Source organism: Salipiger sp. HF18 (assembly GCF_011806505.1).
Classification (GTDB): Bacteria; Pseudomonadota; Alphaproteobacteria; order Rhodobacterales; family Rhodobacteraceae; genus Salipiger; species Salipiger thiooxidans.
Window position 1 is genome coordinate 1 of sequence record NZ_JAATOS010000005.1, and the last position, 50,808, is coordinate 50,808.

Consider the following 50,808-nt stretch of genomic DNA (forward strand, 5'->3'; position numbering starts at 1 on the left):
CTTGGCAAGCCGCGCCTGCCAGAGATGGCGGGTCGTCGGATAGGGCACAACCTCGGGGTCGCCGACGATCTGCGCGCTCAGCCGAAGCAGCGCCTCAGCGGTGAGTCGGGCCGGATCAGAGACGCTTTGCCGGACGAACTCCTCGAGCACCTCGTGGATCAGCGTGCCGCGCAGAAGCGCGTCGGGGGCGCGTTGCAGCGGGTTCAGCGCCTGAAGTTTCAGCACGCGTCGGGCGTAGATGTGGAAGGGGTCGCGCAGCAGCGTCTTGATCTCGGTGACCGAGAGCGCGCGTGGCCGGGCCTCGACCGGGGGGGCGGGCGAGGGCCGCGTGGCCGGCGGGCTGGGCCGCGGCGTCTCGAGCGCGCGGGCCAGCGCCAGCCAGTGCGCGCCCCGCTGCTTCATTGCCGCCAGCGCCTCGGGTCCATGACGGGCGGGCAGGCCGTTCATCAGGTTCATCAGCCGGTTCAGCCAGCGCGAGGGCACGGTCTCGGCGTCGTCGGATTTCAGCGCACGGGTCAGCCAGACCTGCGGCGCGGCGACCGCCTGCTGGAAGTCATGCGCGGCAAGGCCGATGCGCCGCTCGGGCACCAAAAGCCCCGCCTTGTGCCGCATCCGGCGGTTCAGCCACGGGTCGGCGCCGGGCAGTTCCGGCCAGGAGCCTTCGTTGAGCCCGCCGAGGATCAGCAGGTCGGCGCCGTTCACCCGCGCCTCGAGCGTGCCCCAGATCAGAATGCGCGGGTGCGGAGCGTCGCGGTCGCGCAGCTCGCCACGCGAAAGCACCGCGTTGAAGAGGTCCGCGTAGTCACGCGCGTCGAGATCTGTGCCGTAGCCCGCCTCGTCCCGCAGCCCGTCGACGGTGGCACGGGTCTTGCGCCCTGCGGCCTCCTTCCACAGCTCCGAGTCGTCGGCCATGGGACCGGCGGCGATCGCCTCGGCGCGGGCGACGTGCAGATCGAGCCAGTCGGCGAGCGGATGCGTCCCGTGCACCGGCGGCTGGCAGAAGCTCGCGGCGACCCAGTCGGCCCAGGGACCGAAGCCCTCGGCCTCGCCCCAGGCGCGCAGTTTGTCGGGCTGCGGGTAGGGCCAGGACTTGTTGCGGATGTGCAGCTCGAGCTCGCGGGTCGCACGCAGGTGCTCGCCGCGGTCGTGGCCGGAGTGGGTGAGCGGGTGCTTGAGCAGGGTCAGCAGCGCCTCGGCGGTCAGATCCTGCTGGAACAGGGTCGAAACGTGGCGCAGGAAGCGGCCCGGCGGGGTCAGCTGTAGCGGCGTGCCGGCGCTGTCGTCGGGCAGGATGCCCCAGCGGTCGAGCGCGGCGGTGACCTGCCGCGTGAGCATCCGGTCGGGGGTGATGAGCGCCGCGGTGACGCCGTCCTCCGCCGCCTGCCGCAGGCGCAGGGCAATTGCGGTGGCCTCGTCGCGCTGCGAGGCGGCCTCGACCAGCGTGAGCTCGGAGGTCGCCTCGGTGAGGTCGGGCAGGCTTGGCCCCTCGTCGCGCCATTGATCGGTGACCGGCGCCGGGCGCAGCGCCAGCGAGACCAGCCGGTTGCGCCCGTCGTTGGGCGCCGCATCGCCGCTCCAGCGGGCGATATCGTCCGGGCGCAGCCCGAGCCCGTGCATGAGGCGTGCAAAACGGAACTGCGGGTGATCCTCGCCCGACAGCGCGTCGGTGAGCCCGTCCCAGACGCTGGCCGGGGTGTCGAAGTCGAAGCCGGGCAGCACCAGCGCGCCCTGCGGCAATCGCGCCACCGCGTTCATCAGCCGGTTGGTTCCCCCGCGCGAACCGGTCGAGCCGGCAAGGATCACCGGATGGCTCGGCGGCGAGATCTCCCAGTCCTTCAGTCTCTGTTCCAGCGCAAGACGGCGGAACGCGTTGACGTCGGGCGCCTCTTCGCCGGTCTCGAAATAGCGCTGCACGATGTTGAAGAAGCTGAGCGCGCGCTGCCAGTGGCCGGACTCGTCGCTCACGTCGAGCTGTGCGATATCGTCGGGCGAGACGCCCTCGTCCTGCATCTCGTCCATCAGCGTGGCGAGGCTGTCGGCGAGGTCGAAGAGCGCGGTGCGCGGCGCGAGATCGGGCTGCGCGTCGAGCAGTTTCGACACCAGCCCGGTGAGCTCGAGCCGGCGCCGCAGCGGCGAGACCGGCGCCGGCAGGTCGGCAAGCGCGATCGGGTCGGCGATCTCGGTCAGCAGGCGGATGCGGGGCATCAGCGTTGCGGGACCGGCGTCGAAGATCTGCCGGATCCGCCGCGCCATGCGGGTGGTGTTCACGATCAGCTCGACCCGGGCCATGGCCTCGGGCGGCAGGCCCGTCATGCGCTGCTTCAGCCCTGCGACCAGCGCCGCGGGGAAGTCGACGCCCGGGGCGAGCGCGAAAACGCGGGGGGTCTCGGACGGATCAAACATCGGCGGCCAGCATCTCTTCGGCGAGGCGGATGCCCTCGGGGTGGCCGACGTCGCACCAGCGCCCGGGGTAGGGCAGGCCGAACAGGCGCTCGTCGGCGCTCATGGCGTTCCAGACGAGGTTCAGCGAGAACACCGGCTCGGAGATCTCGGCGAGCCGCCCGGTGCGCAGGATCTGGGCGCCGGTGTAGACGAAATCGCCGCCACGGCTGAGCTGCCCGTCGTCCCGGATCGAGAAATCGCCGCCGCCCTTGCGCCCGACGGCGCGCGGCAGGGGCACGCAGAGCAGCAGCGCATCCATGCGGTCGGGGTCCCAGGCGTCGGTCAGCAGGTTCAGCGGGTTGGGCCCGGACCAGACCGCGTCGGTGTTGAGCGTGAAGACCGGGTCGGCGTCGAGCACCGGCAGGGCGGCGCGCAACCCGCCGCCGGTGTCGAGAATGCGCGGCTCTTCGCGCGAGACGGCGACCTCGCGCCCGAGCAGGTGCGCCTCGATCTGGTCGGCGCGGTAATGCGCGTTGGCGACGCGGCGCATGGTCCCGAGCCCTTCGGTCAGGTCGAGCGCGTGGTCGATGAGCGGCTTGCCGGCCACCTCGATCAGCGGTTTCGGCCGGTCCGCGGTAAGCGCCCCCATGCGGGTGCCGAAACCGGCGGCGAAAAGCATCAGGGCGTCGGGCATGGGTCTTTCAGCCTTTGAAGGATGTCGGGCGTGGGGGCGGGAAGGGCCTCGTGCAGGATCGCGGTGACCTCCGCAAGAGCGGGGTGGCGCAGGTCGTGCTGGAGATGGTCCCAGACGCGCGGAACGAGGTCGATGTAGCCGGGCTTGCCACGGGTGGCGGCGAGCCGGGCGAAGACGCCGAGGATGCGCAGGTTGCGCTGGGCGCCAAGCACGGCAAGCGCCGTGCGGAAGGGCGCCTCCGGTAGGCCGGTTGCGCCGAGATAGTGTCGAATTACGGCCTCGGCAGTATCGTTCGAGACGTCGCGGCGGGCGTCCTCGATCAGCGATACGAGGTCATAGGCGCGGTGCCCGGAAAGTGCGTCCTGGAAGTCGAGCAGACCGGCGCGGGCGGCCGCCTCGCGCTCGGGCAGCCAGAGGATGTTCTCGGCGTGATAGTCGCGCAGGATCATCACGTCGGTATCGGCTGCGTGGTTCGTGAGCGCGGTCTCGAAGGCGCGGGCACAGCGCTCGGCGGTGCCGGGCGCGGGGGCGTGGTCGGCGTTGGTTGCGTAGCAGGTGAAGGCGAGGTCGGTCATCGCCGCCAGCCGCGGCGGATCGGCGAGCGGCAGACCTTGCGGCGGCGCGTGGCGGTGCAGGGTCACCAACGCGTCTGTTGCGGCAAGATAGAGCCTCTTTTCGCTCTCGGCATCGGTGGCGAGCCGGGCGATGAGCCCGTCGCCAAGATCCTCGAGCAGCAGCAGGCCGGGCGCCTCGGCGAGGATGCGCGGCGCGCTCAGCCCGAGCGACAGCAGGTGCCGCGACAGCCGGGCGAAAAGCGCGGTGTCACCGTCGGGGTCCTGCATCAGGATGGCGTGCTCTTCGCCACGCCGCAGCCTTGTGTAGCGCCGGGATGAGGCGTCGCCGGCTAGCGGATGTGCCTCGGCGCCGTCCCAGCCGGCACTCTTCAGGAAGGTCTCGGTCATGCCAGAAGCTCCGCCACCAACCCGTCCCAGCGCGGATCACTCCAGTCCAGCGACAGCTGGCGCGACTCGTCCGCGCTGCCGGCGTCGAAGCTCAGCGACAGAGCGGTGGACGGGGTCAGGTCCTGCAGCCGGTCGGGCCATTCGACGAGGCAGATCGCGGTTTCGAAGGCGTCGGCGAGGCCGAGCTCGACGCATTGGTCGGGGTCGGAGAGCCGGTAGAGATCCGCGTGCCAGAGCTCGCCCGCAGGGGTGTCATAGACCTGCACGAGGGTGAAAGTGGGCGAGGGCACGTCCTCGGGCATCTCCTGCAACGACTGGATCAGGCAGCGGGCGAAATGGGTCTTGCCCGCGCCGATCCCGCCGGACAGCAGCAGAACGTCGCCCGGGGCAAGCCGGGGAGCAAGCCGCGCGGCAAGTGCGCAGGTGGCATCGGGAGAGGGGAGCGTCAGCTCGGCGCGCGGCGGGGTCATGGCGCGAAGATACCGCGCCACTTGGGCGGTGCAAGCGGGATCGGCTGGGATCAGGCGCGGGCCTGCAGGCTCTCTGCCAGGGAAGCGCCGGGCCGTCCCACGGGGCCCGAGAAGCGCACCATGGTAGAGCCCCCGACCAGCGGCTCCGCCCGAAGCGTCAGCGTCTGGCCGTCCTGCCGCGTGAGCTCGGCGTCCCAGCCGGCGCGGTCGCGCAGGGTCAGTACGAAATCGCGCAGGTCGGGCCAGATCGGGCTCGGGTCGCAGCCCGCTTGCCAGAGCCGCGAGGCGTCGGCGATGTCGGTGTCGGCGAGGCTGCCATCCGGGTCGCCGCCCCACATATCGCGGTAGGCGGCGTTGCAGAAACTGAGCACGCCGAGCTGCGAGAACACCGCGACCGCGTCGTCGAGACTGTCGAGCACCGCCTGCGTGACCTCGATCTCCTGCCGGAAGCGCCGGGTGAGCGAGATCTCGGCGGTGATGTCCTCGAACAGGAAGGCGACGCCGCCGTCCGGATGCGGCCGCCCGGTGACCCGGTATGTGAGCCCCGAGGCGAGGTTCCACGTCTCGATGTAGTGGTCGGTGCTGGCGGCGGCGATCACGTCGCGCAGCGTGTCACGCCAGCCGCCGTAATCCTTGGGCTCGGGCATCATGCGCTTTTCGCGCAGCATGTCGAAGAAGCTGAGCAGGTTCGGCCGCGCACTGAGGAAATCCGCCGCGAGCCCGGTCAGGTCGACCAGCGCGGGGTTGAACAGCACCAGCCGTCGGTCGCGATCGAACACCGCCAGCGCGATGGGCAGATGCGCGAAGATCCGGGTCAGGGTCTGCAGGAAGTTGCGCTGGGCGATTTCCGCATGGATCACCGCGTCGATGGATTGCGCGTAGTGCAGCCAGCCGTCGGGCAGGCGGTAGGACTGCACCTCGAACCAGGCCTGCGAGTTCTCGGCCCGGCTGCCGATGCTGCTGCGGGTGACATGATATTCCTCGCCGATGTCGGGCAGGATCGCGAAAGGCGGCACCGAGTGGTCGGGCAGCCCGGCCTGCGCGCAGAGATCGGCAAATCCCGCGTTGCTCCAGACCACGCGGCGGTCGGCGTCGGTCTGCCAGATCGGCATCGGTGCGCGGGTCACCACCCGGCGCAGCTGCGCCAGTTCGCGCTGGTCGGTGCGGTAGCGAAGCAGGTCGCCGCTGCCGGTGGGCGGCGTGGTGATCGTCATGCGAAGCTCGGCGTCCTCGGGGGTGAGCCGCAGCAGCGTCTGCGGGTCGTCATGGGCCTGCAGGATCACCGGGCTGCGCGGTGGCGCGTCAGGCAGCGGGCCGAAGCTGGGCTCGAGCGCGGCGCGAATGTCGCGCCAGCCCAACCGTTCGTCGCGCCGGCAGTCCAGAAGGCGTCGGGCCTGCGGTGTCGCCTCGGTCAGGACGCCGTCGGTGACGAGCATCTCGACCGGGTCCCCGTCCGACCGGGCGGCCACGACCGCCCCCGTCTCGGTGCGGCGCGTCCGTTGCAGAAGGTAGCCGCCCACAAGCGCGGCCCCACCCGCACCGAGGCCGGCCGCGAGTGCATGAGCCAGATCCATCAAGGCAAGTGTCCGAATTCATTGTCCCCAGTCCGTGACTAGGGAAAGAAGGTTAATTAGTTGTAAATACTCGCTGACAGGTGGAGCGATCAGGCCTCGAAGCGCTGGTTTTCCCCAAGCGGGGCGCCGGGCTCGGGGCGTGGCGGCACGATGCTCTGGCGCGGCCAGACAACCTCGACGATGGCACCGCGCGGGGCGCCCTGTCGCGTGGGCTCGTTGAGATCCGCGCCGTTGGCGAAGCTCAGCTCGGCGCCGGAGCGCTCGAGCAGGGTCTTGGCGATGAAGAGCCCCAGTCCCATGCCCTCGTACTCGGGCCGGGTCAGGCGGTCGGCCTCGCTGCGGCGGCGGCGCATCAGTGGGTCGCCGAGCCTGCCGATCAGGTGCGGCGGGTAGCCGTCGCCGTCGTCGAGAATGCGGACAGTGACCGTGGCCTCGTCCCAGAGCGCTTCGACCCAGACCTGGCAGCGGGCGAAGTCCACGGCGTTCTGCACGAGGTTGCGCAGCCCGTGGATGACCTCGGGCCGGCGCAGGATCTGCGGCTGCTCGACGGGGTCGAGCCCGGGCGTGTCGAGCGAGATCTCCTTGCCGCGGTTCTCGTGCGGCTCGGCGGCCTCGCGGATGACCTCGGTGAGCGGCGCCTGCCGCAGGTGCAGGTCGTCCTTCCCGGCCCGGCCCATGCTGCGCAGGATGTCGCGGCAGCGGTCGGCCTGATCGCGGATCAGTCGCGCGTCCTCCTGCAGGTCGGGGTGGTCCTCGAGGTCGTCGATGAGCTCGGCCGAGGTCAGCTTGATCGTGGCAAGCGGCGTGCCGAGCTCATGCGCGGCCGCGGCCACGACACCGCCGAGGTCGTTGAGCTTCTGCGCCCGCGACAGCGCCATCTGGGTGGCGGTCAGCGCGTCGGACATGGCGTTCATCTCGCGCGTGATGCGGCGGGCGTAGACCGAGATGAAGACCAGTGCGATGGTGATCGCGACCCATTGCCCGAAGATGAAGACCTGCGGCAGCTCGAGCGTGGTGCCGTCGTAGGTGCGCAGCGGAAAATGCACGAAGGCCATCAGCGAGATCAGCGCGAAGGCGGTGGCGTTGAGCACGATGGTCGGGCGCAGCGACAGCACCGCCGCCGAGGTCGTCACCGGCCCCAGCACGAGGATCGAGAACGGGTTGTTGAGCCCCCCGGTGAGGAACAGCAGCGCGCAGAGCTGCAGAATGTCGAACATCACCATCAGGAAGTTCTCGGTCTCGGACAGGCGCTTGTTCTCGGGGAAGACGAACATCGCCACGAGGTTGCCGATCACCGAGACGCCGACCACGAGGTAGCACAGCCCGAGCTCGAGCCGCAGATCGTAGAGCTGCTGCGCGACGGTGATCGCGATGAGCTGCCCGCCGATGGCGACCCAGCGCAGAAGGATCATCGTCCTGAGCCGGATGAAGTTGCTGCGCTGGCCCTCGTCGAGCAATCCTAGGTCGGTCTGGCTCATACTGCGCGCTTTCGTCACTTGATCCTGCGGCCCCGATTGTTAGGTCTGCGATACAGATTTCGCAATCAACTCGGGAGGCCAGTCTCATGCGCTGGATCGCCGCTGCCGCCGCCGCACTCTTTCTTGTCCTGATGATGGGGGGCGTGTGGTATTGGACGCGGCCCGGGGGCGATGTCTTCGCCGATTGCCGCAGCAGCGCCGTCGCAGGCGGCGCCGGTGCAATCGGCGGCCCGTTCGAACTGGTGAACGCGCAGGGCGAGACGGTCACCGATGCGGATGTGTTTACCGAGCCGTCGCTGGTCTACTTCGGCTACACCTTCTGTCCCGACGTCTGCCCGTTCGACGTCTCGCGCAACGCCGAGGCGGTTGACCTTCTGGCCGAGCGCGGCATCTCGGTGACGCCGGTGTTCATCTCCATCGACCCCGAGCGCGACACGCCCGAGGTGGTCGGCGACTTCGCCTACAACATGCACGAGAAGATGATCGGCCTCACCGGCTCGCCCGAGCAGGTGCAGGCGGCAAGCCAGGCGTACCGCACGTATTACAAGAAGCAGGAGTCCGAGGACGAGTTCTACCTCGTGGATCACTCGACCTTCACCTATCTCGTACTGCCCGAGCAGGGCTTCGTCGAATTCTTCCGGCGCGACGTGACACCCGAGGACATGGCGGAGAAATCTGCCTGCTTCATCGACAAGATGTGAACTCGGCGAGGATTTGACCCCCATCGCCTTGCGGGATATTAGAAAAATCCACAGGGCGAACAGGACTGGGAAAATTCTCGTGTCGGAACAGATCATCGAAGACCTTGGCCACGACCGCTCGCTGCTTCTTGTCGACGACGACGAACCCTTCCTGCGGCGGCTTGCCAAGGCGATGGAGAAGCGCGGCTTCGAGGTCGAGACCGCGGAGTCCGTCGCGGGCGGCAAGGCCATCGCCACGGCGCGGCCCCCGGCCTACGCGGTGGTGGACCTGCGGCTCGAGGATGGCAACGGGCTCGACGTGGTCGAGGTGCTGCGCGAGCGGCGGCCGGACTCGCGCATCGTGGTGCTCACCGGCTACGGCGCCATCGCCACCGCCGTGGCGGCGGTGAAGATCGGCGCGACCGACTATCTCTCGAAACCGGCGGATGCCACTGACATCACCAACGCGCTGCTGGCGCGCGGCGATGACCTGCCGCCCCCGCCCGAGAACCCGATGAGCGCCGACCGGGTGCGCTGGGAGCACATCCAGCGGGTCTACGAGCTGTGCGACCGCAACGTCTCCGAGACCGCGCGACGGCTCAACATGCACCGGCGGACGCTGCAGCGGATCCTCGCGAAACGCTCGCCGCGCTGAGGCGCCCGGCGCAGCCCTTGTTGTAACCAAGGGCTGCAAACCCCACATATAGAAGACACGCAACGGTGCCGGAAAGCGCATCGTCGCGCATCCGGTCGAGGATGATCTTTCCGGCGGAAAGGAAGGATCATGTTCAAACGTCTGTTCACCGCATCGCTGATCCTTGGCACCGCAGCGCTGGCGCCGCCCGTGGCAGAGGCGCAGCAGGTCCGTTTCTGCGCCCCGCGCGACAGCGTCGTCACCCAGCTCGAGAAACGCTTCGCCGAGCGGCGCATCGCGATCGGCCTGCAATCCCCCGCCACGCTGATGGAGCTCTGGGGCTCGGAAGAGACCGGCACCTTCACGGTGCTGCTGACCAGCGCCGCCGGGCAAAGCTGCGTGCTGGCCTCGGGTGGGGCGCTGATGCTCGACCTGCCGGAGCAGCCCGAGGTCGGAACGAGGACCGGGTTCTGAGCCGGGTCAGAGATCGTAGCGCTTCAGCACCTTGTCGACGACCTGGCCATTGGCCATGACGTAGCCCTCGATGCGGCCGTAATCCTCGAAGCCGCGGCTCTGGTAGTAGATCAGCCCGCCCTCGTTGTCGGCGCGGATCTCGGCGTTGATCCAGGCGTAGCCTGCGGTGCGGGCGGCGCGCTTCGTGGCATCGAAGAGCTTCGAGCCGATGCCCAGTCCGGTCTTGCCGACGCGGGCGAAGCTGGCGATCTGCGCGACCGTCTCGCCCAGCTTGAGATGCGGGTCGACCCACTGGAAGCCCATGATCTGCCCGGTGGCGTCCTCGGCCACGTGCCAGATCGAGCGCGGGTCCGCCTCCATCCAGTTCAGCAGGTCCTCGCGGGTCACCGGCTCGGTGATGGCAGTGGTGCCGCCGATGGCGATGACCTCGTTCAGAAGCTCCGCCATCGGGCGGGCGTCCAACGGACCGGCGCGACGCACGGTGATCATGGCAGGGCCTCCAGCAGTTCGGCGTGACGTGCGGTGAAGGCGCGGCGCACCTCGACCGGCGGGCGCAGGGGGATGTCGAGCCCCGCGATCAGCTCGTCGGCGGGGCGTCCGAAGAATCGCTTGGCCTCGGCCTCGGTGAAGCCGGCGATCTGGGTGGCCTCCATGAAGGCCGACACCATGTCGGCCTTCTTGATCCGCTTCTTCAGCGCCGAGGTGGTCTGCGCGGGCAGGCCGAAGCGGATGTGGATCGCCGCCTCGAGCCGCTTGTCGAGCTCCTTGTACTCGGGCCCCACCGCGGCCTTCACCGGCGAGATCATGTCGCCGATGACGTATTCCGGCGCGTCATGCAGCAGCGCGGTCAGCTTCGCGGCGGCGTTGGCGGTGGGATACATGCGCGAGAACAGCGCCTCGACCAGAAGCGAATGTTCGGCGACGGAGTAGGGGAAGTCGCCCTCTGTCTGGCCGTTCCAGCGGGCGACGAAGGCAAGGCCGTGGGCGATGTCCTCGATCTCGATGTCCACCGGGGTGGGATCGAGCAGATCGAGACGGCGGCCCGAGAGCATCCGTTGCCAGGCGCGGGGCTGCTTGGACATGTGTTAGAGTTCCAGATCTTCGCAGGCGTAGACGTGAATTCCGTGCAGCTTCCCGACATGCCGGTAGCCGAGGCCGCGAAAACTGCGCCGGATCCACTGTTGCTGCCCGAGATACCCGAGAATCAGGATGGGTTTCCAGCGGTGGATGCGAAGATAGGCGCCTCGCAGCGCAGGCTTCTCGTGACCCTCGACATCGAACCGCAGGATCGTCACCCGTTGAGCCGCAGGATCGTCACCCATCGGGACGGCGGTGTCACGACGTCGGGCATGACCGCCTGAACCTCGCCCGGCTCCTCGGTCACCCGCGAGAGCCCGCCGGGGCTGTGGCCTTCGCCATCGCGGGTGCGGAAGAGCAGCGGGCCCTCGCGGTTCGAGAGCGCGGCATTGGTCAGGGTGACGTTGCCGCGCCCGTTCAGCGCGACGGTTCTGCGGGCGGCATCGAAACTGCCCGGATTGGGCTCGAAGACCCGGACCCTGCGCCTTTGGGCCGTGGCAAAGGACAGCGCGGGAAGGAAATCTCCGAGGAAAGCGCCGGCGTGGATGATATCGCCGTCTCCGGCGCGGGCACGCATGAAACGCAGGGTTTCAGGTTCACGAACCCGGCCCGGGATCACGGAAAGGGCGGCCGGATGCGTCTCGGGTCCCGGGGGAACGCAATATCGCCCGAATTCGTTCGCGGGATGGCTTTCGTCCGTATTTTTCACCGCTCTGGCCCCGTCTGCGCCCGGCATTATGGTTCTGTTTGCCGAGGAGCCTTATCTGCGTTGCCTGCATAATCAAGGAATGCTAGGCCAAGGTCATCTTGCAAAAGGTGAATGGAGCGCCTGTTATGGCTCAAGACTACATCGTTAAAGATATTTCCCTGGCCGATTTTGGCCGCAAAGAACTTGATATTGCAGAAACTGAAATGCCGGGCCTCATGGCCTGCCGTGCCGAATTCGGCGAAGAGCAACCGCTGAAAGGCGCGCGCATCGTCGGATCGCTGCACATGACCATCCAGACCGCCGTTCTCATCGAGACGCTGGTCGCGCTGGGCGCCGACGTGCGCTGGGCGTCGTGCAACATCTTCTCGACGCAGGACCACGCGGCCGCGGCAATTGCCGCCAGCGGCACGCCGGTCTTCGCCGTGAAGGGGCAGACGCTGGAAGAGCACTGGGACTACCTCGACAAGTCCTTCATGTTCGAGGAAGGCCCGAACATGATCCTCGATGACGGCGGCGATGCGACGCTCTACGTCCTGCTCGGCGCTCGCGCCGAGGCGGGCGAGGACATCATCCCGGTGCCGCAGTCCGAGGAAGAGGCCGTCATCAAGGCGCAGATCAAGAAGCGCATGGAGGCGAGCCCCGGCTGGTTCACCAAGGTTCGCGACCAGATCAAGGGCGTCTCGGAAGAGACCACCACTGGCGTGCACCGTCTCTACGAGCTGCAGAAGAACGGCCAGCTGCCGTTCCCGGCGATCAACGTCAACGACTCGGTGACCAAGTCGAAGTTCGACAACAAGTACGGCTGCAAGGAATCGCTCGTGGACGGCATCCGCCGCGCCACCGACACGATGATGGCCGGCAAGGTCGCCGTGGTCTGCGGCTACGGTGACGTGGGCAAGGGCTCGGCAGCCTCGCTCGCCGGCGCCGGCGCCCGCGTGAAGGTGACCGAAGCCGACCCGATCTGCGCACTTCAGGCCGCCATGGACGGGTTCGAGGTCGTACTGCTCGAGGACGTTGTCGGCAGCGCCGACATCTTCGTCACCACAACCGGCAACAAGGACGTGATCCGCATCGAGCACATGCGCGAGATGAAGGACATGGCCATCGTCGGCAACATCGGCCACTTCGACAACGAGATCCAGGTTGCGCAGCTGAAGAACCACAAGTGGACCAACATCAAGGACCAGGTAGACATGATCGAGATGCCCTCGGGCTCGCGCATCATCCTGCTGTCCGAAGGTCGTCTGCTGAACCTCGGCAACGCCACCGGCCACCCGTCCTTCGTGATGTCGGCCTCCTTCACCAACCAGACGCTCGCCCAGATCGAGCTGTGGAAGAACGGCGAAGGCTACGACAACAAGGTCTACATCCTGCCCAAGCACCTCGACGAGAAGGTCGCGCGCCTGCACCTTGGCCGGATCGGCGTGAAGCTGACCACGCTCACCCCCGAGCAGGCCGCCTATATCGGCGTGGCGCCGGAAGGCCCCTTCAAGCCCGAGCACTACCGCTACTGAGCCGTCTCCGCGGGCCTGCCCGCAGCACTGGCATTTCTGCAGCGCCCCGGCCCGTCGCCGGGGCGTTTTGCCGTCCGGGGGTTGCGCCGCGGCGCGAAGGGCGGTGCGGTGCCCGCAACGGATTCGAAAGGGAAGACCATGAGAGTCATCATTCACGGTGTGGGCGCCATCGGCGGTGTCGTGGGCGCGGCGCTGATCGAGGCCGGGACCGAGGGTCTGGGAATCGCCCGCGGGCGGATGCTGGCGGCGCTGCAGGCGGACGGGATCCGCATGATCAGCCACCGCGGCACCGTCGAGCTGCCGTTCCCCTGTGTCGCCCACCCCTCGGAGATCACCTTCCGGCCCGACGACGTGGTGCTGCTCTGCGTGAAGGGGCAGGACACGGCGGCGGCGCTCGAGGACCTGCGGGCGGCAGGGATGACCGACCAGCCGCTGTTCTGCTGCCAGAACGGAGTCGCCAACGAGCGGGTGGCGCTGCGCTATTTCCCCAACGTGCACGGCGTCACGGTGATGATGCCCGCGACCTATCTCGAGCCGGGCGAGGTCATCACCCACGGCGCGCCCTGCTACGGGCTGTTTGCGCTCGGCCGCTACCCCGGCGGCACCGATGCCGCCGACGAGGCGCTGAAGCAGGCGCTGGAGCGCGCCAACATCGCGGCCTTCACCTCGGCCGAGGTGATGCGCACGAAATACGGCAAGCTGCTGATGAACCTCGGCAACATCGTCGACGCGCTGCTGCCGCTCGGGGTCGACCGGCCGCGCTTCACCGACCGGCTCAAGGCCGAGGCGACCGCGGTGTTCGAGGCCGCGGGCATCGGCTGGGAGGACGTGGGCCTCGACAACCCGCAGCGCAAGGACGTGATGCAGATCGTCGAGATCGAGGGCACGCCGCGCCCGGGCAGTTCGACCCGGCAGAGCCTCGCGCGGGGGGCGGGCAGCGTCGAGACCGACTACCTCAACGGCGAGATCGCGCTGCTGGGCCGCCTGCATGGCGTGCCGGTGCCGCTGAACGCGACGCTGACCGCGCTCGCCGCCGAGCGGGTGGCGAGCGGGCAGGGGGCCGGCAGCATTTCCGAGGACGAGCTCGAGCGCCTGTACGCCTCCTGAGAGGGGGCTCCCGGCGGGACGGGCAGGAGCCTCCGGCGGGAGTTTATCGGGCAAGATGAAGGCCTGACGGTCGTTACGAAAGTGACACCGTTCGGCAATCATCCCGTCACCGGGAAGCGGTAGCAGCGGTCATCCTCTTTCAATCATGGATGATCCTCATGCGTCTTTCGCTTTCCGTCTTCGCCGTTGCCGCGGTTCTCGCCGCGCCCGCCCTCGCCGAAGAGAGCTTTCCCGCCACCCTCGCCGGCCACGCCTTCCTGCCGGCGCTGTCGCTGGTCGAGCCGCCGGCCGACGCGCCGCGCGATGCCTGGATCTCGGGCAAGTTCACCGGTGCCGCCCGCAACGAGCAGGCGATGAGCGTGATGGGCGACGTCGGCAAGAGCTACGGCGGCCACGCCACCGGGATCGCGGTTCCGTTCATCGGCCAGCCGGTGCAGGGCATGTCGGGCTTCGCGATGACCCGGGCCGAGGACGGCAGCTGGTACACGCTCACCGACAACGGTTTCGGCAACAAGCGCAACTCGCCCGACGCGATGCTGTTCTTCCACAAGATGGCGCCGGATTTCGAGACCAACACGGTGGAGCGCCGCGACACGATCTTCCTGTCGGACCCCGACCACAAGGTGCCGTTCCGCATCGCCTATGAAGGCACCGAGAGCCGCTACCTGACCGGCGCCGATTTCGACCCCGAGTCGATCCAGGTGCTGGGCGACGAGATCTTCATCGGCGAGGAATTCGGCCCCTACATCATCCGCGCCACGCTCGACGGCGTGGTCAAGGAGGTCTACGCCACCGAGCTCGACGGCAAGACCCTGACCGGGCCGGACACTTACAGCGTCTTCGTTCCCGCCGCCGCCGGCACCGATTTTCAGGTGCAGCGTTCGGGCGGCTACGAGGGCATGGCGCTGCAGCCGGGCACCGATATGCTCTGGGCGATGCTCGAGAAGCCGATCCTGCTCGACGGCGGCGAGACCGAGGGTCCGTTCCTGCGTGTCATCCAGTTCGACCCGAAGGCGGGCGCCTGGACCGGCGAGAGCGTGAAGTTCCAGCTGGCCGAGGGCGCGACCGCCATCGGCGACTTCAACTTCATCGACGAGACCCGCGCGCTGGTGATCGAGCGTGACAACGGCGAGGGCGACGCGGCGCAGGGCTGTGCCGAGGGCGCGACCGATCTCTCGGCCTGCTACCCGCACCCGGCCATGGTGAAGAACATCGTGCTCGTCGACATGTCCGACGTCGACGAGGACGGTTTCGTGCGCCGCATCGGCCACATCGACCTGCTCGACATCGCCGATCCCGACGGCATCGCGCTTGACGGCATGAAGCCCGCGGAAGGCCCGTTCACCTTCCCGTTCTTCACCATCGAGGACGTGGCCCGCGTCGACGAGACCCACATCCTCGTCGCCAACGACAACAACCTGCCGTTCTCGGGCGGCCGCGAGATCGGCGTCGCCGCGAACAACGAGTTCATCCTGCTGTCGGTGCCGGAACTCCTGTCGGCGGAATGACCCAACGGCCGGGGGCGGGCAGGCGCCTGTCCCCGGACCCTTTCCGGCCCGTCATCGCAGGGGCTTGCGCCTGGGCGGCGCCTCGGCCTCGGTGCGGGGCGGGAAGCCGATGGCGAGGATCAGCCCCGCCACAAGGATCAGCGCGTGGGGCAGGAAGACGCCGGGATAGAGCAGCATCAGGAACGGTCCCGCGCCCTCGGGCTGGCCGAACCACGCCTGCATCCCCGCCATCAGCCCGTCCCAGTTCGAGACGTGCATCTCGTTCCAGAGCCCCATCACCGGCACGATGGCCTCGCAGCCGGCCTCGAGTCTTTCGAGCACGCGCTCGTAGCCCTGCTGCCAGGACTTGAAGAGCGCGTCGATCCACCAGAAGGGGACGGTGCTGAGCGTCGCGAGCACCAGCGCGATGCGGCCGTTCCTTGTCACCGAGTTGCTGTAGGCCGCCAGCATCCCCGCAAGCGCCACCGTAACCGACCAGCCCTTGAGGGTCAGCGAGTAGCCGTTGAAGCTCTCGTAGGCGCTGAAGACCATGCTGTATTGCGTGGCCGCATCCGTGCAGTCCATGGTGTTCCTCTCCCTGAATGGCAGGAGGCGCGGACGCCTCCCGCCGGTGCGCCCCGGTCAGGCGAAGCGCTTGATCTCTCCCGATTTGAGCCGCGCGTTGTAGCTGTTCAGTTCGGCCTTCACGATCGGCATCAGGAAGTAGAGCCCGAAAATGTTCACCAGCCCCATCGCGAAGATCGCGGCGTCGGAGAAGTCGATCACCGGGCCGAGGTTCATCGCCGCGCCGATGATGACGAAGACGCAGAACAGGATCTTGAAGGACAGCTCCTGCGCCTTGCCCTCGCCGAACATGTAGGTCCACGCCTTGAGGCCGTAGTAGCTCCAGGAGATCATCGTGGAGAAGGCGAAGAGGATCACCGCGATCGCGAGGATGTAGGGGAACCAGCTCAGCGCCGAGCCGAAAGCGGCCGAGGTCAGCGCCACGCCCGAGACGTCGCCCACGGTCTCGACCCGGCCGAGCTCGGCGTTCCAGAGGTAGTTGCCGGTCTCGGGGTCGACCTGCAGCACGCCGGTGATGATGATCACGAGCGCGGTCATGGTGCAGATCACCACGGTGTCGATGAAGGGTTCGAGCAGCGACACGAAGCCTTCGGTGATCGGCTCCTTGGTCTTCACCGCCGAGTGCGCGATGGCGGCCGAGCCCACGCCCGCCTCGTTCGAGAAGGCGGCGCGCTTGAAGCCCTGGATCAGCGCGCCGACGAGCCCGCCCGCGACGCCCGCGCCGGTGAAGGCGCCGTCGAAGACCTCACCGAAGGCCCAGCCGATCCTGTCGTAGTTGATCAGCAGCACGATCAGCGCGGTGCCGACGTAGAGCACGCCCATGAAGGGCACGATCTTCTCGGTCACCTGTGCGATGGACTTCAGGCCCCCGACGATGACGGCAAAGACGATGGCCGCGAAGATCACGCCGGTGATCCAGCCCGGGTAGTCGCCGACGATGTTGACGAGCTGCGCATGGGCCTGGTTGGCCTGGAACATGTTGCCGCCGCCGAGCGAGCCCAGCACGCAGAAGATCGCGAAGAGAATCGCCAGCCCCTTGCCGAGTCCGCCGAAGCCGCGCACCGCCATGCCCTTGGACAGGTAGTACATCGGCCCGCCCGAGACGGTGCCGTCCGGGTACTCGTTGCGGAACTTCACGCCGAGGGTGCATTCGGTGAATTTCGAGGCCATGCCCATGAGGCCCGCGAGGATCATCCAGAAGGTGGCTCCGGGGCCGCCGATGGAGACCGCCACCGCGACGCCCGCGATGTTGCCGAGGCCTACTGTGCCTGAAAGCGCCGTGGCGAGGGCCTGGAAGTGACTGACCTCGCCCGCGTCATTGGGGTCGGAGTACTTGCCCGACACCAGCGCGATGGAATGCGGGAACGAGCGGAACTGCACGAAGGCGAAATAGAGGGTGAAGATCGTCGCCGCGATCACCAGCCAGAGCACGATCCACGGGAACGAGGTGCCGGGAAAGGGCGAGAAGATGAAGCTGACGAAGGGGCCGGTGACGGCGCCGACGACCGAGTTGATGGTCTCGTCGATGGTCTGGGCCTGCGCGGCGGCACCCGAGAGCGCGAAGCCGGCGGCGAGGGGAAAGGCTTTTCTGTCAAACATTCCGGTGTCTCCTTGGCTCAGGGCACAATGACTGTGGGGACGGGGGCGACCTGCGCGAGCCCCAGAGGGACCGAGCCGAAGACCCGCGCCGCCATGGAGTTCGAGCCCGCCCGGCCCACGAAGATCACCGTCGCTCCGGCGGTCTTGGTCTCTTCCAGGATCAGCTCGACGACCTGGCCGTAGCGGATCTTGCCGTCCGCCGGGACGCCGGCGGCCTCGCATTTCGCCAGTGCAGGCGCCATGACGACCTCGTTGGCGCGGGCGAGTTCCTGCTTGCGCCGGCCGTGACGCTCTTCCACTTCCTGCGGGGTGAGGAAGGAGTAGGGCGACCATTCGAGCACGTGGATCAGCAGCAGCCGGGCGCCTTCGGCCTTGGCGCGATGGATCGCGTAGTCGAGCACGTTGGGGTCGTCTGGGTCGCCCTCGTAGGCGACGACGAATGTTTCTGAACTCATTGCGACTGTCCCTTTTTGTCTTTAATCCGCCAGCCCGCGGCGCGAAATCGGTGCGTCACGGATGCGACAATGCTGGGCGAGGGGTGCTGCAGCTGTCACGAGATTTTTTCATATCAACCTGAAATTGTGAGATTCTCGCGGAATTTCGCCGTGAATTGCAGAAACGCAGCAGCGCAAAAGTCTTTTTCTCTGCGTCCATGGCGATAAGCTGGGGCCGTTCGCGGCACCGGATCCGCGACTCTGGGGCGGGACATCCGCCAGGAACGGGAGGAGACACCATGGGCAAACGAGACGAGCTGATCGCGAAATACGCTGACGATCTGCGCGGGAAATGCGGGATGGAGCCAGACATGGACCTGCTGACCAAGGTCACCATCGGCTGCGGTCCGGCGATCTACAACGACGACGCCTCGACCGTCGCCGCCACGCAGGAGGGCGAGCTCGAAACGGTGAAGACCAACTTCCTGATGCGCAAGCTGGGCCTGCCGGACGGGCCCGAGCTGATGGATGCGATCAACTCGGTGATCGAGACCTACGGCCGGTCCGAGCGCAACAAGTACCGCGCCGTGGTCTACTACCTGCTGGTGAAGCACTTCGGGAAGGAAGGCGCCTACGCCTGATCCATCCACCGCGCGTGGCGCCCGGGTCTTAACCGGGCGTTGCCGTTTTCCATCAGGGTTTTAGACAGTTCGCCTTTGCTCCTGGGGTGTGGAATCGTGTAGAACCGGGGGGTGGCCAGAAGGCCGGAACCGGATCGAACCGATCACATGTGGGAGCATGGGTGGGGTGAGAGCGGGGTTCGGCCTCTGACCGGACCCCGTTTCGCCGTTTGGCGGAGGGGTTACTCAGCCTGGGTCTGTGACCGCGATGGTCGGTCCGGGGGACGTCGGCGGCAATGGCCGTACGGGGCCGTTCTTCTTCCGCCCGCAAAGAACGAGCCCCCGGCTCTTTGAGCCCGGCAAACTCAGCCCGACACCTCAGCCCTGAAACAGCTTCAGCACCAGCCCCATCAGCGCACAGCCGAAGGTGGCGTAGGCGCCGTTGATCAGCGTCAGCCGGAAGGGGCGCATCTCGCAGGCGTTGTTGATCATGATCCACGGCGAGATGAAGAAGAGCCCGCTGCCCGGCCCCGCCCCGAGGGCCGCGCCCGGCGAGGGGATGCCGCCCATGCCGAAGATGTGGCGCGTCATGCCCGCGACCAGAAGCATCGCCTCGGCGGAAAGGACGAAGGGAAGGGGGCTGCCGCCCTTGGGCTTGCCGGGTTCGTCGCATTCGATGCCGGTGGCCGCCAGCCACGCCTTCGAAAGGGTCATCTAACACCGCTAACACCGCGCCCGGGATCCACCCGGCCGCCGCCGCCACGATCACCGCCAACGGTCCCATTGCCGAAATCTCCCGTTCTGACGTGTCAGACGCGGAACCTCTGCCAGGTCGGCGCAGGTGCGCCTAGAGTTCGATCCCGGCCATGGCACAGATCGCGTGCCATTCGTCCTCGGTCACCGGCTGCACCGACAGGCGCGAGTTCTTCACCAGCACCATGTCCGTGAGGCGCGGGTCGGCCTTGATGTCGTCGAGGGTGACCGGGGTGCGGGCCGGGGCCAGCGCGCGGATGTCGACGCACTCCCAGCGGTCATCGTCGGTCGAGCTGTCGGGGTGCGACTCGGCGCTGACCTCGACCGCGCCCACGATCGCCTTCTCCTTGAGGGAATGGTAGAAGAAGCCGCGGTCGCCGAGCGCCATCTCGCGCATGAAGTTGCGGGCCTGGTAATTGCGGACGCCGGTCCATTCCTCGCCCGCGTCACCCTTGGCGACCTGGTCTTCCCAGGACCAGGCCGAGGGCTCTGACTTGAAGAGCCAGTATTTCATCAGATCACCTTCTTCCATGCCATCAGCTCGACGCTCTCGAAGAGCCCGGCCTTGGCGTAGGGATCGTTGGCGGCCCAGTCCTGCGCCGCGCTCATGTCGGTGACGTCGAGGATCACGAGGCTGCCCGCCATGTCGCCGGCGTCATCCAGCAGCGGACCCGCCTGCGTCACGACGCCGGTCGAGTCGATGTAGGCGAGATGGGCATCGCGGTTGTCCTTGCGGGTCTGCAGGGCGCCTTTCTTGTCCTTGGCGATGAGGGCGATCAGCATGTCATTCTTCCTTCAATGGTCGGTTGAGCAGGTAACGGATGGCCTCGGTGACGCTGGTGCCGCCGGTCGACACCTCGTGCACCATCGCGCAGATCGGCAGGTCGACGCCCAGCTTCGCGGCAAGGCGGGTGACGGCTTCGGCGGTCTTTACGCCCTCGACGGTGAGATGGGCATCGAAGTTCTCGCCACGGCCGAGCGCAAGGCCGAAGCGGTAGTTGCGCGACAGCTCCGACGTGCAGGTGAGCGCAAGGTCGCCAAGGCCGCAGAGTCCCGCCAGCGTCTCGGGCCGGGCGCCGAGCCGGGCCGCGAGGCGGGTCATCTCGGCGAAACCGCGGGTCATCAGCGCGGCGCGGGCGCTGTCGCCCATACCTTCGCCGATGCAGGCGCCGCAGGCGATGGCGATGACGTTCTTCAGCGCGCCGCCCAGCTCGGCCCCGGTGGTGTCGGTGGTGCGGTAGAGCCGCAGCGCCCCGGTGGAGAGTTCATGCTGCAGCGCCTCGCCCGCGGCCTCGTCCCGGCAGGCGAGCGTGAGCGCCGTGGGCAGGTTGCGGGCGATGTCGTCGGCGAAGCTCGGGCCGGTGAGGATCGCGGGGATGGCCTTGGGCTTGGCATGGGCGATGACGCCGGTGGGCCCGGTCAGCTCGGCCAGATCGACGCCCTTGCAGCAGGCCACCAGCCGCTGCCCGGCGAGCGGCGCGGCGATGCGCGACAGCAGATCGTGCAGCGACTGCATCGGCACCGCCAGCAGCAGAGTTTCGGCCTGTGCCACCGCGTCGATATCGGTGCTCGCGGTGATCGTGTCGGGCAGGGTGATCGCGGGCAGGCGCGGGGCGCGGTGCTCGTGGTTGATCGCGTCGACGGTGGCGGCGTCGCGGGCCCAGATGCGCGGGGCGTGGCCCTCGCGGCTCAGGCTCAGCGCCAGCGCGGTGCCGAAGGCACCCGCCCCGAGCACCGCGACGCTCATGCCTTGGCGCCCTTCTTGCCCGAGCCCAGCAGGGGGGCTGCGCTGCGGTCGAGCGGCCAGCGCGGCCGGGCCGAAAGCGCCATGTCCGAGGTCTCGCCCGCGGCCAGCAGCTCGGATCCGGCGTAGGCGATCATCGCCGCGTTGTCGGTGCAGAGCCGCAGCGGCGGCGCGGTGAAGCGTACGCCATGCTCGGCGCAGAGCGTCTCGAGCCCGGCCCGGATCGCCTGGTTCGCGGCGACGCCGCCGGCGATGGCGAAGGCGGGCTCGGCGGGCGCTTCGGCAAGGTAGAGCGCCAGCGCGCGGCGGGTCTTTTCGCGCAGCACGTCACGCACCGCGGCCTGGAACCCGGCGCAGAGATCGGCGCGGTCGGCCTCGTGAAGCCCGCCCTGCGCCTCGACCAGCCGGTCGCGCAGGCGCAGCAGAGCGGTCTTGAGGCCGGAGAAGCTGAGGTCGCAGCCCTCGCGGTCGAGCAGCGGGCGCGGGAAGGCGAAGCGGCGCTCGTCGGCGCCCACCGCCGTGGCCTCGACCGAGGGGCCGCCGGGTTGCGGCAGGCCGAGCAGCCGCGCGGTCTTGTCGAAGGCCTCGCCCGGGGCGTCGTCGATGGTGCCGCCGAGCCGGGTGAAATCCTGCGCGCCGCGCACGATAAGGAACTGGCAATGCCCGCCCGAGACCAGCAGCATCAGGTAGGGATAGCTGAGCCCGTCGGTGAGCCGCGGCGTCAGCGCGTGGCCGGCGAGGTGATTCACCCCCACGAGCGGCCTGCCGAGTCCCGCCGCGAGCCCCTTGGCCATCATCACGCCGGAGAGCACGCCGCCGATCAGCCCGGGCCCGGCGGTGACCGCCACCGCGTCGACGTCGTGGAGGGAAATCCCGGCCTGCGCCACCGCCTGCTCGACCGCCAGATCCAGCTTTTCCGCGTGGGCACGGGCGGCGATCTCGGGGACGACGCCGCCGAAGGCCGCGTGCAGCTCGGTCTGGCCCATCACCACCGAGGACAGGATCTCGCGGCCACGCAGCACCGCCGCGGCGGTGTCGTCGCAACTGCTTTCCAGCCCGAGGAGGATCTTGTCCGGCATGTCCGCGTCCATTGCAAAGCCCTTCCCATGCAGCTACCACCTGCGTATTCGCCTCACAATGCCAGACCGCCCATGGCCCAGCCCGACCCTGTCCTGCTTCTGACCCGTCCCGACGCGGCGTCGCGGCGGTTCGCGTCGGACCTCGAAGCCGAGGGGCTGACCGGGACCCGCGTCATCACCAGCCCGCTGATCCGGATTTCCGTGAACGGCCCGCTGCCCGAGATGTCGGACATCCGCGGCGTGATCTTCACCTCGGCCAATGGCGTCTCCTCGTACCGGGTGCTTGGCGGCGCGGTGCTGCCGCTCTGCTACACGGTGGGCGACGCCACGGCGGCGGCGGCGCGGGCGGCGGGCTTCTCGCCCCGCAGCGCCCGGGGCAATGCCGACGCGCTCGTGCAGTTCATCACCCGCGAGGCGCCGGCGGGGCCGCTGCTGCACCTGCGCGGACGGCACGGCAAGGGCGATGTCGCGGCGCGGCTCACCGCGGCGGGCATCCCGACCCGCGAGGCCGAACTCTATGACCAGCCTGCACAGGAATTGAGCGCCGCGGCGAAAGCGGTGCTCGATGGCGATGCGCCCGTGATCGTTCCGCTTTTCTCTCCGCGCAGCGCAGCCCAGTTTGCGCAGGTGGTCCAGGGACGCGCGCCGCTTTTCGTCGCAGCGATGAGCGGGGATGTGGCCGCGGCGCTGGGCGGGCTATATGTGAGTCGACTCGAAATTCCGAAGCATCCGGATGCGGCCCATATGCGTTCGGCTGTGATTGGTTTACTGAAAGACTGCGGGGCGCTTGTTAAGGGTCACGGGTCTGTGAAAGGTTAGACAGGCACGGGTAACGTGCCGCACGAACGAATTTGAAAGGGTGGAGCGTGGCCGACGAGAAAAAGCCAGTGGACGGCACCGAGGACAACGCCGAGGTCGATGCGGCGAAGTCTCCCGAGACCGAGCTGACGCCGGAGACCGCTTCCGGCACGGTGGTGACCGAGGACGAGGACGCGAAGAACGTCACCGGAGACGAGGCCGAGACCTCCGGGCCGGGCGGGGACACCATCGTGGCCGAGGGGCTCGACACGGTGTCCGCGGGCGACGAGACGCTCCCCGACGGGGCCGACACCATCGGTGACGAGACGCTGACCGCAGACGCTGACACGGTTGTCATCGGTGACGACACGGTGACCGGCGACGACAGCGTCGCACCGGGGGACGAGACGGTGACCGGGGACGACACGATCTCCGACGATGCCGCCGCAACCGACGCCTCGGGGCTCTACGACGATGACCGCATCCATTCCGCCGGCGAGGCGACGCTGCTGAGCGAGGAGGCGACTGTCGCCGGCCCCGATGCATCCGAGACCCCTGCCGAAGACACGCCCGGGACCCGCGCGCCCGAACCCGTCGTGGCACCGACCCCCGTGGTCCAGGAACGCGTCGTCGAGCGCAAGGGCGGCTTCGGCTCGGCCCTGATCGGCGGCGTGATCGCCGCGGCGCTGGGTTACGGTGCCGCTGCCTACCAGAACGGTGGCTGGCCGTTCGCCGGGGACGGGGACACGTTCCAGGAAGAGACCACCGCCGCGCTTTCCGACCAGACCGCCCGCATCGACGCGCTGGCGGACGAGGTGAAGACGGCGACCGACACCGCCAACGGCATCGACCTTTCGGGGCTCGAAGGCTCGGTCGGCGAGCTTCAGGGCCAGATCGACACCGCCTCGGGCAATTTCGACGGCCTCTCGGGCCGGCTCGACGAACTCGCGGGCCGCATCGACGCGCTCGAGCGCAAGCCGGTCGAGGAATCGGTCTCGCCCGAGGCGATGGCCGCCTACGAGAACGAGCTGAACCTGCTGCGCGACGCCATCGCCCAGCAGCGGCTCGAGGTCGAGCAGATGACCAAGCAGGCGCTCGAGGCCGAGGCCAATGCCGAGGGTCAGGCGGCGGTTGCCAAGGCCCGCGCGGCGCTCTCGGAGGTCACCGCGGCGCTCACCGACGGTGAGCCCTATGCCGAGCCGCTGGGCACCATGCAGGAAAACGGCGTGACAGTGCCCGACGCGCTGGCCGCGCCCGCTACCGAGGGGGTCCCGACCCTATCGGCGCTGGTCGAAGAGTATCCGCCGCTCGCCCGTGACGCACTCTCCGCCGCGCGCATGGCAGAGTCCGAGACCGAGGGCGGCACTGAGCGCTTCGCCACCTTCCTGTCGAACCAGCTCGGCGTCCGGTCGGTGACCCCGCGCGAGGGCGACACCGCCGATGCGGTACTGTCCCGCGCCGAGGCGGCGCTGCGCTCGGGCGATCTGCCCGCCGCGCTCTCCGAGCTCGGCACGCTGCCGGACGAGGCCAAGGCACCGCTCGCGGACTGGATCTCGCGCGCTCAGACCCGCGCCGATGCGGTCGCCGCCGCCGACGCGGTGTCGCTGGAACTGAACAAGGAATAAGGGTCGCAACATGCTCTGGTCACTCCTGAAGATCATCCTCTTCGTCGCCGTCGTCGCGGCCCTGACCCTTGGCGCCGGCTACGTGATGGAGAGTCACGGCGGCATCCAGATCACCGCCGGCGGCTACGAGTTCAACCTCGGGCCGCTGCAGTCGGTGATCGCGGTCATCGTGCTGGTGATCGCGCTCTACGTCGTCTTCAAGCTGGTCTCGCTGCTGATCGCGTTGTTGAAGTTCATCAACGGCGACGACACCGCGCTGTCGCGCTATTTCGACCGCAACCGCGAGCGCAAGGGTTACCACGCGCTGGCCGAGGGCATGCTGGCGCTCAGCTCGGGCGAGGGCAAGCTGGCCATGGCCAAGGCGCAGAAGGCCGACCGCTACCTGCACCGCCCGGCGCTCACCAACCTGCTGACCGCGCAGGCCGCCGAGATGACCGGCGACACCCGCAAGGCGGAAGAGGTCTACAAGAAGCTCATCGCCAACGACGAGACCCGTTTCGTCGGCATCCGCGGCATGATGAAGCTGAAGCTCGCCAAGGGCGACACCGACACGGCGCTGAAGCTCGCCGAGCGGGCCTTTGCGCTCAAGCCCAAGCATGCCGAGATTCAGGACACGCTGCTGCAGCTGCAGGCGCAGAAGCACGACTGGCGCGGCGCGCGCCAGACGCTGTCGGCCAAGCTCAAGCACGGCGCCCTGCCGCGCGACGTCTACCGCCGGCGCGACGCGGTGCTGGCGCTGTCCGAGGCCAAGGACATCTTCGCCGAGGACAAGCCCATCGAGGCGCGCGAGGCGGCGATCGCTTCGGCCAAGGGCTCGCCGGATCTCATCCCCGGAGCCTGCATGGCGGCACGGTCCTACATCGCCAAGGGCGAGCCGAAGAAGGCCGTCCGGGTGCTCAAGAAGACCTGGAGCGTCGAGCCCCACCCCGACCTTGCCGCGGCCTTTGCCGAGATCGTGCCGGACGAGACCCCGGCGGAGCGCATGAAGCGGTTCCGCGCGCTCACCTCGCTGCGGGTGAACCACCGCGAGACCCGGCTGCTCAAGGCCGAGCTGGCGCTGGCCGCCGAGGACTTCCCCGAGGCACGCCGTGCGCTCGGCGATCTGGTCGAGACCGAGCCGGATGCCCGTGTGCTGACCATCATGGCCGCCATCGCGCGTGGCGAGGGGGCCGGCGAGGCCGAGGTCCGCGGCTGGCTGGCAAAGGCGCTTGTGGCGCCGCGCGGCCCGCAGTGGGTCTGCGACAGCTGCAACCACATCCACGCCGAGTGGGTGCCGATCTGCGAGAACTGCGGTGGCTTCGACACCCTGAGCTGGAAGACCCCGCCGCAGTCCGATGCGGTGCCGCCGGGGGCCGAGATGCTGCCGCTGATCGTGGGGGCCATCGACGACAAGGCCGACGAGAAGAGCGCCGCCGAAGCCGCGGCCGAAGCGCCCGAGATCCTCACCCCGAACCCGCCCTCCGACACCGGTGCCGCGGCGGCCACGGCCCCCGCGACCGAGGTCGAGGACGCCGAGGAGGTGACCGGCGAGCGGCCGAAGGAAGAGGCGAAATAAGCTCTTCCATACGGGCGGCCCCGGTGCTAAGAGGCCGCCCACCAGTGCCGGTGTAGCTCAGCTGGTAGAGCACGTCATTCGTAATGATGGGGTCGGGGGTTCGAGTCCCTTCACCGGCACCACTTTCCCCTACCGAGAAAGTCGACCCACCCGACGCCCCCCTTCGCGGGGGCTTCGTCGTTTGTGGACCGGCGCCGCCACACCGGCGTGATGACGCCAGAGGCGGTGTTTCCGAAACCGGGAACGCACGCGATGGAAATGCTGATTTGACTTCCCGCGCCGCCGCGCACTAGGCACGGGTGTCCATGGCGGGTCAGGCTTGCCATGCCTTTCGCATCGCTCCGGGGCTGCAGGCCCCGCCCATAGGGATTGTTCAGGCGTGTTCGAGTCCTTCTTCCCCAAACCCAAGCAGTTTTTCCTCTCGGTCCTGCTCTGGACCGCTTTCGGGATGCTCGTCTGGTACGGCGTCGGTACGCAGATCGGCTCGATGATAGGCTTCGACCTGCAGGACGCGGGCGAGCCCGTGGTGGGGATCGCGTATTTCTACACCCCGTCCTTCCTGTGGTTCTACGTCTTCTACGTGGTCTGGGTGGCGCTCTTCGCGGCGTTCTGGTTCCTCTACCATCCGCACCGCTGGCAGATGTGGTCGATCCTCGGCTCGGCCTTCATCCTGTTCACCACCTATTATGGCGTGCAGGTCAGCGTCGCGATCAACAACTGGCGCCGGCCGTTCTTCGACGAGTTCCAACAGGCGCTCTCGGGGGATGGGTCGGTCACCGCAGGGGATCTCTACGAGCTGATCGTGATCTTCGCCGAGATCGCGCTGGTCTCGACGGTGATCTACGTGGTCACCCGGTTCTTCGTCAGCCACTACGTGTTCCGCTGGCGCACCGCGATGAACGACTACTACATGTCGCGCTGGTCGACGATCCGCAACATCGAGGGCGCCTCGCAGCGGGTCCAGGAAGACACCATGCGCTTCGCCACCATCATGGAGGGGCTCGGGGTGTCGGTCGTGGATGCGCTGATGACGCTGATCGCCTTCCTGCCGGTGCTCTGGGGGCTCTCGCAATATGTCACCGAGTTGCCGCTGGTGGGCGCGATCCCACACCCGCTTTTCGTGGCGCTGATCTTCTGGGCCGCCTTCGGCACCGGGCTTCTGGCGCTGGTGGGCATCCGGCTGCCGGGGCTCGAGTTCCTCAACCAGCGGGTCGAGGCCGCCTACCGCAAGGAGCTGGTCTATGGCGAGGACGACCCCTCGCGGGCGCAGCCGCCGACCGTGGCGCAGCTTTTCTCCAACGTCCGGCACAACTACTTCCGGCTCTACTTCCACTACATGTATTTCAACGTCGCGCGCGGTCTCTACCTGCAGGCGGACAACATCTACGTGAACATCATCCTCGTGCCGACCATCGTGGCGGGGAAGATCACGCTGGGCCTCTGGCAGCAGATCCTCACCGCCTTCGGGCAGGTCAGCGGCTCGTTCCAGTTCCTCGTGAACTCCTGGACCACCATCGTCGAGCTTCTGTCGATCTACAAACGCCTGCGCGCCTTCGAGGCGACCTTCCGCGGTGAGGAACTGTCCGAGATCGAGAAGGTCATCGGCGAAGAGGGGTTTGCCCAGCCCATCCCCGACCCGGCGCCGGGCGAGGGCGGGCACAAGCAGGTGCACGACTTCGAGAAGTGACGCCCGGAACCGGGCCGCGCCTCAGGTTGCGCAGCCCGACCGCAGGGCCGGCGCATCCCCGGTGCCGTCCTGCGCCCATGCTGCGAGGCTCTCGAACGATCGGGCCACCGCCTCGGCGCCCGGGTCGGCCTGTCCCTTGAGCTGATCGGCATTGATGTAGGCCGAGCGTCCGGCCTTGGCTGCGCGGTGCGGTCGGCGCCGTTCTCGGCCAGCGCCCCCGCGATCTTGTTCACGAAGAGCGTGCCCGCCACACCGCGCGCCTGCGGCAGGCTGGGCAGGGCGATGTCTTCATCGACCACCACCATCGCGACATTGAGCCCGAAGGCCCCGGCGCACTCGGCGGCGAGGCCGAAGTTCAGCCGGACGCCGGTGTCGTTCTTGATGATCGGCAGGCAGCCCGCCGGGCCGGTCACCGCGAGGATGCCCGCAAGCACCGCGTCGACCGAGGACGAGGCAAAGACGTCGCCGCAGATCGCCGCGGTCGGAATGCCCGCGCCGACGAAGCCCGCGTGGGCGGGCTCGTGCCCTAAGCTGCCGCCCGAGACCAGCGCCACGCGGGACTTGTCCCAGTCGGCGCGCAGCACCACCCGGATATGCGGGTACCCGTCGAGCCGCGCGAGCCGCCCGCCCGATGCCGAAACCACGCCGTCCACAGCCTCTGCGACGATGCCTTCCTTCAGGGTGACGAATTGGCTCATTGCGGTCTCCTCAGTGGACGCGGGCGCCGGAGGCGTCGAAAAGAACGGGGCTTCGGGGGGGATGCGCACGGTGTCCCCGAGCGCAGCGCGGTGTGCGGCTCGGTCAGCGTGCTCAGGGCGCCGTCCGAAAGGCGGGAGCCACTGGCCTCGCAGGAGCGCATCCGCATCGAGATCTACATCCGCGAGGCCCTCGGGGAGGACTGACGGCGCACCTTCCGGTGGCAGGATCGGCGGTGAAATTGCCCAGATCCTGCCCGGATGCCCGGAAAACTGGCCTGTAATAGTATATTATAACAGTCAATTGGACGGCTCAGGCAGGCAAATCCCGGTTTCTTTTTGTGTCACTGACAGCTTTCTCGCGAAAGGTCACGCCAGCGTTACATTCCTGCAGTCTGGGTCGCACCGGACGGCGCGCGTCATCGCGCGCCCATTGGGACACACCAAGGAGTTGACCATGAAGACGACCCTCTCCATCTCGTCCATCGCGCTGGTTTCCGCGACCGCTGCCATGGCACAGGACCTGCCGCAGGCCAGCAGCCAGTGGTTCACCGACGGTCAGGCGCACATCGAGGCCATGATGGCCCGCCAGCCCAACACCTCGCGCGCGAAGAACGTCATCGTGCTCGTCGCGGACGGCAACGGTGTCGGCACCAACTACGCCGTGCGCCTGATGGACGGCCAGCTGAAGGGCATGCTGGGCGAAGAGAATGTGCTTCCCTACGAGACCCCCGAGTTCCACTCGGCGCTGGTCAAGACCTACAACATCAACGCCCAGACCCCGGACTCCGCCCCGACCGCCGGCGCGATGAACACCGGCGTGAAGCAGCGCTTCAACCTCATCAACCTCGGTGAGAACGCGATCCACGACGATTGCTCGACCGTCGGCGGCAACGAGCTGACCACCTTCGCCGAGATCGTCTCGGGCCAGATGGACAAGTCGGTGGGCATCGTCTCGACCGCGCGCATCACCCACGCCACCCCGGCCGCCGTCTACTCGAAGACCGCCAACCGCAACTGGGAAGGCGAAGTCCCCGAGGGCTGCACCGCCCAGAAGGACATCGCGGCCCAGCTCATCGACCAGATGGAAGCCGGTGTCATCGACCTCGCCATGGGCGGCGGTCGCCGCTACTTCGCCGGTGAGGACGTGACCCTCGACGAGGGTGGCAACGGACGCCGTCCCGACGGTCAGAACCTGATCGAGAAGGCCACCGGCATGGGCGCCCAGTACGCCTGGAACACCGAGACCTTCAACCAGCTGACCCTCGATGGCACCACCCCGGTGCTGGCGCTGTTCAACGACAGCCACATGGAATACGAGGCCGACCGCGCCGATGACGACGAGCCCTCGCTCGCCGACATGACCAAGGCCGCCATCGAGTACCTGAGCCAGAACGAGAACGGCTACTACCTCGAGATCGAGGCCGGCCGCGTCGACCACGGTAACCACGACGGCAACGCCTACCGCACCCTGACCGACGGCGTCGCCTTCGCCGAGGCCGTCGCCATGGCCGACGAGCTGACCGATGACGCCGACACGCTGATCATCGTCACCGCCGACCACGAGCACGCCATCGCGTTCAACGGCTACTGCGGCCGCGGCTCCGACATCCTCGGCCTCTGCTACGATGTGGCGAAAGAGGGCGTCGAGCACTCCGACGAGCTGCTGCTCGCCGACGACGGCAAGCCCTACACCGTGATCGGCTACCTCAACGGCGCCGGCTCGGTGCTGAAGCAGGTCGAGGGCGGCAACGACTACGCCGGGTCGCGCGCCGAGCTGACCCAGGAAGAGACCACCGACATGGACTTCGTGCAGGAAGCGCTGATCCCGATGTCCTCCGAGACCCACTCGGGCGAAGACGTCGCCGTCTACGCCAAGGGCCCGTGGGCACACCTGTTCGACGGCACCATCGAGCAGAACGTGATCTTCCACGTCATGAACCAGGCCGTGACCGCCGAGTAAGGCCGGCCGCCACGACGCCAAAGCAGGGGGCGGCCGCGCCCCCTTGCCCGTTCCGGGGACCGGCCGCACACCGGGCCGGCCCGGAGGACCATCCCGGAAAGGACCTCGCCATGCTCACCCGACGCAGTTTCCTGATCTCCGCCGCCGCCACGCCGCTGGCCACTGCCGCCCGCGCCGAGGATGAGATGATCAAGGTCCGCGATCTCTACGAGCGCCGGGGAAACGATCTGTCCGAGCTCGCCACCGGGCTCGAGGGCAAGCGCATCCGGGTCGAGGGCTACATGGCGCCGCCGCTGAAGGCCGAAAGCAACTTCTTCGTGCTGACCCGGCGCCCGATGGCGGTCTGCCCGTTCTGCGAGACAGAGGCCGAGTGGCCCAACGACATCCTCGCCGTCTATGCCAAGCGCGTGGTCGAGGTGACCCCGTTCAACGTCAGGATCGTCACCTCCGGCGTGCTCGAGCTTGGGGCCTACAAGGACCCCGACACCGGCTTTCTGAGCATGGTGCGCCTTGCCGACGCCAGCTTCGCCTGAGGTGCCCATGTCCCTGTCCATGCCCATGTCCCTTTCCGTCACCGGGCTCGAGGTGCGCAGCCCGCGCGGCCGCGTGCTGCTGTCGCTGCCGTCGCTCGAGGTTCCGGGCGGCGCGCTGGTCGGCATCCGCGGCCCTTCGGGCGCGGGCAAGTCGACGCTGCTCTATGCGCTGGCCGGGCTGCTCGAGCGGGTCTCGGGGTCGGTGCGCTGGGGCGACACCGAGTTGCTGGCGCTGGGCGCAGGGCGTCGCACCGCGTTCCGTGCCGCCAATGTCGGCATGATCTTTCAGGATTTCCTTCTGTTCGAAGAGCTTGACGCGCCGGGCAACGCCGGCGTCACCGCGCTGTTCCGTCCCCGCGCCGAGCGCGCCGCCCTGCGGGCACGGGCCGAGGCGCAGCTCGCACGGCTGGGGCTCGATGATGCACAGCGCAGCGTCGCCAGCTTCTCGGGCGGCGAGCGCCAGCGCGTCGCCATCGCCCGCGCCATGGCCGCGCAGGCGCCGGTGCTGCTGGCCGACGAGCCCACCGCGAGCCTCGACCGCGCGGCCGCCGACCGGCTGATCGACGATCTCGTCCCCCTTGCGCGCGAGACCGGAACCACGCTGATCGCGGTCAGCCACGACCTGCATCTGTTCGAACGCATGGACCGGGTCCTGACGATCTCGGACGGCGCCCTGACCGAAGAGCGGAGTGTGACGGCATGAGCGACCTGTGGTATTCCCTGCCGAGCCTGCTGCAGGATGTCCTGAAGCTGGCGCTGCTGCTGCTACCCGGTCTGCTGGTGGGTACCATCGCCCTGCGTGGCTACGCGCCCTGGCCGCTCACCCGGGCCATCCTGACCCGCTTCCGCTGGTCGGCGGTTATGTTCGTGGCGCTGATCGCGATCTCGGTCGGCATGGGCATCGGCCTTCTGGCGCAGGAACGCGGGCTGCGCCGCGGCACCGCGCAGGCGGCGGACAAGTTCGACCTCGTGGTGGCGGCGCCGGGCAGCGAGCTGAGCGTGCTCTTCGCCGCGGTCTACCTGCAGCCCAGCGACATGGCGCTGCTCTCGGGCGAGGTCTACGACGAGATCGCCCGCAACGAGAAGGTCGCGGTCGCCGCGCCGCTCGCGTTCGGCGACAGCTACGGCACCTCGCCGCTGGTGGGCACCACCGAGGCCTTCGCCCGTTACCTTTCGGACGACAAGATCGAGGGGCGAATGTGGGCCGAGCATCACGAGGCCATCGCCGGCGCCTTCGTGCCGCTCGGGATCGGCGACGGCTTCGAGCCCGCGCATGGCATAGGCGAGGCCGCCGAGGACCACGCCCACGAGGGCGAGGGGCTCACGGTGGTCGGCCGCATGGCGCCCACGGGCACCCCGTGGGACAACGCGCTGCTGGTGCCGGTCGAGTCGGTCTGGGAGGTCCACGGCCTTGCCAACGGTCACGCCCCCGAGCGCGAGGAACAGATCGGGCCGCCCTTCGATCCGGACTATTTCCCCGGCACCCCGGCCATCGTGGTCCATGCCGAGGAGCTCTGGGCCAACTACGCGCTGCGCTCGGAGTTCACCCGCGACAGCGAGACCATGGCCTTCTTCCCCGGCACGGTGCTCGCCAATCTCTACCGGGTGATGGGCGACGTGCGGCAGGCGATGTCGGTGATGGCGCTGGTGACACAGGTGCTGGTGGCGGCAAGCGTGCTGCTCGGGCTTTTCATCCTGTCGCGGCTGTTCCGCCGGCAGGTGGCGCTGCTGCGGGCGCTGGGCGCGCCGTCGCGCTTCGTCTTCGCGGTGGTCTGGTCCTTCGGCGCGGTGCTGCTGCTCGCGGGCGCGGGGCTGGGCCTGCTGACCGGGCTCGGCACCGCGGCGCTGCTGTCGCAGGTGGTGACGGCGCGCACCGGCATCCTCGTGACCGCGCCGCTGGGCTGGGCCGAGATCCACTTCCTCGCCGGTTTCGTCAGCGTCACCCTGATCCTGTCGCTGCTGCCCGCGGCGCTGGTGCTGCGCCAGCCGGTGGTGGACGGGCTGCGGGCCTAACTGCTGACTGCGTTCTTGGCGAGCCGATGTGGTCCGTCAAGGCTTCCGCGCCGCCCGCGGTGCCAGGGCTCGCCCTGCCGGGGCTCAGGCCACTCCGGCGCGCAGTGCGTCGTGGATGTGGACGAGCCCGACCAGCGTGCCGTCCTCCTCGACGGCGAACAGCGACGAGATCTTGCGCGCGTTCATCATGCCGAGCGCCTCGGTCAGCAGCGCGTCGGGGGCGACGGTGCGCGGGTTTGGCGTCGCGACCTCGCCCGCGGTGCGTTCCATCAGCCCCTCGAGGTTGCGGCGAAGGTCGCCGTCGGTAATGACGCCCTTGAGCTTGCCGTCCTCGACCAGTGCGGCGACGCCGAAGCCCTTCTGCGACATCACCACGAGGGTCTCGCCCATCGACGTGTCCGCTTGGACCGTCGGCAGTTCGTCGCCCCGGTGCATCACCGCCGAGACCCGCAGCAGCTGCGCGCCGAGCGAGCCGCCGGGGTGGAACGCGAGGAAGTTCTCGCGGTCGAAGCCGCGCTCCTGCATCAGCGCCACCGCCAGCGCGTCGCCAAGCGCCATGGCCATGGTGGTCGAGGTGGTGGGCGCCATGCCGATGGCGCAGGCCTCGGGGGCGTCGGGCATCAGCAGCAAATGGCTGGCCGAACGCGCCAGCGTGCTGTCGGCGCGGCGGGTCATGGCGATCATGGGAATGGCGAAGCGGGCGCAATGGGCGATCATGTCCGCGAGCTCGCGGGTCTCGCCCGAGTTCGAGATCATGATGACCACGTCGTCGGGGGTGATCATGCCAAGATCGCCGTGCGACGCCTCGCCGGGGTGGACCACCTGAGCGGGCGCGCCGGTGGAGGCCAGAGTCGCCGCGATCTTGCCCGCCACGTGGCCGGACTTGCCCATGCCCGAGACGATGATGCGGCCGTTGATGTGCAGCAGAAGGGCGATCACATCCTCGAACGAGGCTGGCAGCTCGTCGGCGAGCCGGCGCAGGGCCTCGGCCTCGGTGGTCAGCACCGTGCGTGCGATGTCGGTCGGAGTCTCTGCCGGTGCCTGGGTCATGTGCGCTTGCCCCTGAAGATCATTCCGCCTGTTATCCGGCTCTGGCCCGCATGTCCAACGGTGCGACGGTCGGGGGCGGTGCCGGACCGGGGCGGCCGTCAGTCGCGGGTCTCTTCCGCGTCCACGCCCCAGAGCGCCGCCTTGTGGGCCCAGCCCTCGTAGCCGCCGGCGGAGATCTCGCACCAGTCGACGGTGCAGTCGCCGAGCTTGGCGATCACCCCCACCGCGAGCTTGGCCTCGACCGGCATGTTGTCGCCGGGGCGGCTGTGCAGCTCGAGCATGTCGTCCTCGACCAGCACGGTGCGCACGCCGGAGATCAGAGAGTAGTGGACCCAGCCGCCGGCGCCATCGACATCGCGGACGCGGCGCCAGTGGCCGTATTCAGCGGTCACCTCTAGAGGCATGCCGCGGCGCTTGTAGACCCAGTCGATCCGGTGGGTCAGCGACGGCCCGCGCCGCACGTTGGTCTCGCCCGCCTTGAGGGAAACGAAGCGTGGAATCGGCAGGTTGGTGACCGCTCCGCGCTCTTCCGTGGCACTGGCGGCGCCCCCTGCCAGAAGGGCGGCGATCAGACCCGCAATCGAAGCTGCCTTGCTCATGCTCTGTCCTGCCCGCATTTTTTCGGCGAGGTTCTTGTGCCCCGCACGCGCATGAGACACTGTGCCAAACAGCGAGAGCCAAGGAAAGGGAGGGGAGGGGCACCATGCCTCAGAAGCGCCTGAGTGTTGTCGTTACGCGACGCCTGCCGGAAGCGGTCGAAACCCGCCTGACCGAGCTCTTCGACGTGACCCTGCGCGACGATGATACCCCAATGACCCGCGCCGAGCTGGCGTCGGCCATGTCCGGGGCGGATGTGCTGGTTCCGACCGTCACCGACCAGATCGACGCCGGCCTGATCGGCCAGGCGGGCGAGCGGCTGAAGCTGATCGCCAATTACGGTGCCGGGATCGACCACATCGACGTCGAGACCGCGCGCCGCCGGGGCATCCTCGTGGCGAACACGCCGGGCGTGATGACCGACGACACCGCCGACATGGTGATGGCGCTGATGCTGGCGGTGACCCGCCGGATGCAGGAAGGCCTTGCCGTGATGCAGCGCGGCGAGTGGGAGGGCTGGGCCCCGACCGCCTTCCTCGGCTCGCGGCTGGGCGGCAAGCGGCTCGGGATCCTCGGCATGGGCCGCATCGGCCAGGCGGTGGCGAAACGCGCCCACGCCTTCGGGATGCAGATCCATTATCACAACCGCCGCCGCCTGCGCCCCGAGACCGAAGACGCGCTCGAGGCGACCTGGTGGGAGAGCCTCGACCAGATGGTGGCGCGGATGGACGTGATCTCGGTCAACTGCCCGCACACGCCCTCGACCTTCCACCTGCTGAACGCGCGGCGGCTGAAGCTGCTGAAGCCCACGGCGGTGATCGTCAACACCTCGCGCGGCGAGGTCATCGACGAAAGCGCGCTGACCCGGATGCTCAAGGCGGGCGAGATCGCGGGCGCCGGGCTCGACGTCTACCAGCACGGCATCAAGGGCAACCCCGAGCTGGTGAACATGGCCAACGTGGTGATGCTGCCGCACATGGGCTCGGCCACCATGGAGGGCCGCATCGAGATGGGCGAGAAGGTGCTGCTCAACGTCAAGACCTTCGCCGACGGCCACCGCCCCCCGGATCAGGTCGTGCCCTCGATGCAGTGACGCACGGGCCTGCGGGCCCCGCTGTGGCAAGGATCTGACGTCCTTGCCACATTGGCGTCAGGAATCGCGTAAAACGTTCTAACGACCGTCCAGTTTCACGAAAAACTCTCGGCAAGCGCCTCGGAATCGCCGCATTCGGATGCCTTGGGCTGCCATCCACGTCCCTCACCTTCTCAGCAACTGGAAACCTTTCGGGCTGAAAGAAGGACGTGCGTTTTGGAACAGGTCTTCGGAAACTGGGCACCTGCGGGCTGGGGCGACCCCGGCGGCGCACCGGCCGAGGCCCGGTCACTCTGCTCGGTCGCTGGGGCGGTGCGGGTGCGCGGCTATGACGAGGGGGCGGCAAGTGACGCGCCCCGCCTCGTGGCGGAGCACGCGCTGCCCGGCCACGCGCTTGTGCTCTCGGCGGACAATGCGGCCAGCGACATCGACGAGTTCGTACAGATGCCGACGCTGGCTACGGCCCTCGCGCATGGCGACGCGCAGGACGAGGCGGCTCACGACGAGCCCCACGATGCCTCGGATGCCGAGCTTCAGCTCATCACCAGCCGTCGCATGGGGGGCGCGTCGCTTGCCCGGATCGAAACCGACGGCAGCGTGCGCAACCTGCGCAACGCGGCGGTGAGCCTCGGGCATGTGGTGACGCTCGAGATCGTCGAGGAGTTCGAGGAGGATTTCCACATCACCCCCGCCGAGGGCCAGTGGCTGATCCCGTCGTGGATCGAGCGCGGCGCGGTGTTCCCCGGCGATCCGGGGCTGGAGGCGGCGCCGGTGTCGTCGGGCTTCTCCAGTACCGATGCTGGCGGGCATGAGGGGATCGAGCCGGTGGGTGCCGTGGTCGCGGCGGCGCTTGGCGTGGTGCCTACCGACACCGGCGATCACGCCCCGGCGGTCGGCGCGCCTGGCACCCACCATCCGGTGACGCTGCAGGTTGTGCTGCACGCGGTGGGTCACGCCGGGCAGGAGCGCCCCGAGTTGGATCTCGCCATCGCCGCCGATGCGGAAGCCAAGGGTGGCCATGCCTCCGATGATGACGTCCTGCGTCCCCTGCCGGTCAGTCTGGAGGCTGACGGCGCGCCCGTTTTCAGCGTCAGTGCCGCGCCGGCGCCGGATCTGCCCGAGCGCGCGGCAACGGTTCTGTCGCTGGTGGGCGGTACCAGCTGGGGTGGCGACGACGACGACTTCCACTTCCGCTCGCATGCGGAGGTGGTCCAGCAGGCCAGCCATCCGGCCGTCGCGGCAGAGGCGCCGGGCGGGGACGGGCAGGGCTGGGATGCAGTTGTGGATCAGGACGGTTTCGTCTGGCGCGAGGAACCGTCGCATCCGGCGGGCACCGAGCACGCGCCCGAGGTCATGGTCGACGTCCTCGACCTCTTCGCGACCACCGCGCCCGATGCGGACGCGATGCCCTGGTAAGCTGCCTGCCAGGAAGAACACCCGTCCGGATCGCGGGCGGGTGTCTTGGGATGGGGCTCAGCCCACGTCCTTGTAGCTGATTTCCTTGACGTCGCTGCCGGTACGGCTGCGGCGCACGTGCAGCCGGTTGAGCGCGTTCACGTAGGCGCGAGCCGAGGCCACCACGGTGTCGGTGTCCGCCGACTGGCCGGTGGCGATCTTTCCGTCTTCCTCGAGACGCACCGAAACCGTGGCCTGTGCGTCGGTGCCCTCGGTCACCGCGTGCACCTGGTAGAGCTGCAGGCGGGCCTTGTTCGGGTAGAGCTTGCGCACCGCCTTGAAGGTCGCGTCGACCGGGCCGTCGCCGTATTCGTCGGCGCTGCGCTCTTCGCCGCCCACTTCCATCTCGAGCACCGCTTCGGCCTGGCCGGCGGTGCCGCAGATCACCTTGAGCGACACGATCTCGAGATGATCGGTCCCCTCGGTGGTCATCGCCGCAGTCACCAGCGCGAGGATGTCCTCGTCGAAGACCTCCTTCTTGCGGTCGGCCAGATCCTTGAAGCGGACGAAGATGTCCTTGAGCTGGTTGTCACCGACCTCGACGCCGAGATCCTTGAGCTTGGCGCGCAGTGCGGCGCGGCCCGAGTGCTTGCCGAGCGGCAGCGAGGTGCCGGCGAGACCCACATCCTCGGGTCGCATGATCTCGAACGTCTCCTTGTTCTTGAGCATGCCGTCCTGGTGGATGCCGGACTCGTGGGCAAAGGCGTTCTTGCCGACGATGGCCTTGTTGAACTGCACCGGGAAGCCCGAGACGGTCGAGACGCGGCGCGAGATGTGCATGATCTTGCGGGTGTCGATCTCGGTGAAGAAGGGCATGATGTCGCTGCGGGTCTTGAGCGCCATCACCACCTCTTCCAGCGCGGTGTTGCCCGCGCGCTCGCCGAGGCCGTTGATCGTGCATTCGATCTGGCGCGCACCGCCCTCGACGGCGGCCAGCGCGTTCGCCGTCGCCATGCCGAGGTCGTTGTGGCAGTGGGTGGCGAAGATCACCTCGTCGGCGCCCGGCACCGTCTCGATCAGCCGCTTGATGAGATCGGCGGATTCGCGAGGCGCGGTGTAGCCCACCGTGTCGGGGATGTTGATCGTGGTGGCCCCGGCCTTGATGGCGATCTCGACGACGCGGCAGAGATAGTCCCACTCGGTCCGGGTCGCGTCCATCGGCGACCACTGCACGTTGTCGCAGAGGTTGCGGGCGTGGGTCACCGTCTGGTGGATGCGGTCGGCCATCTCGTCCATGGTGAGGTTCGGGATGGCGCGGTGCAGCGGCGAGGTCCCGATGAAGGTGTGGATGCGCGGGCGCGGCGCGAATTTCACCGCCTCCCAGCAGCGGTCGATGTCGGGGATCTGGGCACGGGCGAGGCCGCAGATCACCGACTCCTTGCTGCGCTTGGCGATCTCGGAGACCGCGGCGAAGTCGCCCTCGGAGGCGATCGGGAATCCGGCCTCGATGATGTCGACGCCCATGTCCTCGAGCAGCTCGGCGATCTCGAGCTTCTCGTCATGGGTCATGGTGGCGCCGGGCGATTGCTCGCCGTCGCGGAGCGTCGTGTCGAAGATGAACACGCGGTCTTTGGTCTGGTCGGTCATGTCTTCTGAATCCTGTAGTGTCTTCGTCCTGTGGGTTTCGCCGGCGCGAAACGTGCCTCCTCTGAGCGGTCGCGCCGGGACTGCGCGCTCAGAGGCGGATTAGGAGAAGACGCAGGCCAAGCGCAAGCGCCGCGCCGGGGGCACGGGACAGGATCGCATTATGGCCAAGGGTCATCATGCGGCGGACTATACGCGCTAAAGGATAAATGAAAACCCGCAAAATGCGCCGGGTGACACCGGAGTCTGCCGGGGCGCCTTCGGGGCTTGAGTGACCCGCACCCGGGGACATATCAGGAAGGTGGGGGCCCGAAGACAGGGAGATCGGGAGTGATCGGACGAGTGATACGGGCCGCGGTCCTGGCCGCCGCGACGCCGTTGCTGACAGCGGGAGGGCCCGCGTCGGCGCTGACCGGCGACGGAGGAGCCGACGTCTACGTCTTCGGCAACAGCCTCGTGCACCATCTGGGCGACGAGGCCCATTCCAACGTGCCCTACTGGCTGGCGCAGATGGCCGACGCGGGCGGCCGCGCGCTGTCGCTCGAGGGGCAGTGGGGCTTCCTGCGCGATTTCGCGTCGGCCTTGCCGCCACGCCCGAACTGGAGCTTTCCCGGCGTCACCGGCTTCTGGGATCCGGGCCGCGGCAGCTTTGCCGACTCGGGCGTCGACGCGGTGCTGATCACGCCTGCGAACTTCATCCAGTACCGGCCGCCCGCAGCGCCCTACGAGTGGGACAACCCGCGCCACGAAAGCCCGCTCGGCACGACCCTGACCGTTGTCGACTGGCTGCAGGGGCGGGTGCCCGACGTGCCGGTCTACATCTACGAGGGCTGGGCCGACATGTCCGGCTTCACCCGGCGCTTCCCCCCCGCCGACCGCGCCCTGCGGCGTTTCCACGCGTTCAATCGCGGCGACTACCACGACTGGTACGCGCGCTACCTGTCCGAACTGCGCGACGCCCGGCCCGAGGCCGACCTGCGGCTGATCCCGGTGGCCTCGGTGCTGTCGTCGCTGCTGGGGCCGGGGGGCGTGCTGTCGGATCTCGAGGCCGAGGACCTCTATGTCGATGCCGACCCGCATGGCACGCCGAGCCTCTATTTCCTTGCCGCGATGATCGTGCACGCGTCCCTCTACGGCGCACCGTCGCCCGAGGGCTACGTGCCGCCCGACACGCTGCATCCGCAGATCGTCGCCGCCTACCCCGAGCTGCGCGACCTTATCTGGGAGGCGGTCTCGGCCTCGGGCGTGCTCGACCGGGCCGCACTTGGCGCCCCCGAGCCGCCGGCGCAGACCGCCGAGGCCCCCGCGCAGACCCCTGCTGCGCCGCTTCCGCCGCGCGGGCTCGTCTCGCTGCCCGAGGCGGGGGCCGCGCCCGAGGGCGCTCCGGCGCTGGGCATGGGGCTCAACGGCATTTCGGACTGGTCCACGCAGCAGCCCTTCGTCGACCTGATGAAGAGCGCGCGGGAATGGACCGGCCACCTGCCCGGCCAGTGGGGCGGGGTCGGCATCGACGAGCTGCGCGCCCGCGGCGTGCTCGACGAGGACGGCTGGCCGCTGCGCATCCCCGAAGGTGTCGAGCGGCTCGAGGCGCTGCTGCTCACCGACCAGCCCGAGGCCGCCGGGCACCTGCGCGGCGACTACCGGGTGCTCTGGTCCGGCAAGGGCAGGCTCGAGATCACCGGCCGCGCGCGCCGGGTGCGCTACGGCGAGGGCGAGGCCGGGTTCACCTACAGCCCGGGCGAGGGCGCGGTGGGGATCTCGATCAGCGCTACCGACGAGAGCGACCCGATCCGCGACATCCGGGTGATCCGCGAGGACCAGATGCCGCTTTATGAGGCGGGCGTGCTCTTCAACCCCGACTGGATCGCGCGCGTGCATGACCTGCGCAGCGTGCGCTTCATGGACTGGATGCTGACCAACGGCTCGCCGGTGACGGGCTGGGACAGCCGGCCCCGGATGAGCGACTACACCTGGACCGCGTGGGGCGTGCCGCTCGAGGCGATGATCGCGCTCGCCAACCAGATCGGCGCCGACCCGTGGTTCAACATGCCCCACATGGCCGATGACGACTACGTCCGCCGCTTCGCCGAGACGGTGCGTGACGGGCTCGACCCGCGGCTGCGGGCCTATGTCGAGTATTCCAACGAGGTCTGGAACCACATCTTCCCGCAGGCGGGCTGGGCCGAGACGCAGGCCGATGCGCTTTGGGGCCGGTCCGAGGCGGGCTGGATGCAGTTCTACGGGCTGCGCGCCGCGCAGGTGATGCGGATCTGGTCCGACACCTTCGGCGACGAGGCACCCGAAAGGCTGGTGCGGGTGATGGCGACCCACACCGGCTGGCCGGGGCTCGAGGAAAACATCCTCGTGGCGCCGCTCGCCTACCTCACCCTCGGCCACGCCCCGCAGGAGGATTTCGACGCCTACGCCGTGGCCGGGTATTTCGGCTACGAGCTGGGGGGCGAGGAGATGGCGGCGCAGATGGACGACTGGCTGGCGCGCGCCGAGGCCGAGGCCGAGGCGGCGGGCCGCGCGCAGGGGTTGCAGCGGGTGGCGCTGCGCGAGTTCATCCGCGTCCACCGGGACGAGGCCGCCGTGGCGCCGGTGGCGCTGGCGCTGCTCGAGGGCTCGCTCTCCGAGCTCACCGACGAGATCCTGCCCTATCACGCCTCCGCCGCCGAGGCCGCCGGGCTGCGGCTGGTGATGTACGAGGGCGGCACCCATGTCACCGCACAGGCAACGCGCACCGAGGACGAGCGCCTCACCGGCTTCTTCGGGTATTTCAACTACACGCCCGAGATGGCCAAGCTCTACGAGACGCTGCTGACCGGCTGGGCCTCGGCGGGCGGCACGCTCTTCAACGCCTTCGTCGACGTGGCCCCGGCAACGAAATGGGGCAGCTGGGGGGCGCTGCGGCATCTCGACGACAGCAACCCGCGCTGGGACATGCTGATGACCTACAACGCCACCGGTCCCTCGGATTGGGAAGACCGCGACCCGGCGGGCTTCGCAGGTGGCGTGCTACTGCGCGCGGGTCGTGGGGGCGAGCGGCTCGAGGGCACGGCGGCAGAGGACATCCTGCTCGGCGGCGCCGGAGACGACACGCTGGTGGCGGGCGGCGGCGACGACCACCTGCACGGCGGCGCGGGACAGGACCGCGCGCTGCTGCCGGGCGCGCAGGACGCCTACGCCTTCACGCGCGAGGGCGCGCGGCTGGTCGCGCAGGGGCCCGGCGGCACGGTCCGCCTCTTCGCGGTCGAAACGCTGGAGTTTGACGCCGCGCCGGGCGTGACCGTCGCGGCGTCGGGGCTGTGAGCCGGGCCGCTGAAACCTGTGGCTCGGAATGGCGAGGTCCGTAGGTCCCCACCTGCACTCCCGAAACCACTTCCCGCATCGCCAGCCTAAGGCCATGTCACGGGCAACACACCCGGGCCGCGCCCGACCCTCCCCAGGGGAGGGCGCATTGGCGATGCCGCCCAAAACCTGGACAACATCTCTGCTTGCGAATGCAACGCGTGGCTCGGGCGGTCCGAAGGCGCCCACCCAGGATCGGGCGCGTCCCTCCGCGCGACGTGACGACCAAGGTGGTAGGGAAGGTTTTCGCTCCTCAGCCCCGCTCCTGCGCTGCGAGGATCTCCGAGACCAGCATCTCGGGGCCGCGGCTCGCGAAGCAATCCGAGGCCCCGCGTGCTGTTGCTGGGAAGGCCCGCCTCCTCAGCCCCGTTCCTGCGCTGCGAGGATCTCCGAGACCAGCGTTTCGGCGCCGAGGCTGGCGCGGAAGTTGGCCTCGATGCAGGCCCGCCCGGCCTCGCCGAAGCGCAGCGCGCTCTCGGGGTTCTGCGCCAGCTCGCGGATCGCACGGGCGAGCGCCGTGGGGTCCTTGGGCGGCACCAGCTTGCCGGTGTGGCCGTCGTCGATCAGCTCGCGTACCCCGCCCGCGTCGGTGCCGATGGTGGGCACGCCGCAGGCCATCGCCTCCATGTAGGCCACGCCCAGCGGCTCGTGCCACGAGGCCAGCACGAAGACGTGACACGCCATCAGCTTGGCCCGCACCGCGCCGGCGTCGATCGCGCCAAGAAGCTTGACGTGGTCCTGCAGCCGCAGCTTGCGGAGGTGCGCCTCGAGCTCCTTGCGGTAGCCCTCGCCGCCGGCATCGTCCTCGCCCGCGATCTCGAGCCGCACGTCGACGCCCTGGTCGAGCAACTGCCGCACCGCCGACATCAGGTCCTGATGGCCCTTCACCACGTTCAGCCGCCCGCAGGAAAACAGCCGGATCGGCCGGCCCTTTTCGGGCCCGAGGTAGGGCGTGTTTCGCGTCAGCATGTCGACATCGACCCCCATGGGCCGGACCACCACGCGCTCGGGCAGGGCGTCGGGCATCGCCTCCTGCATCTCTGCAAGCAGCTTGCGGGTGATCACCGTGGCGAAGGCGGCGCCCTGCCACTTGAAGCGCTGACCGGGGCCGTAATCCGGGAGCGGCCCGTGCAGGGTCAGCGAGTAGCGCGGCCCGCCGAGGCGCCGTGCGAGCGCCGCGATCAGCGCGGCGCGGCCGCAGGAATGCACGTGCACATGGTCGAGCTGGTGCTGTGCAGCATGGTCGGTCAGCGCCTGCGCCGCGGCCAGCGTCAGCGCCACGTCCCTGCCGAAACCCACGCCTTCGCGCGCGATCCAGAGCGGCAGGCCCTGCGGCAGCAGCGACCCCAGCGCCCGGAGCGCCGGCAGCGGGCGCCTGTCGCCGAGGTAGGTGGTGCGGGTGATCGCGTCGTCTGACCAGTCATGGGCGATGAGCCCGGTGGGCGGCATGCGGGTCGACAGCAGATGCACCTGGTGCCCCATCGCCTCCAGCGCGCGGACCTCGCGCCAGAAGAAGATGTGGGTCTGCCCCGGAAACTGGGGCACGACATAGCCGATCCGCAATTTATGCGACACGCGTCTCCCCCCGCCGTCTGGTTATCCGGCGCAATCTGTCCGGCTTTTTCGACAACTTCCATGCGATTTCTTTTTTTGGCCATAGTTTGATGACACGGCGTGGCATAGCGGGCGATGAAACCGCTCATGTGTGGCGGCATTGGTACGAATGATTGAGGGTTTGCACGAGAATGCCGGAACGCCCGCCGTTTCGGTGATCCTACCGGCAAGCAACGAGGCGGCGCTCATCGGGGCCTGCCTGCGTGCGCTCGGCGCCTCGCACTGGCCACACAGGAACCCGGTCGAGGTCATCGTCATCGCCAACGGCTGCCGCGACGACACCGCCGACCGGGCGCGGGCCGAGGCCCACGCCTTTGCCGCGCGGGGCTGGTCGCTGCAGGTGCTCGAGCGCCCGCGTGGCGGCAAGACCGGGGCTCTGAACGCGGGCGACGCGGCGGCGCGCGGGGCGGTGCGGGTCTATCTCGACGCCGACGTGACCGTGAGCGCCGACCTGCTGGCCCAGATCCACGCCGCTCTCGACACCGAGGTGCCGCGCTATGCCAGCGGCCGGGTCGGGATCTCGGCGCGGGGCTGGCTGTCGCGCGGCTATGCGCGGATCTGGCGGCAGGTGCCGTTCATGGCGCAATGCGTGCCGGGCTGCGGCGTCTTCGCGGTCAATGCCGCCGGGCGGGCGCGCTGGGGCGCCTTTCCCGACATCATCTCGGACGACACCTTCGTACGCCTGACCTTTACCCCGGCCGAGCGGCTGGCCGTGCCCGCATCCTATGACTGGCCGATCGCCGAGGGCTTCGACAACCTCGTGCGGGTGCGGCAGCGGCAGGACGCCGGCGTCGCCGAGATCGGCGCGCGCTTCCCCGAGCTCCTGCGCAACGACGACAAGCCCCGCCCGGCGCCGCGGCACACGCTTTCGATGGCCTTGCGCGACCCGCTGGGCCTTGCGGTCTACGCCGGCGTCGCGCTGGCGGTGCGGCTGCGCCCGGCGCCGGACGGCTGGAGCCGTGGCCGATGACGGTGGCGCTGCTTCACCGCTTCAACGGCAGTTCGCTGACCGCGCGGGTCATGCGCTCGTCGCTGCTCACCGTCGGCGGCTTCGGCTTCAGCCAGGCGCTGCGGCTGGGGTCGAACCTGATCCTCACGCGGCTGCTGTTCCCCGAGGCCTTCGGGCTCATGGCGCTGGTCTCGGTCTTCATGATGGGGCTGCAGCAATTCTCGGACGTGGGCGTCGCCCCGGCCATCCTGCAAAGCCGCCGCGGCGACGAGCGCGACTTCCTGAACACCGCCTGGACGATCCAGGCGCTGCGCGGGGCGGGACTGTTCCTGCTCGGCTGCGCGCTGGCCTGGCCGATGGCGCTGTTCTACGATGAGCCGCAGTTGTTGCACATCCTGCCGGTGGCGAGCCTCGCGCTGCTGATCACCGGCTTCCGGCCGACGCGCATGGACACCGCCAACCGCCACCTGCTGGTGGGGCGGCTCACGCTTCTGGATTTCGTCACCCAGACCATCGGCGTGGTCAGCGCGGTGATCCTCGCCTGGGTCACCGGCTCGGTCTGGGCGCTGGTGCTCAGCGGGCTCATCGCCGCGGTCACCGAGGTGGCGATCAACTCGCTGTTCCTCCCGGGCGAGCGCAACCGCTTCCGCTGGGAGCCCGCCGCCGCCTCGGAGCTCGTCACTTTCGGCAAGTGGATCTTTCTCTCCACGGTCTGCGGCTTCTTCTTCAGCCAGGGCGACAAGATCCTGATGGGCAAGTACCTCTCGCTCGACCTGCTGGGGATCTACAACATCGGCTATTTCCTTGCGGCCTTCCCGATGCTGCTGGGCAGTATGGTGACCCGCCGCATCCTGATCCCGATCTACCGCGAGACGCCCCCGCGCGAGAGCCGCGCGAACTTCCTGCGGCTGCGCAAGATGCGCTTCCTCGTGACCCTTGTGCTGATGGTGCTGGTGTGCGGTTTCGCCATCGTGGGCGACGGGCTCGTCGACCTGCTCTACGACCCGCGCTACGCGCTGGCGGGGGCGGTGGTGGTGATCGTGGCCTGCGCGCAGATGCCCCAGATCATCGTGCAGACCTACGACCAGGCGGCGCTGGCGGCGGGTGACAGCCGCACCTTTTTCGTGCTGGCGCTGGCGCGGGCGGTGCTGATGGTGGGCTGCATCATCGCGGGGCTCGAGATCGCCGGGCTGCTCGGCGCGCTGCTGGGGCTCGCGGCGGCCTACGTGCTGGCCTACCCGGTGGTGGTCTGGCTGGCGCGGCGCATGGGTGCGTGGGACCCGCTGCACGATGCGGTCTACGCGCTGGCGGCGGTTGTGCTCTCGGGAATCGCGGTGGCGGTGAACTGGTCCGAGATCATGGCGCTGGTCGCGTCGTGAGCTTGGGCGGCGGCGGGGTCTCCGGGCCTTGTGGGACGACCTCCGCCCCGTCGGGGGGCTCGCGGCCCGCGCAGGGGGCCAGATCCGGCGCCGCGCCCTGTGGCGCAGCACGGGACCCGCGCGAAAACTAAAAAGCGCCGCATTTTTTCCCCATTGGTCCTTTACGGGAGCTTTCGTGGTATGTGGCAGGGTAGGCGGTCATGAGCGTTCAGAGGCAGTACGAGGCGGGCGAGAACGACATCGCCATCGTCGGGATGGCTGCCCATCTGCCGGGCGCCGACAGCATCCTGCGCTACTGGGACAACCTGCGCTCGGGGCGCAGCGCGATCCGGCGCCTGACCGAGGCCGAGCTGCTCGACGCGGGCGAGGATCCGGGCCTCATCCGTCACAAGGACTACGTGCCCTTCGCCGCCCCGCTCGACGATTTCGAGATGTTCGACGCCGAGTTCTTCGGCTTCTCCCCCAAGGACGCGGCGGTGATGGATCCGCAGCACCGCCAGTTCCTCGAGACCGCGTGGGAGGCGCTCGAGAACGCCGGCCACGTGCCCGAAAGCTTCGACGGGCAGGTCGGCGTCTTCGCCGGCTGCGGCATGGGGTCGTATTTCTACTTCAACGTCTGCTCGAACCCGGATCTGGTCGAGACCACCGGCATGTTCCTGCTGCGCCACACCGGCAACGACAAGGATTTCATGACCACCCGGCTGAGCCATGTGCTCGACCTGCACGGGCCGTCGATCAACCTGCAGACCGCGTGCAGCACCTCGCTGGTCGCGACACATTACGCCTGCCAGGCGCTGCTGAACGGCGAATGCGACATGGCGCTGGCGGGCGGCGTGACCATCGAGCTGCCGCAGCGGCGGGGCTATCTCTACCGCGAGAACGAGATCCTGTCGCCGGACGGCGAATGCCACGCTTTCGACCGTCGCGCGCAGGGCACGGTGTTCGGCTCGGGCGCGGGCGTCGTCGTGCTGCGGCGCCTTGCGGATGCCCTGGCCGATGGCGACCACGTCTGGGCGGTGATCAAGGGCACCGCGGTCAACAACGACGGTGCCCAGAAGGCGAGCTACCTCGCGCCCTCGGTGGACGGGCAGGCGCAGGCCATCGCCGAGGCGCAGGCGGTGGCGGGCATCGGCTCGGACACGGTGGACTACGTTGAATGCCACGGCACCGGCACCTATCTCGGGGATCCGATCGAGGTGGCGGCGCTCAACCAGGCCTTCCGCCAAAGTGGCACGGGTGTCGGCCATTGCCGCATCGGCTCGGTCAAGACCAGCATTGGCCATCTCGACACTGCCGCGGGGGTCGCGAGCCTGATCAAGACCGCCCTCGCGCTCGAGGCGCGCGAGATGCCGCCGTCGCTGGGCTACGAGGCGCCGAACCCGGCCATCGCCTTCGACGGCTCGCCCTTCGTGGTCAACGACCGGCTGACGCCCTGGCCGTCGCGCGGCCATCCGCGCCGCGCCGGGGTGAACGCGCTCGGCGTCGGCGGCACCAATGCCCATGTCGTGCTCGAGGAGGCGCCCGCGCCCAGGCCTTCGGCGCAAAGCGACTGGCCGTTCCAGATCCTGACGCTCTCGGCGCGCGGCAAGGCGGCGCTCGACGAGGGCGCGGCACGGCTGGCGGCGCATCTGCGCGCCCATCCCGAGCAGCCGCTGGCGGACGTGGCCTGGACCCTGCACGCGGGCCGCCGGGCCTTTGACCGGCGTCGGGTGGTGGTGGCCGAGAGCCACGAGGAGGCCGCGCGCCTGCTCGAGGAGAACACCCCGCGCCGGGTCCATTCCCATACCGCGCTCGACCGCCCCGACGTCGCCTTCCTGTTCCCCGGCGGCGGCGCGCAATACGCCGGCATGGCCCGCGATCTCTACGAGACCGAGCCGGTCTTCGCCGAATGGATGGACCGCGGGCTCGGGGCGCTGGCCGAGATCTCGGACGAGGACGTGCGCGCGCTCTGGCTCGCAGAGGACCACGCGGAGGCCGACCGGGCGCTGACCCGCCCGTCGTTGCAGCTGCCGCTGATCATGATCACCGAATACGCGCTGGCGCAGCTCTGGATGAGCTGGGGCATCGAACCCGCCGCGCTGGCCGGCCATTCGATGGGCGAGAACACCGCCGCCTGTGTCGCGGGCGTCATCGGCTTCGAGGATTGCATCGGCCTCGTGCACCTGCGCGGGCGGCTGATGGACACGGTCGCGGCGGGCGGGATGCTGTCGGTGTCGCTGCCCTCCGAGCGGCTGCGTCCGATGCTTGGCGAGGCGCTCGACCTCGGCTGCGTGAACGGCCCCGATCTGTCGGTGGCGTCGGGCCCGCAGGCGGCGCTCGACGCGCTGCAGGACCGGCTCGTGGCCGAGGGCATCGACCACCAGCGCATCACCATCGACATCGCCGCGCACAGCCGCCTGCTCGACCCGATCCTCGAGCAGTTCCGCGCCTACCTCGTCACCATCGACCTGAACCCGCCGCGGATCCCGCTGACCTCGAACCGCACCGGCGCACTGATGACCGACGCGCAGGCGACTTCGCCCGATTACTGGGTCGAGCACCTGCGCGGCACGGTGCTCTTCGCCGATTGCATCGGGGCGCTGGCGGCGCCGAACCGCATCTTCCTCGAGGTCGGGCCGGGCAGGGCGCTGTCGTCGCTGGCGCGGCGGCATCCCGAGGTGCCGGGCCAGAACGTGCTGTCGTCGCTGCGGCACCGGGACGACGACATCGCCGACGACAGGCACATGTTCGAGGTGCTGGGCCGGCTCTGGGCGCTGGGCGCCGAGTTCGACTGGGGGCAGGTCTGGGGCGATGCACCGCGCAACCGCGTGGTGCTGCCGTCCTACGCCTTCCAGCGCGCACCCTATTTCATCGCGCCCGGCAAGAGCCGCGCCGAGCCCGCGCCGCAATACCTCATGCGCACCGACGAGGTGGGGGACTGGGGCTGGAGGCCGGTCTGGCGCCCCCGCGCCGTCGAGATCGAGGTCGACGTCGCGGAGGGGCTGTCCGACGCCGAGCCGCAGACCTGGCTGATGTTCATGGACGAGTGCGGGATCGCCGCGCGCACCGCCGCCCGGCTGACCTCGGCGGGCCACACGGTGATCGAGCTGCGCCCGGGCGACAGCTTCTCGCGGCTGTCGGACACCTCCTATGTGTTGGCGCCCGAGCGTGGCCGCGAAGGCTATGACCTGCTGCTGCAGGATCTCGCGATGTGCGGCCACGTGCCGACGCGGATCGCGCATTTCTGGCTGGTGACCGAGGGCGAAAGCCATCGCCCCGGCTCGAGCTTCTTCCACCGGGTGCAGGAGCAGGGGTTCTACGCGCTGTTGTTCCTCGCGCAGGCGATCTCGGACGAGACCCTGCCGCGCCCGCTGCACCTGACCGTGGTGACCAATGGCGCCGCCCGGCTGCGTGACGAGCCCTTCGCCTGTCCCGCCAAGGCCACCATCGCCGGGCCCTCCCGCGTCATCCCCCGCGAGCTGCCCGGCGTCAGCGTCTCGACGCTGGACATCGCGCTGCCCGCACCCGCGGAGGGCGGCTTGTTCGCCCGGCACTCGGCGCAGGCGCGGCGGGAGGCGGCGCTCGACGGGCTGGTGCTGCAGCTGCTCGAGGAGCTGCTCTCCGAGCCGAAGAACGGCATCGCGGCGCTGCGCGGGCCGCGGCGTTTCCAATGCGTGATGAAGCCGGTGGCACTGCCCGGGGCCCCGCCGGTCGCAAAGGACGGCGGCACCTACCTCGTCACCGGCGGATTCGGCGGCATCGGGCTGACGCTGGCGGCGGATTTCGCAGCGCGTGGGGCAAGGCTTGCGCTGGTCGCCCGCAGCCCGTTGCCGGACCGCGCACGATGGGACGAGCACCTGTTGCGCCACGCGCCGCAGGACCGGGTCTCGCGCCGCATCCGCGCGGTGCGGGCGCTGGAACAGGCCGGGGCCGAGGTCATGGTCCTCGCCGCGGATGTCTGCAACCTCAGCCAGATGCGCGCGGTGCGCGAGACGGTCGAGGCGCGCTTCGGCCCGGTGACCGGCATCCTGCACGGCGCCGGGGTGATCGACGACGGCCCGCTGCTGTCGAAATCCCCGGCGGGGGTCGAGGACGTCTTTACCCCCAAGGTCCACGGCACGCAGGTGCTGGCCGAGGTCTTCCCCGATGGCAGCACCGAGTGGATGGCGCTCTTCGCCTCGTCCTCGACGGTGACGGCGCCGGCGGGGCAGGTCGATTACGTCGCCGCCAACGAGTATCTCAACGCCTTCGCCCAGTCCCGTGCGGGCGGCGCGACCCGCGTCGTGGCGATCAACTGGGGCATTTGGAACGAAGTCGGCATGGCGGCCGAGGCGGTCGCCGCCCGTCGCGGCGAGGTGCCCGCGGCGCCGGTCGAGCCCGCCTGCGTGCCGATGCTGGATGCCAAGAGCTTCGATGCGCGCGGCAACCGTCTCTTTACCGCCCGCTACTCGGCGGCGGACTGGTTCATCGACGAACACCGCACCAGGGCCGGCGACGCGCTGCTGCCGGGCACCGGCTATGTCGCGCTGGCGGCGGAGGCGCTGCGCGCGCAGGGCGAGCCGCCGTCATTCGAGATCCGCGACATGGCCTTCCTGCGCCCGCTGCGGGTGGCCGAGGGCGGTTCGCGCGACGTGCGCCTGCGGCTGGCGCGGCGCGACGAGGGCTACGGCTTCGAGATGCTGGCCGATGCCACGCTCGGGCCCCGGCGCGGGTTCGCGCTGACCGCGCAGGCGACGCTGGCGCTGCTGCCCATGGCACGGCCCGAGCCGCTGGACCTCGACGCGATCCGCGCCCGCTGCGGCCGGCCGGTCGTGGCCTCGGGCGGCGGCAAG

General features: G+C 69.0%; 43 protein-coding genes, 1 tRNA gene and 1 pseudogene. 22 read left to right on the forward strand and 23 right to left on the reverse strand.

Annotated elements, in window-relative coordinates:
• From addB to regB, 6 genes are all read right to left on the reverse strand, one after another.
• Positions 1-2,403 (reverse strand): double-strand break repair protein AddB (addB, locus tag HC022_RS01515; protein WP_167451071.1); only part of this gene is annotated, 2,403 nt, incomplete at its 3' end.
• Positions 2,396-3,076 (reverse strand): nucleotidyltransferase family protein, encoded by a 681-nt coding sequence (locus tag HC022_RS01520; RefSeq protein ID WP_167451072.1) that lies wholly within the window; start codon positions 3,074-3,076, stop codon positions 2,396-2,398. The genes HC022_RS01520 and addB, both read right to left, overlap by 8 nt.
• A complete protein-coding gene (locus tag HC022_RS01525) occupies positions 3,061-4,038 on the reverse strand; it encodes an aminoglycoside phosphotransferase family protein (protein WP_167451073.1) in 978 nt (325 codons plus the stop codon). The genes HC022_RS01520 and HC022_RS01525 overlap by 16 nt, the downstream gene beginning before the upstream one ends.
• Positions 4,035-4,508 carry a tRNA (adenosine(37)-N6)-threonylcarbamoyltransferase complex ATPase subunit type 1 TsaE gene (gene tsaE / locus HC022_RS01530; RefSeq protein WP_167451074.1) on the reverse strand — a complete coding sequence of 158 codons (474 nt, stop codon included), beginning with the start codon at positions 4,506-4,508 and terminating at the stop codon, positions 4,035-4,037. The genes HC022_RS01525 and tsaE overlap by 4 nt, the downstream gene beginning before the upstream one ends.
• 50 nt (positions 4,509-4,558) lie before the next feature.
• Entirely contained in the window at positions 4,559-6,082 is a 1,524-nt protein-coding gene (locus tag HC022_RS01535) for a PAS-domain containing protein (protein ID WP_167451075.1), read from the reverse strand.
• A gap of 89 nt (positions 6,083-6,171) precedes the next feature.
• The gene (regB, locus tag HC022_RS01540) at positions 6,172-7,560 is read right to left on the reverse strand and encodes a sensor histidine kinase RegB (protein ID WP_175583408.1); all 1,389 of its coding nucleotides are present in this window, start codon (positions 7,558-7,560) and stop codon (positions 6,172-6,174) included.
• 86 nt (positions 7,561-7,646) lie between these two features.
• On the opposite strand from regB, the gene HC022_RS01545 reads away from it, so the two are divergent.
• From HC022_RS01545 to HC022_RS01555, 3 genes are all read left to right on the forward strand, one after another.
• Positions 7,647-8,261 (forward strand): SCO family protein, encoded by a 615-nt coding sequence (locus HC022_RS01545; RefSeq protein ID WP_167451077.1) that lies wholly within the window; start codon positions 7,647-7,649, stop codon positions 8,259-8,261.
• A 79-nt stretch (positions 8,262-8,340) separates the two neighbouring features.
• Positions 8,341-8,895: an ActR/PrrA/RegA family redox response regulator transcription factor gene (locus HC022_RS01550; protein WP_167451078.1), complete on the forward strand. Its 555-nt coding sequence runs from the start codon at positions 8,341-8,343 to the stop codon at positions 8,893-8,895.
• Positions 8,896-9,024: 129 nt separating this feature from the next.
• Entirely contained in the window at positions 9,025-9,348 is a 324-nt protein-coding gene (locus HC022_RS01555; protein WP_167451079.1) for a hypothetical protein, read from the forward strand.
• A 6-nt stretch (positions 9,349-9,354) separates the two neighbouring features.
• On the opposite strand, the gene HC022_RS01560 is transcribed toward HC022_RS01555, so the two are convergent.
• The 4 genes from HC022_RS01560 to HC022_RS01575 are packed head-to-tail and all read right to left on the reverse strand — an operon-like array spanning position 9,355 to position 11,002.
• Positions 9,355-9,837 (reverse strand): GNAT family N-acetyltransferase, encoded by a 483-nt coding sequence (locus HC022_RS01560; RefSeq protein WP_008886632.1) that lies wholly within the window; start codon positions 9,835-9,837, stop codon positions 9,355-9,357.
• Positions 9,834-10,430, reverse strand: a complete 597-nt coding sequence (locus HC022_RS01565; RefSeq protein ID WP_167451080.1) for an HD family hydrolase — start codon at positions 10,428-10,430, stop codon at positions 9,834-9,836. The genes HC022_RS01560 and HC022_RS01565 overlap by 4 nt, the downstream gene beginning before the upstream one ends.
• Before the next feature lie 3 nt (positions 10,431-10,433).
• Positions 10,434-10,643 carry an FkbM family methyltransferase gene (locus HC022_RS01570; RefSeq protein WP_167451081.1) on the reverse strand — a complete coding sequence of 70 codons (210 nt, stop codon included), beginning with the start codon at positions 10,641-10,643 and terminating at the stop codon, positions 10,434-10,436.
• Positions 10,640-11,002, reverse strand: a complete 363-nt coding sequence (locus tag HC022_RS01575; RefSeq protein WP_167451082.1) for an FkbM family methyltransferase — start codon at positions 11,000-11,002, stop codon at positions 10,640-10,642. The genes HC022_RS01570 and HC022_RS01575 overlap by 4 nt, the downstream gene beginning before the upstream one ends.
• Before the next feature lie 257 nt (positions 11,003-11,259).
• Here HC022_RS01575 and ahcY point away from each other — a divergent pair, with 257 nt between their 5' ends.
• The 3 genes from ahcY (at position 11,260) to HC022_RS01590 (ending at position 15,263) form a co-directional block, all read left to right on the forward strand.
• The gene (gene ahcY / locus HC022_RS01580) at positions 11,260-12,648 is read left to right on the forward strand and encodes an adenosylhomocysteinase (protein WP_089956210.1); all 1,389 of its coding nucleotides are present in this window, start codon (positions 11,260-11,262) and stop codon (positions 12,646-12,648) included.
• Positions 12,649-12,786: 138 nt separating this feature from the next.
• On the forward strand, positions 12,787-13,755 hold the full coding sequence (locus HC022_RS01585) for a ketopantoate reductase family protein (RefSeq protein WP_167451083.1): 969 nt from the start codon (positions 12,787-12,789) through the stop codon (positions 13,753-13,755).
• A 158-nt stretch (positions 13,756-13,913) separates the two neighbouring features.
• A complete protein-coding gene (locus tag HC022_RS01590; RefSeq protein WP_167451084.1) occupies positions 13,914-15,263 on the forward strand; it encodes an esterase-like activity of phytase family protein in 1,350 nt (449 codons plus the stop codon).
• 51 nt (positions 15,264-15,314) lie between these two features.
• Here the strand turns inward: HC022_RS01590 and HC022_RS01595 are convergent, their stop codons facing one another.
• The 3 genes from HC022_RS01595 to HC022_RS01605 are packed head-to-tail and all read right to left on the reverse strand — an operon-like array spanning position 15,315 to position 17,881.
• Positions 15,315-15,827 carry a hypothetical protein gene (locus HC022_RS01595; RefSeq protein ID WP_167451085.1) on the reverse strand — a complete coding sequence of 171 codons (513 nt, stop codon included), beginning with the start codon at positions 15,825-15,827 and terminating at the stop codon, positions 15,315-15,317.
• Positions 15,828-15,884: 57 nt separating this feature from the next.
• On the reverse strand, positions 15,885-17,426 hold the full coding sequence (locus HC022_RS01600) for a sodium:alanine symporter family protein (RefSeq protein ID WP_167451086.1): 1,542 nt from the start codon (positions 17,424-17,426) through the stop codon (positions 15,885-15,887).
• 17 nt (positions 17,427-17,443) lie between these two features.
• The gene (locus HC022_RS01605) at positions 17,444-17,881 is read right to left on the reverse strand and encodes a universal stress protein (RefSeq protein ID WP_167451087.1); all 438 of its coding nucleotides are present in this window, start codon (positions 17,879-17,881) and stop codon (positions 17,444-17,446) included.
• A 278-nt stretch (positions 17,882-18,159) separates the two neighbouring features.
• On the opposite strand from HC022_RS01605, the gene HC022_RS01610 reads away from it, so the two are divergent.
• Positions 18,160-18,501 (forward strand): DUF2853 family protein, encoded by a 342-nt coding sequence (locus tag HC022_RS01610; RefSeq protein ID WP_008886822.1) that lies wholly within the window; start codon positions 18,160-18,162, stop codon positions 18,499-18,501.
• Positions 18,502-18,858: 357 nt separating this feature from the next.
• Here the strand turns inward: HC022_RS01610 and HC022_RS01615 are convergent, their stop codons facing one another.
• From HC022_RS01615 to tsaD, 5 genes are all read right to left on the reverse strand, one after another.
• Positions 18,859-19,194: a DUF1761 domain-containing protein gene (locus HC022_RS01615; RefSeq protein WP_368484593.1), complete on the reverse strand. Its 336-nt coding sequence runs from the start codon at positions 19,192-19,194 to the stop codon at positions 18,859-18,861.
• A 133-nt stretch (positions 19,195-19,327) separates the two neighbouring features.
• Complete coding sequence (locus HC022_RS01620; RefSeq protein WP_167451099.1) at positions 19,328-19,747, reverse strand: EVE domain-containing protein; 420 nt, start codon at positions 19,745-19,747, stop codon at positions 19,328-19,330.
• The gene (locus tag HC022_RS01625; protein WP_089956193.1) at positions 19,747-20,016 is read right to left on the reverse strand and encodes a YciI family protein; all 270 of its coding nucleotides are present in this window, start codon (positions 20,014-20,016) and stop codon (positions 19,747-19,749) included. The genes HC022_RS01620 and HC022_RS01625 overlap by 1 nt, the downstream gene beginning before the upstream one ends.
• Before the next feature lies 1 nt (position 20,017).
• The gene (locus tag HC022_RS01630) at positions 20,018-20,980 is read right to left on the reverse strand and encodes an NAD(P)H-dependent glycerol-3-phosphate dehydrogenase (RefSeq protein ID WP_167451088.1); all 963 of its coding nucleotides are present in this window, start codon (positions 20,978-20,980) and stop codon (positions 20,018-20,020) included.
• On the reverse strand, positions 20,977-22,056 hold the full coding sequence (tsaD, locus tag HC022_RS01635; RefSeq protein ID WP_167451089.1) for a tRNA (adenosine(37)-N6)-threonylcarbamoyltransferase complex transferase subunit TsaD: 1,080 nt from the start codon (positions 22,054-22,056) through the stop codon (positions 20,977-20,979). The genes HC022_RS01630 and tsaD overlap by 4 nt, the downstream gene beginning before the upstream one ends.
• A gap of 72 nt (positions 22,057-22,128) precedes the next feature.
• Between tsaD and HC022_RS01640 the strand changes: the two genes are divergently transcribed.
• The 5 genes from HC022_RS01640 to sbmA all read left to right on the forward strand — a co-directional run bounded on the left by HC022_RS01640 (position 22,129) and on the right by sbmA (position 27,721).
• Positions 22,129-22,875, forward strand: a complete 747-nt coding sequence (locus HC022_RS01640) for a uroporphyrinogen-III synthase (RefSeq protein WP_167451090.1) — start codon at positions 22,129-22,131, stop codon at positions 22,873-22,875.
• Between the two features lie 47 nt (positions 22,876-22,922).
• On the forward strand, positions 22,923-24,479 hold the full coding sequence (locus HC022_RS01645; RefSeq protein ID WP_167451091.1) for a hypothetical protein: 1,557 nt from the start codon (positions 22,923-22,925) through the stop codon (positions 24,477-24,479).
• Positions 24,480-24,489: 10 nt separating this feature from the next.
• Positions 24,490-26,034: a heme biosynthesis protein HemY gene (locus HC022_RS01650; protein ID WP_008887060.1), complete on the forward strand. Its 1,545-nt coding sequence runs from the start codon at positions 24,490-24,492 to the stop codon at positions 26,032-26,034.
• Between the two features lie 46 nt (positions 26,035-26,080).
• Positions 26,081-26,156: transfer RNA gene (locus HC022_RS01655), tRNA-Thr, on the forward strand.
• A 257-nt stretch (positions 26,157-26,413) separates the two neighbouring features.
• Positions 26,414-27,721, forward strand: a complete 1,308-nt coding sequence (gene sbmA, locus HC022_RS01660; RefSeq protein WP_008886713.1) for a peptide antibiotic transporter SbmA — start codon at positions 26,414-26,416, stop codon at positions 27,719-27,721.
• 194 nt (positions 27,722-27,915) lie between these two features.
• On the opposite strand, the pseudogene HC022_RS28530 reads toward sbmA, so the two are convergent.
• Positions 27,916-28,419, reverse strand: a pseudogene (locus tag HC022_RS28530) (dihydroxyacetone kinase subunit DhaK); the annotation flags it as partial.
• A 454-nt stretch (positions 28,420-28,873) separates the two neighbouring features.
• Between HC022_RS28530 and HC022_RS01665 the strand changes: the two are divergent.
• The 4 genes from HC022_RS01665 (at position 28,874) to HC022_RS01680 (ending at position 32,925) form a co-directional block, all read left to right on the forward strand.
• Positions 28,874-30,379, forward strand: a complete 1,506-nt coding sequence (locus HC022_RS01665; RefSeq protein ID WP_167451092.1) for an alkaline phosphatase — start codon at positions 28,874-28,876, stop codon at positions 30,377-30,379.
• Positions 30,380-30,489: 110 nt separating this feature from the next.
• The gene (locus HC022_RS01670) at positions 30,490-30,912 is read left to right on the forward strand and encodes a hypothetical protein (protein WP_008886537.1); all 423 of its coding nucleotides are present in this window, start codon (positions 30,490-30,492) and stop codon (positions 30,910-30,912) included.
• Positions 30,913-30,919: 7 nt separating this feature from the next.
• Complete coding sequence (locus HC022_RS01675) at positions 30,920-31,615, forward strand: ABC transporter ATP-binding protein (RefSeq protein ID WP_254884864.1); 696 nt, start codon at positions 30,920-30,922, stop codon at positions 31,613-31,615.
• Positions 31,612-32,925, forward strand: coding sequence for an FtsX-like permease family protein (locus tag HC022_RS01680; RefSeq protein WP_167451093.1), 1,314 nt, complete (start codon positions 31,612-31,614; stop codon positions 32,923-32,925). The genes HC022_RS01675 and HC022_RS01680 overlap by 4 nt, the downstream gene beginning before the upstream one ends.
• An 84-nt stretch (positions 32,926-33,009) precedes the next feature.
• Here HC022_RS01680 and HC022_RS01685 read toward each other — a convergent pair whose 3' ends face one another.
• Together HC022_RS01685 and HC022_RS01690 are read right to left on the reverse strand one after the other, a co-directional pair.
• Positions 33,010-33,975, reverse strand: coding sequence for an SIS domain-containing protein (locus HC022_RS01685; RefSeq protein ID WP_167451094.1), 966 nt, complete (start codon positions 33,973-33,975; stop codon positions 33,010-33,012).
• Positions 33,976-34,073: 98 nt separating this feature from the next.
• Positions 34,074-34,574: an SH3 domain-containing protein gene (locus tag HC022_RS01690; RefSeq protein WP_008886930.1), complete on the reverse strand. Its 501-nt coding sequence runs from the start codon at positions 34,572-34,574 to the stop codon at positions 34,074-34,076.
• A gap of 104 nt (positions 34,575-34,678) precedes the next feature.
• Here HC022_RS01690 and HC022_RS01695 point away from each other — a divergent pair, with 104 nt between their 5' ends.
• Complete coding sequence (locus HC022_RS01695) at positions 34,679-35,665, forward strand: D-glycerate dehydrogenase (protein ID WP_008887052.1); 987 nt, start codon at positions 34,679-34,681, stop codon at positions 35,663-35,665.
• 216 nt (positions 35,666-35,881) lie between these two features.
• Entirely contained in the window at positions 35,882-37,081 is a 1,200-nt protein-coding gene (locus tag HC022_RS01700) for a hypothetical protein (RefSeq protein ID WP_167451095.1), read from the forward strand.
• A gap of 57 nt (positions 37,082-37,138) precedes the next feature.
• Here HC022_RS01700 and HC022_RS01705 read toward each other — a convergent pair whose 3' ends face one another.
• A complete protein-coding gene (locus HC022_RS01705) occupies positions 37,139-38,707 on the reverse strand; it encodes a 2-isopropylmalate synthase (RefSeq protein WP_008887244.1) in 1,569 nt (522 codons plus the stop codon).
• Positions 38,708-39,034: 327 nt separating this feature from the next.
• On the opposite strand from HC022_RS01705, the gene HC022_RS01710 reads away from it, so the two are divergent.
• A complete protein-coding gene (locus HC022_RS01710; protein WP_368484594.1) occupies positions 39,035-42,016 on the forward strand; it encodes a calcium-binding protein in 2,982 nt (993 codons plus the stop codon).
• 399 nt (positions 42,017-42,415) lie between these two features.
• Here HC022_RS01710 and epsE read toward each other — a convergent pair whose 3' ends face one another.
• Positions 42,416-43,630: an exopolysaccharide biosynthesis GT4 family glycosyltransferase EpsE gene (epsE, locus tag HC022_RS01715; protein WP_368484595.1), complete on the reverse strand. Its 1,215-nt coding sequence runs from the start codon at positions 43,628-43,630 to the stop codon at positions 42,416-42,418.
• Between the two features lie 148 nt (positions 43,631-43,778).
• On the opposite strand from epsE, the gene HC022_RS01720 reads away from it, so the two are divergent.
• The 3 genes from HC022_RS01720 to HC022_RS01730 all read left to right on the forward strand — a co-directional run.
• A complete protein-coding gene (locus HC022_RS01720) occupies positions 43,779-44,639 on the forward strand; it encodes a glycosyltransferase family 2 protein (RefSeq protein ID WP_167451096.1) in 861 nt (286 codons plus the stop codon).
• Positions 44,636-45,997, forward strand: a complete 1,362-nt coding sequence (locus HC022_RS01725) for an oligosaccharide flippase family protein (RefSeq protein WP_167451097.1) — start codon at positions 44,636-44,638, stop codon at positions 45,995-45,997. The genes HC022_RS01720 and HC022_RS01725 overlap by 4 nt, the downstream gene beginning before the upstream one ends.
• A 200-nt stretch (positions 45,998-46,197) precedes the next feature.
• Positions 46,198-50,808, forward strand: a 4,611-nt coding sequence (locus tag HC022_RS01730) for a type I polyketide synthase (RefSeq protein ID WP_167451098.1), incomplete at its 3' end; no start/stop codon positions are given.

Bases quoted from the DNA above. Each gene is read 5' to 3' on its own strand.
- regB (WP_175583408.1), bottom strand. From the start codon at position 7,560: ATGAGCCAGACCGACCTAGGATTGCTCGACGAGGGCCAGCGCAGCAAC.
- HC022_RS01595 (WP_167451085.1), bottom strand. From the start codon at position 15,827: ATGGACTGCACGGATGCGGCCACGCAATACAGCATGGTCTTCAGCGCC.
- tsaE (WP_167451074.1), bottom strand. From the start codon at position 4,508: ATGACCCCGCCGCGCGCCGAGCTGACGCTCCCCTCTCCCGATGCCACC.
- HC022_RS01625 (WP_089956193.1), bottom strand. From the start codon at position 20,016: ATGCTGATCGCCCTCATCGCCAAGGACAAGAAAGGCGCCCTGCAGACC.
- HC022_RS01555 (WP_167451079.1), top strand. From the start codon at position 9,025: ATGTTCAAACGTCTGTTCACCGCATCGCTGATCCTTGGCACCGCAGCG.
- HC022_RS01725 (WP_167451097.1), top strand. From the start codon at position 44,636: ATGACGGTGGCGCTGCTTCACCGCTTCAACGGCAGTTCGCTGACCGCG.
- HC022_RS01560 (WP_008886632.1), bottom strand. From the start codon at position 9,837: ATGATCACCGTGCGTCGCGCCGGTCCGTTGGACGCCCGCCCGATGGCG.
- ahcY (WP_089956210.1), top strand. From the start codon at position 11,260: ATGGCTCAAGACTACATCGTTAAAGATATTTCCCTGGCCGATTTTGGC.
- HC022_RS01565 (WP_167451080.1), bottom strand. From the start codon at position 10,430: ATGTCCAAGCAGCCCCGCGCCTGGCAACGGATGCTCTCGGGCCGCCGT.
- HC022_RS01605 (WP_167451087.1), bottom strand. From the start codon at position 17,881: ATGAGTTCAGAAACATTCGTCGTCGCCTACGAGGGCGACCCAGACGAC.
- HC022_RS01575 (WP_167451082.1), bottom strand. From the start codon at position 11,002: ATGCGTGCCCGCGCCGGAGACGGCGATATCATCCACGCCGGCGCTTTC.
- HC022_RS01640 (WP_167451090.1), top strand. From the start codon at position 22,129: ATGGCCCAGCCCGACCCTGTCCTGCTTCTGACCCGTCCCGACGCGGCG.
- HC022_RS01650 (WP_008887060.1), top strand. From the start codon at position 24,490: ATGCTCTGGTCACTCCTGAAGATCATCCTCTTCGTCGCCGTCGTCGCG.
- HC022_RS01720 (WP_167451096.1), top strand. From the start codon at position 43,779: ATGATTGAGGGTTTGCACGAGAATGCCGGAACGCCCGCCGTTTCGGTG.
- HC022_RS01680 (WP_167451093.1), top strand. From the start codon at position 31,612: ATGAGCGACCTGTGGTATTCCCTGCCGAGCCTGCTGCAGGATGTCCTG.
- HC022_RS01545 (WP_167451077.1), top strand. From the start codon at position 7,647: ATGCGCTGGATCGCCGCTGCCGCCGCCGCACTCTTTCTTGTCCTGATG.
- HC022_RS01670 (WP_008886537.1), top strand. From the start codon at position 30,490: ATGCTCACCCGACGCAGTTTCCTGATCTCCGCCGCCGCCACGCCGCTG.
- HC022_RS01535 (WP_167451075.1), bottom strand. From the start codon at position 6,082: ATGGATCTGGCTCATGCACTCGCGGCCGGCCTCGGTGCGGGTGGGGCC.
- HC022_RS01690 (WP_008886930.1), bottom strand. From the start codon at position 34,574: ATGAGCAAGGCAGCTTCGATTGCGGGTCTGATCGCCGCCCTTCTGGCA.
- HC022_RS01610 (WP_008886822.1), top strand. From the start codon at position 18,160: ATGGGCAAACGAGACGAGCTGATCGCGAAATACGCTGACGATCTGCGC.
- HC022_RS01665 (WP_167451092.1), top strand. From the start codon at position 28,874: ATGAAGACGACCCTCTCCATCTCGTCCATCGCGCTGGTTTCCGCGACC.
- HC022_RS01600 (WP_167451086.1), bottom strand. From the start codon at position 17,426: ATGTTTGACAGAAAAGCCTTTCCCCTCGCCGCCGGCTTCGCGCTCTCG.
- HC022_RS01630 (WP_167451088.1), bottom strand. From the start codon at position 20,980: ATGAGCGTCGCGGTGCTCGGGGCGGGTGCCTTCGGCACCGCGCTGGCG.
- HC022_RS01695 (WP_008887052.1), top strand. From the start codon at position 34,679: ATGCCTCAGAAGCGCCTGAGTGTTGTCGTTACGCGACGCCTGCCGGAA.
- HC022_RS01615 (WP_368484593.1), bottom strand. From the start codon at position 19,194: ATGACCCTTTCGAAGGCGTGGCTGGCGGCCACCGGCATCGAATGCGAC.
- HC022_RS01675 (WP_254884864.1), top strand. From the start codon at position 30,920: ATGTCCCTGTCCATGCCCATGTCCCTTTCCGTCACCGGGCTCGAGGTG.
- HC022_RS01620 (WP_167451099.1), bottom strand. From the start codon at position 19,747: ATGAAATACTGGCTCTTCAAGTCAGAGCCCTCGGCCTGGTCCTGGGAA.
- tsaD (WP_167451089.1), bottom strand. From the start codon at position 22,056: ATGCCGGACAAGATCCTCCTCGGGCTGGAAAGCAGTTGCGACGACACC.
- HC022_RS01585 (WP_167451083.1), top strand. From the start codon at position 12,787: ATGAGAGTCATCATTCACGGTGTGGGCGCCATCGGCGGTGTCGTGGGC.
- HC022_RS01590 (WP_167451084.1), top strand. From the start codon at position 13,914: ATGCGTCTTTCGCTTTCCGTCTTCGCCGTTGCCGCGGTTCTCGCCGCG.
- HC022_RS01685 (WP_167451094.1), bottom strand. From the start codon at position 33,975: ATGACCCAGGCACCGGCAGAGACTCCGACCGACATCGCACGCACGGTG.
- HC022_RS01520 (WP_167451072.1), bottom strand. From the start codon at position 3,076: ATGCCCGACGCCCTGATGCTTTTCGCCGCCGGTTTCGGCACCCGCATG.
- HC022_RS01705 (WP_008887244.1), bottom strand. From the start codon at position 38,707: ATGACCGACCAGACCAAAGACCGCGTGTTCATCTTCGACACGACGCTC.
- HC022_RS01525 (WP_167451073.1), bottom strand. From the start codon at position 4,038: ATGACCGAGACCTTCCTGAAGAGTGCCGGCTGGGACGGCGCCGAGGCA.